Genomic DNA, 57671 nt, shown 5'->3' on the forward strand with positions numbered 1-57671 from the left:
CGTTCAAACACGACCTGGCCGCCGATTGGCGTATTTTCCCAGGTGCCCGGCAGTTCATAAGGCTTGACCTGCAGCGCGCTCAGCAGCGAGGCGATATTGGAGTCGTGTCCCACCATCAGGGTGATTTTCGGCGCGTTGGCTTTGTCCTGATCCACCAGCTGGCTGCGGATGTAATCTACCAGCGGCGCGGCGACTTCGCGCGCGACGTCCGGACTGGTGAACAGGGCATCCTGATAGCCATTTTTAATGGCAGAGAGGGATTTCCACTGCTCTGGCGTCTTGATCTGGCCCCAGGCGATCTGCTCAAGCGGGAAGCCTTCATAATATTGCAGCGTAAAGGCGTCCATTAAGGCGTTGCCCACTTTCAGCGGGCCGCTTACGTTCGGTTCTTTGCCGTTTTCCGCGCTGAACACGTTATCGCCGCTGCTCAGATCGCACTGTTTTTTGTTGTTGCAGGCTGGCGCGGATTTGTAATCGACGATTTTATCCAGCTGCTGCAGCGCGGGCTTCAGCGCCAGCTTCTCATTTTCCGCCGTCATCGCCGCCAGCGCCTTTTTGTTAAAGGCTTCGCTGTCGTCGGTAATCACCGGATTGAACACCGGATCCATCGTGCCCATCGCATCCTGGTGGGTCACGGCAATATCACAGCCCGGAAAAGCGCCGTTGACAAAGAACTGAGCCGTCGCGACGGTGCGCTGCAGGCTGTTGGCATAGACGAAAACGTTGCTGCTGTCGGGGCAGCTGCCGTTTTGCACCAGGCCCTGCTGCGCCAGCCACTGGCGCGTGTAGTTGCCCATATAGACTTCCAGCACGCCGCCCTTGGTGGTGAGTTGTCCGCCAGGAACGCTCCACTGCGGCCAGCTTTTCTTCGTCGACTGTTCCAGCACGCTGCCGTTATCGGCCAGCGGCGCGCGCAGGTTGTGACGGCTAAACATCAGTACCTGTTGCAGCTGCATGTCGCCATCAGCGGCCTGTGCCGCCATGCCGATCGGCAGTGCGGCAAGCACCGACAGTGCGCAAAGACTCAGTTTCTTGATCATTGTGCCTATTCCATTTGTTCAGTAGAGAAACACTCTGGCTATCAACCAATTAGCTCTGTTCAGAGCATAGCGACCCACAGTGTAACCTAACCAGGCCGCGAAAAGCGCCCGATGTTTGCAAAAACCGTGTGTGGACTATAGCAGAGTTGACCAAAAGCGGCCTGAGAAGAGCGGAACGCGTAAAAAGCGAAGGGGCAGAAATGCGAAAGGCCAGCACATTGTGCTGGCCTTTCTGGTGTGGCGGAGGAAGAGAGATTCGAACTCTCGGATGGTTTCCCATCGGCGGTTTTCAAGACCGCTGCCTTAAGCCACTCGGCCATCCCTCCGGATTGATGCTTTACGCATCGGCAAAACGACAATAATCGCATCGCCTGTTCCTGACTGAGCAGGAAAGTGGCGGAGGAGGAGAGATTCGAACTCTCGGATGGTTTCCCATCGGCGGTTTTCAAGACCGCTGCCTTAAGCCGCTCGGCCACCCCTCCGCAATGAGGCGCACTATAAACATCCCCCCGAAGGATGTAAAGCCTGTGCGAATTCATTCGCCTGAAAAACAGCCAAAACGGCGTTATTCGTTGGCGAAATCGCCATTCCGGTCAGAGAAACAGCGATTTATCGCGTAAAGAAGGGTAAAACGCCTTTCCCGTTTTGGGGCCGCTGCGTATTCTCAGCGCAAACGTCGTGTTCTGATAAAGGAGCGCATTATGGACAGACTTATTACTTCGTCCTCACGGACATCTCTGCTTAGTACCCATAAGGTGCTGCGCAATACCTATTTTCTGCTCGGCCTGACGCTGGCGTTTTCCGCCGTGACCGCCACCGCCAGCACCGTACTGGGCCTGCCCGGTCCGGGTCTGATTTTAATGCTGGTCGGTTTCTACGGCCTGATGTTCCTTACCCACAAGCTGGCTGACAGCCCGATGGGCATCCTGGCAGCCTTCGCTTTCACCGGCTTTCTCGGCTACTGCCTTGGCCCGATCCTGAGCACATTTTTAGCCGCAGGCATGGCTGACGTGATTGCGCTGGCGTTAGGCGGCACCGCGCTGGTTTTCTTCTGCTGCTCGGCCTATGTGCTGACCACGCGCCGCGAGATGTCCTTCCTCGGCGGTATGATGATGGCGGGCTTTGTCGTGCTGCTGGTGGCGGTTATCGCTAACCTGTTCCTGCAGCTGCCTGCACTGCACATGGCGCTTAGCGCGCTGTTTATTCTCTTTTCAGCCGGCGCGATCCTGTGGGAAACCAGCAATATCATTCATGGCGGCGAAACCAACTATATTCGCGCCACCGTCAGCCTTTACGTCTCGCTCTACAATATCTTTGTCAGCCTGCTGAGCCTGTTGGGCTTTGCGCGCAACGATTAATGACGCGCTGAGCCGCAAATAGCCTGACTGGTATCCCTACCCCGCTTCGGCGGGGTTTTGCTTTTTCTGGCGGCGCAATTTGCTAGAATGCCGCCGTATCAGGCAGTAAGGAGCAGATGTGGAATTTAACGGTAAAACTATCGACGTTGACGGCGAAGGCTATTTAAAAAATCGCGATGACTGGAGCGAGGCCCTTGCTGAGCAGATCGCCCAACATGAGGGCATCGCGCTGAGCGACGCGCACTGGGAAGTGGTGCGTTTCGTACGCGCCTTCTATCTGGAGTACAACACCTCGCCCGCTATTCGCATGCTGGTAAAAGCGATGGCGCAAAAGTATGGCGAAGAGAAAGGCAACAGCCGCTATCTCTTTCGTCTCTTTCCGGACGGCCCGGCGAAACAGGCGACTAAAATCGCCGGCCTGCCTAAACCGGCGAAGTGCCTCTGATCAACCGGTCGTAAAACGGCGCGGCGGCTCCGCAGGCTGATGCGGCTCCATCAGGACGCGATCGACGCGGGCGCCGCGCGGCCCGCCCGCTTTCAGCCACGCGATAAGCGCGTCGACCTTTTCCGGCTCGCCCCAGGCCAGCACCTCGACGCTGCCGTCATCAAGGTTACGAGCGTAACCCAGCACGCCAAGCTGCGACGCCTGCGCCTGGGTGCTGTAGCGAAATCCCACACCCTGCACCCTGCCATGCACCCAGATTTTATAACAGGCTGTTGTCATCACTCTCTCCTGCCGCTGTGCGTTGCAATTTCCCGTTATCCGCCGGACAATGGCGCCTCATTTTTTCAGGTAAGCATAGCAAACTATGACCGTTCGATTGATTCTCACTAAGGGACGTGAAAAATCCCTGCTCCGCCGCCATCCGTGGGTGTTTTCCGGTGCCGTCGCGCGCCTTGAAGGTAAAGCGCAACTGGGGGAAACCCTTGACGTCTGTGACCATAACGGCAAATTCCTTGCGCGCGCGGCGTATTCGCCGCAGTCGCAAATTCGCGCCCGCGTCTGGAGCTGGCAACAGGATGAATCGATTGATATCGCCTTCTTCGTGCGCCGTTTCGAACAGGCGCGGCAGTGGCGCGACTGGCTGGCGCAGAAAGACGGGCTAGACAGCTACCGTCTGATTGCCGGCGAGTCTGACGGTTTGCCTGGCGTCACTATCGATCGCTTCGGCAACTTCCTGGTGCTGCAGCTGCTCTCAGCAGGCGCGGAATATCAGCGTCCCGCGATTCTCTCCGCGCTGCAGCACTGCTTTCCGCAATGCGCTATCTATGACCGTTCCGATGTGGCGGTGCGTAAAAAAGAGGGGCTGGAGCTGACGCAGGGCCCGGTCACCGGTGAAATCCCGCCGCCCCTGCTGCCGATTACCGAACACGGCATGAAGCTACTGGTCGATATTCAGGGCGGGCATAAAACCGGCTACTACCTCGATCAGCGCGACAGCCGCCTGGCAACGCGTCGCTATGCGCAGGATGCGCGCGTGCTCAACTGCTTCTCCTATACCGGCGGGTTTGCCGTCTCGGCGCTGATGGGCGGCTGTCGCGAAGTGATCAGCGTGGATACATCGCAGGAAGCGCTCGACGTGGCGCGCCAGAATGTGGAACTTAACGAGCTGGATGTCTCGCGCGCGCATTTCCTGCGCGATGATGTGTTCAAGCTGCTGCGCCGCTACCGCGACGCCGGTGAGAAGTTCGATCTGATCGTGATGGATCCGCCAAAATTCGTCGAAAACAAAAATCAGCTGGCGGGCGCCTGCCGCGGTTATAAAGATATCAATATGCTGGCGATGCAGCTGCTTAACCCCGGCGGCATTCTGATGACCTTCTCCTGTTCTGGCCTGATGGCGACCGAACTGTTCCAGAAAATCGTGGCCGACGCCGCGCTGGACGCGGGTCGCGAAGCGCAGTTTATCGAGCAGTTCCGCCAGGCGGCCGATCACCCGGTTATCGCCAGCTATCCTGAGGGTCTCTACCTGAAAGGTTTTGCATGTCGTGTGGTGTGACTTGAAAAAGCGCCTTCTGACGCCATATTGATCAGGAGGCAGTTTTTCTGGAGGTCACTATGATTGCCACTAAATTTGGTATTGGTCAGCAGGTTCGGCATCGTCTTTCAGGCGTGCTGGGCGTAATAGTGGATGTCGATCCTGAATATTCACTGGATACGCCGAAGCTGGATGAGGTTGGAGCGGCTGAAACGCTGCGCCGCGCGCCCTGGTATCATGTGGTGATGGAAGATGAAGAAGGCGATCAGGTGCATACCTATATCGCAGAGATTCAGCTTTCCGGCGAAACCAGTTCAGAGCATCCGGAACAGCCGGAGATGGACGAACTGGCCGCATCGATCCGCCAGCAGCTGCAGGCGCCGCGCCTGCGGCATTAATCACAGGCGGCAATAAGAGGCCGCCTGTGAATTCTATTGCTTCTGTCGCGTTACGCCCAGCCGCGGAATCTCTATTTTAGGACAGCGATCCATAATAACGGTCAGACCAGCATCCTGCGCCAGCACGGCGGCCTGTTCGTTGATCACGCCCTGCTGCAGCCAGAGCGTATCTGCGCCCGCAGCGATCGCTTCCTGCGCCACGCCCCACGCCGCTTCTGAATTGCGAAACACATCCACCATGTCGATTTTGCCCGGCACCTCTTCCAGCTTCGCGTAAGCTTTCTGCCCCAGCAGCGTTTGACCGGCAAGTTTCGGACTGACCGGAATGACCTCGTAGCCCTGATCCAGCAGATATTTCATCACGCCGTAGCTCGGCCGGTCTGGACGATCGCTGGCGCCGACCAGTGCAATGCGTTGAGTGCGCGTCAGCACGTCACGAATAGTTTGATCGTTCATCTTTTTCTCCTCATTTCAGAGCATTAAATGTAGTGGCGACTTTTCCTGCCGCTTCTCTCCAGAGAGCAATATTTTGCACTGGCGCACAAAAACATATGTTCAAATGTAAATTTACTGCCATAATGTAAGAATTTGCTACACACAAAACTTTGCGCCCTATTCTGGAGTCTACATGAAACTCTCTCTGGTCGTGACGGGGTTGACTGTTCTCCTCGTCTCGGCAACCTGCCAGGCCATCACGCTGAAGCTTGATCCGCAGATTGACCTGCTGGTACTGGACGGGCGCAAAATTTCCGGCTCGCTGCTGAAAGGCGCCGATAGCCTTGAGCTGGAGCGCGGCCAGCATCAGTTTCTGTTCCGGGTTGAGCAGCTGCGCGACGCCCATAAAGATGCGTCGCTGCGCTATCAGTCAGCGCCAATGATCGTAACTTTCAACGCGCAGGTGAAAACCATCACTATCCGTCTGCCTGCGCTGGAGACTCGCCGCGAGCGCCACCATTTCGATCGCACGCTCAATTTCCAGCTGGTAGATGAACATGGACAGGCGATTGATATCAGGCGCGATCGCCTGCCGCTTTCCGATGAAAGCGATATGGAAAAGGCGATGAAACTTTACAACCGCAACGGCCAGGTCGCCTCTGTCCCTCAGTTCGCTGCCGTCCGCGACGGCGCGTCAGCCACCCCACCCGTCGAGGCTGAATTCGTCTGGGTTGATGAAGCGCAGTCGCCGACCATTAAAGAGTGGTTTCATCGCTTCGATCAAGCCACCCGTCAGCAATTTATGTCGCTGGTCAAATTGTTAAGGACAAGTTGATAGGCGGGAAAGGCGCAGGGTAAACTCGTGCCTCTCTTCTCGGCACGCGATTTTACCAGGACGCCTTTATGGAACAGACCATTCGTACGCTTGGCCCCAGCAAACATATCGCGCTCGTTGCGCACGATCACTGCAAGGCTTCACTGCTTGACTGGGTGAAACAAAACCAGCCCACGCTTGAATCTCATATCCTTTACGCCACCGGCACCACCGGCAATCTGATTAATCGCCATACCGGATTAAACGTTAACGCGATGCTGAGCGGCCCGATGGGCGGCGATCAGCAGGTCGGCGCGCTGATTGCGGAAGGGAAAATCGATGTGCTGATCTTCTTCTGGGATCCGCTGAATGCGGTGCCGCATGACCCCGATGTCAAAGCGCTGCTGCGTCTCGCGACCGTCTGGAATATCCCTGTCGCTACTAACCTCGCGACGGCCAATTTTATTATTCAGTCGCCGCTGTTTGCGCAGCCGGTAGAGATTGCTATCCCAGATTATGAGCGCTACCTGCAGGCGCGCCTTAACTGATCAGGCTTTACGCAGCAGCGGCACGCCGAGCTGACGAAACTGCTCGACAAAGCGTGACGGCTGCTCGCGATCGTAGAGCAACCATACCTGCTGACGCGCACGCGTTAACGCCACATAAGCCAGACGCCGCTCCTCCGCATCCGGGAAATCTTCCGGCTGCGGCAATAATGCCTGCTCTATTACCGATTCACGCGCCGCGGCGGGAAAGCCCTCTTTTCCCGCCTGTAGACCCAGCAGGATAACAAAATCGGCCTGCTGTCCTTTACTGGCGTGGATAGTCATAAAGTCGAGGTTGAGCTTCGGCCAGCGGGTTTTGGCTTTATCCAGCACCTCCGGGCGCAGATGGTGATAACGTGCCAGCAGCAGCACGCGTTCATCAGGCTTAGCGTAACCGCTCAGCTTGTTCAGCAGCGGCTCCAGCTGCTCCTGCGGCAACAGGCCTGTCGCCTTTTTAGTGCCCTTCGTCAGGCTGTTAAGCGGCTTACGCAACTGATGCGGATTCTGCTGGACGAACCGGTTCGCGATATCGCCGATGCGATCGTTGAAGCGATAGGTGGTATCCAGCACGCAGCGATCTCCCTCGCCGAAATAGTGATGAAAGGCGGTGGTCAGCGTCATCTCCGCGCCGGTGAAGCGATAGATTGCCTGCCAGTCATCACCCACGGCGAACAAGGTGGTGCGCTTGTTCTGCTGGCGCAGCGCCGCAAGCAGAGCGGCACGCTGCGGTGAGATATCCTGAAATTCATCCACCAGGATATGCTTCCACGGGCTGATAAAACGCCCTTTATTCAGGATGGCGATCGCCTGATGGATCAGCCCGGAAAAATCTACCGCGCCCTCCTCTTTCAGCGCGCTCTTCCAGGCTTTCAACAGCGGTGCCATCAGCTTCACTCGCTTGCTGAACAGTTCGCGTACCTCTTCCGGCGCCTCGGCGATCATTGCCGCCTGCGCGCCGCCGTGCATCCGCATCAGCCCCAGCCAGCGTTCAAGACGCGACGCCAGCCGTTTCGCCAGCCTGTCGTCCTGCCAGAAATGGCCTTCGGGCAGCTCCCACTCCAGCTCGTCGCGTAGCCATTGCCGCCAGCCGTTCGCCTGCGCTTTTTTCTCGTCGCACTGCTGACGCCAGATGTCGATAAGCAGCGCATGACGCGCCGCAGTATCGCTTTCCAGCTTGCTGATTGTCGGCTGCTTATTGCTGCCTTCGCGGATAATATGCAGCGCCAGCGCGTGGAAGGTACGCGCCTGAATGTCGGCGACGCCCAGCCGCGACCGGATGCGGTCGTTCATCTCTTCCGCCGCCTGACGGCCAAACGCCAGCAGCAAAATCTGATCGGGCGCGGCCAGTTTGCGCCGCAGCAGCCAGCCCGCCCGCGCCACCAGCACCGACGTTTTGCCGCTGCCTGCGCCCGCCAGCACCAGCACCGCGTCTTCGCCGTTAACCACGGCTTCGCTCTGCGACGCGTTGAGCGGCGACGTTTCCACCGTGGCGAAAAAGTCGTGATGTTCTCGCAACATGCGCGCCGTCCAGTCGCGGTTGCGCTGACGCAGCGCCGTTTCGCCCTGCTCAAGCCAGCGCTGGCAATCAAGGTAGAGCGTGCGGCAGTCGCTAAACTCCTCCAGGCGCGCCAGCGGCAGCGGCAGCGCGGTGAACTGTTTTTCGATGGTGGCGCGCAGCGCTTGTAGCTCGCCGCGTTTGAGCCAGCGATCCTGCTCGCCGAAGCGGTCGATCTCCTGCTTTAGCTCGCTTAACACTGCGGCGCAAATAGCGCTCATCTCGGCGCTCCACGTCTGCCAGGCCTGGAGCAGATAGTGATAAAAGCGCTGCGTCTCCTGCCATTCGGTGCCGTGCAGCCGCACAACTTTGTCGTCAGGCAGTAAAAACTCCAGTTCGCCCCAGACCATGCCGCGCTTGCAGCTGATATTCAGCAGTTCGTTAAAAGGGATCAGGTATTCGTGCCGGTCGCCGCTTACTTCCACCCCAGCCGCCAGCAGGCGAACCCGGTTATAGGGATGCTGGGCAAGCCGTTTGCCCATCGATGTCGCTTTGAGTTCCATGTCCACACCGTCGAACCTGAAAAAAGAATATCGGGAGTTTACCTGTCAGACTCTTGGCGCTCCAGCCTTAAAACAGGCTAAACTTGGCGACACATCTTGCGGAAAGCAAAAGGAAAAGAACGCCATGCGCACAGTGTTGAACATTCTTAATTTTATTCTCGGCGGGTTTATCACCACCCTTTGCTGGCTGTTCGCCACGCTGGTGAGTATCGTCCTGATCTTTACCCTTCCGCTGACGCGCTCCTGCTGGGAAATCACCAAACTCTCCTTGGTGCCTTACGGCAACGAGGCGGTGCATGTGGACGTGCTGCGCCCGGAGAGTAAAAGCGCGCTGCTCAATACCGGCGGCACCTTTCTCAATATTTTCTGGCTGATCTTTTTCGGCTGGTGGCTCTGTCTGACGCATATCTCTACCGGCATCGTCCAGTGCATCAGCATCATCGGCATTCCGGTGGGGCTTGCTAATTTCAAGATCGCCGCCATTGCACTCTGGCCGGTCGGCCGCCGCGTGGTATCGGTGGAAGAAGCCCGCGCCGCGCGCGAAGCCAGCGCCCGTCGTCGCTACTGAGGCCGCAACATGATGTCCAAAGCCTTGCCGGGCTGGCGCAACTACCTGTTTAACAGCAGCTGGCGTTACCTCCTGCGCATTTTTCTGGCGCTGGCCGGCTGTGCGGCAGTGCCCTGGTGGCTGCATCAGATAGACTGGACTATTCCACTGACGCTCGGCGTGGTGGCTGCCGCGCTGGCCGATCTGGACGATCGCCTTAGCGGCCGCCTGCGGAATCTGCTGATCACCCTGCTCTGCTTTTGTATCGCATCGGTCTCGGTAGAGCTGCTGTTTCCGCATCCGCTGGCGTTTATGGCCGGGCTGGCGCTCTCCACCTGGGGCTTTATCCTGCTCGGCGCGCTCGGCCAGCGTTACGCCACTATCGCCTTTGGCGCGCTGCTGATTGCGGTCTACACCATGCTGGGCATCGGGCTTTTTTCGCAGTGGTATATGCAGCCGATACTGCTGCTGGTCGGCGCGCTCTGGTACAACATGCTGACGCTGCTCGGCCACCTGATGTTTCCGGTGCGGCCGGTGCAGGAGCAGCTGGCGGGCAGCTATGCGCAGCTGGCGCAATACCTTGAGGCCAAAGCGAACCTGTTCGATCCCGACGGCGACGCGCAGGATGACGCGACGCTGATCCGCACCGCGATGGTTAACAGCCAGCTGGTGGCGCAGCTTAATTTGACCAAAACCACGCTGCAAAGCCGTCTGCGCGGCGATCGCGGATCGCGCAGCACCCGTCGCAGCCTGCATTACTATTTCGTGGCGCAAGATATTCACGAGCGCGCCAGCTCCTCCCATCTGCAATACCATCTGCTGCGCGATGACTGGCGCTATAACGAAATTCTGTTCCGCTTTCAGCGGCTGTTGAATATGCAGGCGCAGGCGTGTCGCCAGCTGTCGCAGTGTATTTTAATGCGCGAGCGCTGGGAGCACGATCCTCACTTCGAGCGGGCGTTCGATCGGTTGCAGACCGCGCTGGAGCGTCTGCAGCAAAACGAGCCTGACGCGCCGCATCTGCGCCCGCTGTTCTGGCTGTTGCGCAATCTGCGCGCAATTGACGCGCAGCTGGGGTCGATAGAGTCAGAACAGTCTCTGACCAGCGAGACTCTGCCGCGCGATAACCGCCTGTCGCGTGAGGGGCTGAGCGGCTGGAGCGATATTCGCCTGCGGCTGAGCCGCCATATGACGCCCGCCTCCGCGCTGTTCCGTCATGCGGTGCGCATGACCGTCGTGCTCTGTATCGGTTACGGTTTTATCCAGCTCACCGGGCTTCACCGCGGCTACTGGATCCTGCTCACCAGTCTGTTTGTTTGTCAGCCCAACTATAACGCCACGCGGCGCAGGCTGGCATTGCGTATCGGCGGTACCCTGGCGGGTATTGCTATCGGTCTGCCGGTGCTCTGGCTGGTGCCCTCAACCGAAGGTCAGCTGGTGCTGATTGTCGTCAGCGGCGTTCTGTTTTTCGCTTTTCGTCAGGTGCAGTATGCGCAGGCGACGCTGTTTATCACCCTGCTGGTGCTGCTCTGCTTCAATTTGCTGGGAGAAGGCTTTGAGGTCGCGCTGCCGCGCATTGTCGATACGCTGCTGGGGTGCGCGCTCGCCTGGCTGGCGGTGGCCTTTATCTGGCCCGACTGGCGCTTCCGGCAGCTGCCCGCGGTGGCGGAGCGGACCCTGAACGCTAACTGCCGCTATCTGGATGCGATTATGGAGCAGTATCACCAGGGCAAAGACAATCGCCTGGCCTATCGTATTGCGCGACGCGATGCCCATAACGCCGATGCGGAGCTGGCCTCCGTGGTCTCAAATATGAGCGGCGAGTCGCGTACGCACCAGAAACATAAAGAGTCCGCTTTCCAGCTGCTCTGCCTTAACCACTCTTTCCTGAGCTATATCTCCGCGCTGGGCGCGCACCGCGATAAGCTTACCGACGGTGCGCTGCTGACGCTTCTCGACGACACGGTTTGCTATGTGGAAGATGTGCTGCAAACCGATGTAGTGAGCGATGCCGAGGCGGAAAGTATGCAGAGCGCCCTGACGCAGCGTATCAGCGATATGGCGGCCAATCAGGAGACGCGCGCGCCGCTGGTGTTGCAGCAGTTAGGATTGCTGGTGGCCTTGCTGCCGGAGATCGCCCGCCTGCGCCGCACGCTGGCGTCCTCTTAAGAGTGATCTCCCTTTAGCGCCTGCTGATACCATTCATTGAGTTCCGCCCTGACTGCCTGCGGCAGGGCGGCTTCATGCCGTCCTTTTATTGCGCCCTCAAGGGCCAGCAAGGTTTTAAATCCGATATGCCGGTTTATCGCCCGCAGCCTGAGCCAGCACTGTTTCGAACCCAGGTCGATCAGGTGCCGTACGGTTTTGACGCCGGCCTCATGCAGCAGAAGCTCTATGCGCAGGCTCAGGTTCGGCAAATCCTTCAGGCGCAGCGGCACCTGTCTGGCCAGAGATTCTTCCTGAGCGGTACGCAGTGAGGCGGCGGACAGCGTCAGCAACTGATGAGGATCGCTCCACAGCACGTCGTCGACGCGGTAGTAGTTGAGGCTGACAGCGGTTCCTCGCTTGCGAAATATCAGCGGCTGCATAGGTTCCCGCGCTGCATATTCCCGTAATGCTTCGCTGGCGCGCAGATAGAGCGCGTCATCATTTACCAGCGCGAAAACCACTTTTTCTACCGCCAGCGCATAGCCGCCAAACTGAGTACGAGATTCGATGTGGCCTAACGCGGCCAGACGGTTACGTGACCGTTCTACGATAGGGTGCTGTTTTTTCATAGCACGCTCTCCTTGTGCAAAAATACGGCTAAAAAGTCATGCCAATCAGGCCGTTAGAGATATAGAAAAAATCCGTTAAGGGTTCAATTAATTATTGCGTTCCCGCCTCACCTTCTCCTGTTTTTGCGAGCCGTTTTCCAAATTTGAGGTTGATCTTTATCCAGGAAGTCATTACTGTATATCCATACAGTCAAATGCTGAGTGGTTAACTTATGCGCACCCAACACTTTAATAATGCAGGCTTTGCCCATCGACATGTCTCCTCTTCTAAGCCGTCGCAGCACAGCGGCTGGATCACGGAACTGCGCTACAGCGAACAGCCCGGCATGATGCAAATGTTGCTGCTGCCGTTACTGCAACAGCTCAGCCAGGAGTCTCGCTGGCAGCTGTGGCTGACGCCCGCGCATAAGCTTAATCGCGCCTGGCTGCAGCAGTCGGGTCTGCCACTGGAAAAAAGCATGCACGTTGCGGACTCAGAGCGGTGCACTTCCGTAGAAGCGATGATTAAAGCTTTGCGTACAGGGAATTACAGCGTTGTGCTCGCGTGGATCCCTTACGATCTTGATGAGGAAGAGCGACGCGAATTAGAGCAGGCGGCAGCGGAAGGAAAAGCGCTGGGATTGATTATGCGCCCAAACGGGAGCTCAACAGCCCCCCTGCGACCAAATAAAGGACTAAAAATTCAGTCGGATTTGTTTCATTGAGTAAAATTAGGATTTTTCTCGCGCCTTTTGCCATTTTTGTTTCAGCTAAGCCACTGATTCTTTTCCTTCCAGCTTTGACAATGGCTTAGCTGCATTTTGCTCGAAAACCGGCCGACATTAAGGCCGGGTCAAATGTTAGAATATGTGTATAAAGCCCTGTTTTTTTGCAGCATCCCCTCACATCATACTTGTAACTTTCCAATCTCGTTGTAGACTTTACCTCGCCAGGGTGCTCAATAATCTCCGTTTTTTATCGGTAGAGTCATAAGCGAGCGTATTAACCCGGCGAAGGATTACAACCAAGAGCATCCCTTTTTGCTCATTGCCTATTTGGATGATAACGAGGCGCAAAATGAAAAAGACAGCTATCGCAATTGCAGTGGCACTGGCTGGCTTCGCTACCGTAGCGCAGGCCGCTCCGAAAGATGACACCTGGTATACCGGTGCTAAACTGGGCTGGTCTCAGTATCATGATACTGGTTACTACGGTAACGGTTATGGCAACAACAATGGCCCGACTCACGAATCTCAGCTTGGCGCTGGTGCATTCCTGGGTTACCAGGCTAACCCGTACCTGGGCTTCGAGCTGGGTTACGACTGGCTTGGCCGTATGCCGAACAAAGGCACCGTAAACAACGGCGCATTCAAAGCACAGGGCATTCAGCTGGCTGCTAAACTGAGCTATCCGATCACTGACGATCTGGATGTCTACACCCGTCTGGGTGGTATGGTATGGCGCGCTGACGCAACTCAGAACAACGCTGTTAACGGCCGCATCAGCGACCACGACACCGGTGTTTCTCCGCTGGCAGCAGTGGGTGTTGAATACGCTCTGACTCAGAACTGGGCAACTCGTCTGGACTACCAGTGGGTTAACAACATCGGTGATGCGCAGACTGTTGGCGCACGTCCTGACAACGGCATGCTGAGCGTAGGCGTTTCATACCGCTTCGGTCAGGATGAAGTTGCACCGGTTGCAGCTCCGGCACCGGCTCCGGCTCCAGTTGTTGAAACCAAGCGTTTCACCCTGAAGTCTGACGTGCTGTTCACCTTTAACAAAGCTACCCTGAAGCCGGAAGGCCAGCAGGCTCTGGATCAGCTGTACAGCCAGCTGAGCTCAATGGATCCGAAAGACGGTTCTGTTGTCGTTCTGGGCTTCACTGACCGCATCGGCTCTGACCAGTACAACCAGAAACTGTCTGAGAAACGCGCTCAGTCTGTGGTTGACTACCTGGTATCTAAAGGTATCCCGTCTAACAAGATCTCTGCACGTGGCATGGGCGAATCTAACCCAGTTACCGGCAACACCTGTGACAGCGTGAAAGGCCGTAAGGCTCTGATCGACTGCCTGGGTCCGGACCGTCGCGTAGAAATCGACGTGAAAGGTATCAAAGACGTTGTAACTCAGCCGCAGGCTTAAGTTACTCCGTAAGAAAAACCCCGCAAAGCGGGGTTTTTTTATGTCTGCTGATTAACGTTTTACGCGCCGCGTTATTCGCTGCCCGTTTCTGATTTACCGAGAATGGCCTGCAGGTCCTGTTTCAGGCTCGACATCTGCGTGGCGTATTTCTCTTTACGTTCCGCATCCTCAATCAGCTGAACGATGGTTTCCGACAGCGTACAGCCGCGACGCTGTGCCAGCCCCGCCAGACGTTGCCACACCAGGTACTCCAGATCGATCGACTTTTTACGCGTATGCTGATGTTCCGCATTAAAGTGTCGTTTGCGACGCGCACGAATCGTCTGTTTAAGACGATTATCCAGGTCCGGGTGAATATGTTGCGCGATCCATTCAGCCACATCGACCGGACGATTTTCCATTGAGAGCAGCTCCTCAACGGCCGCCTGCGCAGCGCTGAGTTCAAGGTGACGCGTGATCAGTTCACCTTCCCGGTGTTTTTTCACCAGGTATTTCCATTTCCATCCACTTTCAAGATTTTCGAGTTGTTGGTATTTCATCGGAATCTCATCGTGACCGCGTAACAAACTAAGAATAACAGTTTTTTTCCTGGATGCAGTAAGGAAAAAGGCGTTGTTTGTCTCAGGGTTAATCCGAACCATGCAGTGCTTAACAAAGGGGTTTCCTGTATAATCCCGCTTTTCTTTAATTAACCAAATGCGATTATTTTGACCAGCTCTCAACTTTCCTGGCAAGACCTGCAGCCGAATATTACCGGATACGCGTCCGTTTTCTCCCGTATTACCGAAGAAGAGACCGATAGCCTGGCGGCGGTACAGCCGCGTTTGCTGAATGCGCTGGCGTATCTCGATCAACAGACCGAAGGCTTTCCCCTTCTGCTGGTGTGCAGTCAGGAGAATGCGGATTACCTGGAACTGATTGCGCGCCAGATAGAGCGTATCGCCGACGAACCCGCTGAGCTGTTCGGCGGACATTATCATATCATCGCGGATAACGTGACCCTGCAGCCGCCCGGCGATGCCTCGCATCCTTTTACCGGTACCGGTCAGGTGCACTTTGCAGAGTGGATTGAGAACGAGCAGCTTTTTGGCTGCGTGCGTCTGCGCCGCGATCGTCTTCAGCTTGAACCGGGCCTGATCCATCGCGCTAACGGCGGTACGCTGGTGCTGTCGCTGCGTACTCTGCAGGCGCAGCCGTTGCTCTGGCTGCGGCTGAAGCGCGCCATTCAGCTGGGGCGTCTGGAGTGGCAGTCGGCGGATGAGCGTCATCCCCTGCCGGTTTCTATTCCCCCGCTTCCGCTAAGCCTGAAGCTGGTGCTGTGCGGCGATCGCGATGCGCTGGCCGCCTTTCAGGAAAGCGATCCGGAACTGCACGAGCTGGCGACCTATACTGAATTCGAAGAGAATCTGCAGGTCGTCGATGAAGACGACATGCTTGCCTGGTGCCGCTGGGCGCAGGATGTTGCGCTGCAGGCGGGGCTTCCTGCGCCGCAAACTGATTTCTGGCCGCCGCTGATCCGCGAGGCGGTGCGTTACACTGGCGATCAGGAAGTGCTGCCGCTCTGTCCGCGCTGGATGCTGCGTCAGATGCGCGAAGCCTTTATGCAGGAGAACGAGCTGAGCGAAGCGGCGCTAGTCAGCGCTCTTGAGACGCGCAGCTGGCGCGAAGCTTTCCTCGCCGAACGCATGCGTGATGAAATCCTGCTAAAACAGATCCTGATTGAAACCGAAGGCGAAATGGTCGGTCAAATCAACGGTCTTTCCGTCGTAGAGTTTCCGGGTCATCCGCGTCCCTGGGGTGAACCTTCACGCATTACCTGCGTGGTTCATCCAGGCGACGGCGAATTTACCGATGTCGAGCGCAAAGCTGAGCTGGGCGGCAACATCCACGCCAAAGGCATGATGATCATGCAGGCGTATCTGATCGCCGAGCTGGAGCTGGATCAACAGCTGCCCTTCTCCGCTTCGCTGGTGTTTGAGCAGTCCTACTCGGAAGTTGACGGAGACAGCGCCTCTCTGGCCGAACTGTGCGCCCTGATCAGCGCGCTGGCGAATCAACCGATTAATCAGCAGATTGCGGTAACAGGCTCTGTCGATCAGTTCGGTAACGTCCAGCCGGTAGGCGGCCTGAATGAAAAGATTGAAGGCTTCTTTACGATTTGCAACGAACGTGAGCTCACCGGTCAGCAGGGCGTAATTATTCCGGCGTGCAACGTGCGCCATCTGTGCCTGAGCCAGGAGGTGGTCGACGCCGTTGAACAGGGTCGTTTCCATATCTGGGCGATTGATCGTGCTGATGAAGCGTTGCCGCTGCTGACCGGCGTTATCTGGCGCAGCGAAGATGAGAACGGCGACACGCTGCTGCGCAGGATCCAGGATCGTATTACTCAACTTAATCAGCAGGAAGCGAGCCATCGACCCTGGCCTCTTCGCTGGCTAAACTGGTTTAACCAGAACTGATTAAATTGCCCGGCGTACAGCTGTTCGCTAAACTTCGTGCTTCACTAAAACAAGGCTTATTGAAAACATGGTTGATAAACGCGAATCCTATAGCAAAGAGGACCTGATTGCGTCAGGTCGCGGTGAACTGTTTGGCGAGAACGGTCCGCCGCTTCCGTCAGGCAACATGTTGATGATGGACCGCGTGGTCAAGATGACCGAAGATGGCGGTAAATACGATAAAGGTTTCGTTGAAGCCGAGCTGGATATCAATCCGGACCTGTGGTTTTTCGCCTGTCACTTTATTGGCGACCCGGTGATGCCAGGCTGTCTCGGTCTGGACGCGATGTGGCAGCTGGTCGGTTTCTATCTGGGCTGGCTTGGCGGCGAAGGCAAAGGCCGCGCGCTGGGCGTTGGCGAAGTGAAATTCACGGGCCAGGTACTGCCGACGGCAAAAAAAGTTACCTACCGCATTCACTTCAAGCGTGTCATTAACCGCAAACTGGTGATGGGCGTCGCCGATGGCGAAGTCTTCGTTGATGGTAATCTGATTTATTCTGCCAGCGATCTGAAAGTCGGTCTGTTTAAAGACACCAACGCTTTCTGATAGCGCAAATGAAAACCTCCGCCAGCGCGGAGGTTTCTTCCCTTTCGTGACGAACGATTACACCGTAACCGCCCTGTCCTCCATGGCTTGTCGCCAACCTCCCAACCAGTGAGACTTAGCCTCAATCATCTGATACGGACACATCTCTTTCGAGCGTCCTGTAATACCGGCCTGGTAGCCACGTGAGTGAGCGCGTTCAAGGCGGTCTCGTTTCTGTCTCTTCATACTCCGTATCCCTCATATCAGGTCTGTGGAATCTGGTGGAAAGAAAAAGAGTGGCGAAATAATGCTCAGCCACAGTTAAGTTCTACCCGTCCCGCCCGGAAAGGTCAATGCGCAAATTTCACGCCAGTGTCATCAGTTTGACGTTAAATTGCCATTGTTGCCGCTGACGGTTTCGCTTATCGCCTTGAAGAGCCAATAAAAAAAGCCCCTTCTTGCCGCAGCATTTCGCTGACAACAATCGGGGGCGTGGCAAAATCTTTACTTAATTTTATTCAGCGGTTATCGCTGCATTGGCGATCTGCTGCGCGGTTTGCTGCCAGCCAACAGCAAGCGTACGTACCAGCGCTTCATAGCCATCTTCGTTTTGCGGCAGCGCCACATCGAAGCCCTGCTTCACCACATGACCATTATGCTGCAGCACCCATTCGCCGCTTACCACGGCGCGCCCGTCATAACGTCCCTGAAAACCGGTCACCGTGACGGTCAGCGTGTCATGCTTCTCGCCCAGCGGCGCGGCGGAAACCAGTCGACCCGGCAGGGCCTTGCTCAGATTGGCGACCAGCGTTTGCTGGAGCTGCTGATCGAGCGGGCTGGCCCACAGATTATTGGCGGCGATAACGTATTTTACGTCGCTGGTCTGATAAACCAGCCCGTTGCCCGCCAGATAATCGGGCACCGCGACCTGCTGCACCCACAACGCCGGCGGCTGCGCTTCGCCGCCGCTGCGCACCTGCATAGCCGCCGGTTGCGACGGCAGCTGGTAGTAGGTGTTATCGATAGTGCTGCTGCACGCGCTTAACAGCAGCGCGGCGCACAAAACGGCTCCTTTTCTCACTGTTTCGCCCTCTTTGGCTGTGGATCCTGACCCGGTTTGGCCTCGAAGACCAGCGCGTTGCTCTTGGTATTGAGCGTTTTCAATACCGGTTGCAGCTCGCGCAGTACCTGATCGAGTCGCTGCATATCACCCACCAGCTTGTTGTAAGCCGGGGAACCTGGCTGCAGCCCTTTCATACTGCGGTTCAGTTCACGCAGCGTTTGCTGCATATCTTCCGGCAGCGTTTTCATCGCCGGGCTGGCGGTGATCTGATTAAGGTTTTTCAGCGTGCCCTGCATTTCACGCAGCGTGCGCTGGCTTTCTTTCAGCGTACCGGTCGCCTCGGTCACTACGTTGTTGAGCGGCAAGGCGTTAATCTTGTCGAGCGCCGCTACCAGTTTCTGCTGGATCTGACTCAGGCCGCCGCTGGTAGTAGGAATGATCTCGTAGCCTGCGATTTTATTCGGGCCTTTATAAGGCGGCACGTTATCGTAGAAGTCGAGATCGATATAGAGCGAGCCGGAGAGCAGGTTGCCGGTTTTCAACGAGGCGCGCAGGCCGCGTTTTTTACCATCCTGCAGATGTTGCTCCAGATTAAAGTCCTGACCCAGTCTGGCGGTAAAGCGGTCAGGCTCAATGCGGATCAGCACCGGCACGCGGTAATCGTTATTCAGCGCCTGATTAACGCCTTCGGTCATAAAGGGCACCTGCGCGACCGTCCCCAGACGGATACCGCGGAACTCAACCGGCGCGCCGACCTGCAGTCCGCGAATCGAATCGGTAAAGAACATCAGGAAATCCACATGGTTAGTGTAGAGCGAATCCTGGATGCTGCGCTGATCGTCAAACAGGTGATAGTCCGCGTGGTTGGTTGCAACCTGGCCTAAATCCCAGCCGTCCGGCACGTCAAAGCTGACGCCGCCGCTAAATAAGGTAGTCAGCGATCCCATTTCGACCCGCATGCCCGATGCCGACATATCCACCGCGATACCGCTGTCCTTCCAGAAGCGGACATTGGTGGTCACCAGCCGATCGTAAGGCGCTGCGATAAAGAGCTGATAGGTCATCATGCGCTTATCGGTATCGAAAGTGCTGGTTTCCACCGTCCCGACGCGATAGCCGCGGAACAATACCGGGTCCCCGGCGGTTAGTTGCCCCGCTTTTTTACTGTCGAGCGTAATGCGGATGCCCTTCGCGTCAGGCGGCGCCAGCGGCGGCGCATCAAGCAGCTGATAGCGATCTTTTGCCTCTTCTTTGGTGCCTGGCTGCATCTCGATATAGGCGCCAGAGAGCAGCGTGTTAAGTCCGGTCACGCCTTCGCGGCCGATCTGCGGTTTCACCACCCAAAAATAGCTGTCGCCATGCAGCAGCTTTTCCATACCGGAGTTGAGGCGCGCGGTGATCTCAACGTGATGCAGATCGTCGGTCAGCTCCGCTTTTTCCACGACGCCGACATCAACGCTGCGGCTTTTGATCGTGGTTTTACCGGCTTCGATACCTTCCGCATTTTCCGTAATCAGGGTCACTTCAGGGCCGAGATGGCTGAAGTGATAAAACAAAATCCATCCGCCGATCAACAGCGTCACGATGGGGACAATCCAGACCGGCGACCAGCGTTTAATCTGGTCAACTTTGGCATGGCCGTGGTTACTTTCCGTCAAGGCGCGGCTCCTTTGTAGTGTGTTCCTGTACGCGATCCCAGGTCAGGCGCGGGTCAAACGTCATAGCGGCGATCATGGTCAGGATCACTACCAGCGCAAACAGCAGCGCGCCCGTCGCGGGATAAACATTCATCAGTTGCCCCATGCGCACCAGCGCAGAGAGCACAGCAATAACAAACACGTCTATCATTGACCAGCGGCCGACAAATTCGACCACCTCATAAATCAGGTGCATCTTTTCGCTGTCGCGCTGCCCGCGCCCGCTGGCGTTCCAGCAGAGCCAGCCAATCGCCAGCATTTTCAACGACGGCACCATAATGCTGGCGATAAAAATAACCAGCGCCACCGGATAAGAGCCATCGCTCCAGAGCAGGATCACGCCCGCCATAATGTTAGACGGATATGGCGTGCCCAGGGTTTCGGTCACCATAATCGGTAACAGGTTCGCGGGGATATAGATCATCAGCGAGGTAAAGAGCAGCGCCAGCGTCCACTGCAGGCTGTGCTTGCGGCGCGGCGCGGCAATGACGCCGCAGCGCGGACAGTCGGGCCGATCCGCCGCCAGGATCGCGGTGCAGCAGGGACAGGAGCGCATCCCCTGCTGTATCCCGCTAACACCCTTTTCAGGCAGGTGCGGCAGCGGCGGCATCGGCGCGATCTGGTTCCACAGCCAGCGGCGATCCACACACTGAAACGCGCGCAGCTGCAGCAGGCAGAACAGGCACCAGGGCCAGAAGCTGGTTTCCAGACCGATATCGCCGTAAGCCATCAGCTTCACGAAGCTGACCAGTACGCCGGCCATAAAGATCTCCGCCATGCCCCAGCTGCGCAGCTGAAACAGGATGCGCGCCAGCCCCAGCCGCAGGCTCACCGGCATTTTTATGCGGTTAACCAGCAGAATAATGGTCACCATGCAGAGCCCAGGGATCGCCTGGACAAACGCCAGAAAGAGCGTGGCGAGGCTGCTGTAATCCTCTGACACCATGACCTTCGGGATCTGCAGCAGCGATATCTGGCTGCTGAGTCCCGCGACCTTCATGGTGATAAAGGGAAACAGGTTCGCCAGCAGCAGCATAAACAGCGCCGCCAGCGCATAGCCGGTTGGGCGTTTGCGCGGCTCAGGCCAGTTAGTGGTCAGCACCGTATGGCAGCGCGGGCAGGAGGCGCGGCTACCCTGCGGCACGTCCGGCAGTTTCACCATTAAATCGCACTGTGGACAAAGCATCCACGCCTGACTTTCAGCGGCAGAACACATCCCGATTCCCTTATGGTTACGCGCCGTTTTTCAGCGCTTCCAGCTCTTCCCAGCGTGCGAAGGCGGCTTCCAGCTCCTGCTCCGTCTGCGCCAGCGCATCCAGCACCGGCTGGGTCTGGTCATGCGGCTGGCTGAAGAAATCTGGATGGCTCATTTTTGCCTGCAGTTCGCCGATGCGCGCTTCAAGCGATTCCAGCTTCTGCGGCAGCTGTTCCAGCTCGCGCGTCAGGTTATAGCTGAGTTTGCCGCCGCCGCGTTTCGCGGCGTCAGTTTTCTCCGCCGGTTTCGCCGCAGCGGCAGGCTTGCTTGCCTGAGCGCTTTTCTGCTGCTTATAGGCCGCGCGCTGCTGCTGTGCGTCGTGATAGCCGCCCACGAAGCTGCCGATTTCGCCGTTGCCTTCAAAAATCCAGCATTCGGTGACGGTGTTATCAACGAACTGACGATCGTGGCTCACCAGCAGTACGGTACCCTGATAGCCGTCAATCAGCTCTTCCAGCAGCTCAAGCGTTTCAACGTCAAGATCGTTGGTCGGTTCATCGAGGATCATCAGGTTGCTGGGGCGCAGGAAGAGACGTGCCAGCAGCAGACGGTTGCGCTCGCCGCCGGAGAGCGCGCGTACCGGCGTCATGGCGCGTTTCGGATGAAACAAGAAGTCCTGCAGATAGCCGAGCACATGGCGTGGCTTGCCGTTGACCATGACCTCCTGCTTGCCTTCGGCCAGGTTATCCATCACTGTCCGGTCCGGATCAAGCTCGGCGCGATGCTGATCGAAGTAGGCCACTTCCAGCTTGGTGCCGCTGTGTACCCGGCCGCTGTCGGCTTTCAGCTGCTGCAGCATCAGGCGCAGCAGCGTGGTTTTGCCGCAGCCATTCGGGCCAATCAGGGCGATTTTGTCGCCGCGCTGCACCTGCGCGGAGAAGTCGTGCACCAGCGTCTTGCCGCCCACGCCATAGTTGACGTGCTCCAGCTCGAAGACAATCTTGCCTGAGCGTGAGGCTTCGCCCACCTGCATATTGGCTTTGCCCATCACTTCGCGGCGCTCAGAGCGTTCGCGGCGCAGCGCTTTCAGCGCCCGAACGCGTCCCTCGTTACGGGTGCGGCGCGCCTTGATGCCCTGCCGGATCCACACCTCTTCCTGCGCCAGCTTGCGGTCGAATTCGGCGTTCTGCATCTCTTCGACGCGCAGCGCCTCCTCTTTCCCTTCCAGGTAGAGATCGTAATTGCCCGGCCAGGAGACCAGCTTGCCGCGATCGAGGTCGACGATACGCGTCGCCATATTGCGGATAAACGAACGATCGTGCGAAATAAAGACGATACTGCCGCTGAAGGTCTTCAGGAAGGTCTCCAGCCAGTCAATGGTTTCGATATCGAGGTGGTTAGTCGGTTCGTCCAGCAGCAGCACGCGCGGGTTGCTCACCAGCGCGCGGCCCAGCGCCGCTTTACGCAGCCAGCCGCCCGACAGCGACGACAGCTCGGTATCGGGCTGCAGGCCGATCTGCTGCAGTACGTCGTTGATGCGGCTCTCCAGCTGCCACAGATTGTGGTGATCCAGAATGGTCTGCAGGCGCCCCATCTCATTGAGGTTTTTCTCGCTGGGGTCAAGCATCACCGCATGCGAAATCGCATGGTAGGCCTTGAGGTGCTCAGCCTGTTCTTCTACCCCTTCCGCCACAAAGTCATATACCGAGCCGGTAATATTGCGCGGCGGGTCCTGTTGCAGACGCGCCACCACCAGGTCCTGTTCGAAGATGATGCGACCGTCATCCAGCGGCTGCTCCCCGTTAATGATCTTCATCAGGGTAGATTTGCCTGCGCCGTTACGGCCGACCAGACAGACGCGTTCGTTCTCTTCGATATGCAGCTCGGTATTGTCGAGCAGCGGCGCATCGCTGAAAGAGAGGTAAGCGCCGTGAATACTGATTAATGACATCTGAACTTATTCCTTACCGGCGTGAGTAATCAGCCAGCAGTTATGAATTTGACGGTTACGGGCAAAATCCTGCGACAGGGTTTTCTGGGTAATGTCCTGCGCCTTCAGGCCCAGCGACGCCAGCCCTTCAAGATCCATCTTAAAACCGCGTTTATTGTTAGAGAACATCACGGTGCCGCCCGCGCGCAGCAGGCGTTTCAGGTTGCGCATCAGCATAATGTGATCGCGCTGCACGTCGAAATCCTCTTCCATACGTTTGGAGTTAGAGAAGGTCGGCGGATCGATAAAGATCAGATCGAACGTCTCGTCGCTTTCGCGCAGCCAGCTCAGGCAGTCAGCCTGCATCAGGCGGTGCTGACGACCGGTCAGCCCGTTGAGGCGCAGGTTGCGCTCGGCCCACTCCAGATAGGTACGCGACATATCTACCGTCGTCGTGCTGCGCGCGCCACCCAGTCCGGCATGCACGCTGGCGGTGCCGGTATAGGAGAAGAGATTAAGGAAATCTTTATCCTTGCTCATTTTGCCCAGCATATGGCGCGCAATGCGGTGATCGAGGAACAGCCCGGTATCCAGGTAATCCGTCAGGTTGACCAGCAGACGCGCGTTATACTCCTGCACCTCGAAGAAATCGCCCTTCTCGCCCAGCTTCTGATACTGATTTTTGCCTTTCTGCCGCTCGCGCGTTTTCAGCACCAGACGGTTCGCCGGCAGCTCCAGCACGCTAAGCGTCGCGCCGATCACGTCAAACAGACGCTGGCGCGCTTTAGCGGCGTCGATGGTTTTCGGCGGCGCGTACTCCTGCACTACTACCCACTCACCGTAGCGATCGACCGCCACATTATATTCCGGCAGGTCGGCATCATAGAGGCGATAACATGCGATCCCCTCCTGGCGCGCCCACTTTTCCAGCTTCTTCAGGTTCTTACGCAGGCGGTTAGCGTAATCCTCGGCGATTTGCGCGCCGTTTTCACCGCTGGTTTCCACCAGCTGATAGTTTTTCTGCACGCACTCGATCGGGCCGTTTTTCGCTTTGAACTGACGCTCTGCGCGCAGCTGCAGGCAGCTCAGCAGCTCTGGCGACCCGCTGAACAGCGACAGTTTCCAGCCGCCGAAGTGCTGTTTCATAATACGGCCGAGCTGGCTGTGCAAAGCGATCAGCGCGGGTTCGCTTTCCAGACGTTCGCCATAAGGCGGGTTGCTCAATACGGTGCCGTGCTGCTCGCCAGGCAGCGGGTTTTTCAGCTGCAGAACATCCTGACGCGCAAAGGTAAAGAGATCGGCAACGCCGGCGCGGCGTGCGTTAGCCTGCGCCCATTCCAGCACGCGGCCGTCGCTGTCATAGCCGAAAAAACGCGCCTGGGCGGCGGCGGTGCCAGCGCGCGCGCGCTGCTGCGCCTCGCCTTTCACCTCACGCCACAGCGCATCGTTATGCTGCCGCCAGTGGGTAAAGCCCCAGCGGCTGCGCAGCAGGCCCGGCGCGCGATCGCAGGCGATCAGCGCCGCCTCGATCAGCAGCGTGCCTGAGCCGCACATAGGATCGAGCAGTGGCGTGGTCGGCTGCCAGCCGGAGCGCAGTACAATCGCCGCCGCCAGGTTCTCTTTCAGCGGCGCCTGCCCGGTCTGCTGGCGATAGCCGCGCTGATGCAGCGCGTCACCGCTCAAATCGAGCGCGATGCTGGCGCGATCTTTATTCAGCCAGACGTTGATGCGGATATCCGGCTGTTCGCGATCCACATTGGGGCGTGGCAGTTTCTGACGGGTGAAGGAGTCAACAATCGCGTCCTTCACCTTTAACGCGCCAAACTGGCTGTTGCGGATCGATTCGTTGGTGCCGCTGAAGTGCACCACAAAGGTATGCTGACTGCCGAACAGTTCGGTCCAGTCGATGCTCTGTACGCCGACGTAGAGATCGAGATCGCTGTAGACGCCAAATTCGCCGAGCGGCAGCAAAATACGCGACGCAAGGCGGCTCCACAGCAGGCTCTGATACATCGTACGGTCATCGGCTTCAAAATGAACGCCTCCCTGTACCACCTGCAGATCCTGCGCGCCCAGCGCGTCCAGCTCACTTTTCAACAGCTCTTCGAGCCCACGCGCCGTACTGGCAAAGAGAGAATTCATATCGTCACTATTACTCTTGAGAAAATTGCTGCGCATTATACCCTAAATAAGCGGCATTGTTGGAAAGCAGCGCGCTCGCGGCTGCAACCAGTCCGATAACGAGGCTATAGCGTCCCGACGCCATGTATCATAAAGTTAGCTTCTTTTGCCGCGCGCGCCCGTTTCCCTGGAGATCACCATGCTTACGCTGTCCCGTCTGTTTATTCACCCGGTAAAATCGATGCGCGGTATCCACCTCTCGCATGCGCAGGTGCTGGAGAGCGGACTGGCGTTCGACCGCATTTTTATGGTGACGGAGCTGGACGGCACTTTTATTACCGCGCGCCAGTACCCGGAGATGGTGCGGTTTACCCCGGCGCTGCTGGCTGACGGCCTCTCGCTGCAGGCGCCCGACGGCAGCCAGGCGATGATCCGCTTCAGCGATTTCACCGGGCAGGAACAGCCGACCGAAGTGTGGGGGAACCATTTCACCGCACGCATTGCGCCCGATGCCATCAACGCCTGGCTGAGCGCCTTTTTTCCGCGCCCGGTGCAGCTGCGCTGGGTCGGCCCGCAGCCGTCGCGCCGGGTGAAAAGCTTTACTGATGTGCCGCTGGGCTTTGCCGACGGCTACCCCTTTCTGCTGGTCAATAACGCCTCGCTGCAGGATTTGCAGCAGCGCTGCCCGGCCAGCGTGCGCGCCGAGCAGTTTCGCGCCAATCTGATCGTTAACGGCGCGCCAGCCTGGGATGAAGACAGCTGGGAGACGGTGCAGATTGGCAGCGTGATATTTGACGTGCCCAAGCCCTGCAGCCGCTGCGTCTTTACCACTGTCGGCACCGAAAGCGGCCGCAAACATCCAGACGGTGAGCCGTTAAAAACGCTGCAGGGTTTCCGCAGCGCGCAGGATAACAGCGGCGATATCGACTTTGGTCTGAATTTAATTGCGCGCAACAGCGGCATCGTACGCGTCGGCGATGAGGTAAACGTGCTGGCGCGCCATACGCCGCGCGCCTATGGGCCAGGCGCGGTGGTAGAAACCCTTAAGCCGCAGCAGCAAACCAAAGCAGACGTCGCTGTCACCTGGCAAGGTCAGACGTTTCAGGGAGATAACCAGCAGGTGCTGCTGGAGCAGCTGGAGATGCAGGGATTTAAAATACCCTACTCCTGCCGGGCGGGCTTATGCGGCAGCTGTAAAGTGACGCTGGTTTCAGGCAAGGTGAAGGCGTTAAAGAAAAGCGCCATTCGCAACGACGGCACTATTCTGAGCTGCAGCTGTATTCCGGCTGGCGATATTGAGCTGGCGTAAGGGTTATACCGCGTAGGCGAAGCGCGGCGCGCTCTCGGCGTGGTGCGGCACCAGGCGATCGTTCATGACTTTAATGGCGTCGCCCAATACCATCTGTTTGCCCGCCAGCGTGAGCGTAGGCTGCGCCAGCAGACAGAGCGTGGCGTTGCCGCCGCTTTCTACCGCCAGCAGACGCGCCTGCTCGCCATTTTCCGCCAGCGTTACTTCCACCATATCGCCTGCTTCAGGCTGCAGCACGCAGGTCCAGGCGGTAAAGTGCCAGCTTTTCGGCATCAGCGGCTTCAGAAAACGTTTCGCCACCAGCGCGTTGAGCGTCAGCTCGGCGCGCTGATTCGCGCTTAGCGCGCTCTGGCGGCAGCGTTCTTCAAAGGTGTAATAAAGCGCGGCGTCGTCAACGCTGAAGCCGGTCTGGCTGAACGCGTCCGGCGTCAACATCTTGCGGGTAAAGCGAGAGCGGAAAAGCATACCGTCAGCCAGATCCAGCATCATCCGGTCATGGTCGGCGTCAAAATACCAGCGCCAGTTATCATCAGGTTTGATTTTCATAATTTGCCTTGTCATTAACCGCCGCGTTTCTCTGCACAGACTCAGCGAAGCCCCGCTTATGGGAAAAAAGCTGAAAATACGCACAACAGTGAAAAAATATAAACGAGCCGGAGTGAGAAATAAACCCCCCGGCGCTGTTTTATTAGAAATGTCTTAGAGATGGGTCACGATATCTTTTATTAATCCCGGCCCTTTATAAATAAAGCCGGAGTAAATTTGCACCAGCGCGGCACCCGCAGCGATTTTTTCCCGCGCCGCGGTTAATGAATCAATGCCGCCGACGCCGATAATCGGCAGCGCGCCGTTAAGCTCCTGCGCCAGACGCTTGATGACCGCTGTGCTGCGTGACTGCACCGGACGACCGCTCAGGCCGCCTGTTTCCGTACTGTATTTGAGGCCGTTGACCAGAGTGCGATCCAGCGTGGTATTGGTTGCGATCACGCCGTCAATATTATGACGCACCAGGCTGTCGGCAATTTGTATTAATTCTTCTTCAGAAAGATCGGGCGCAATTTTTACCGCTACCGGCACATATTTCAGATGGCGCTGCTCCAGCTCTTTCTGTTTCGCTTTAATCGAGGCCAGAAGATCGTCCAGCGCCTCGCCATATTGCAGCGTACGCAATCCTGGCGTATTAGGCGAGGAGATATTTACCGCGATATAGCCAGCATGGGCATAAACTTTTTCCATGCAGATTAAGTAATCTTCTTTACCCTTTTCTACCGCCGTGTCTTTATTCTTACCGATATTAATGCCAAGGATGCCCTTAAAACGCGCTTTTTTGACATTTTCTACCAGATGATCGACGCCGAGATTATTAAAGCCCATGCGGTTGATAATGCCCTCAGCTTCCACCAGCCGAAACATGCGCGGTTTATCGTTGCCCGCCTGAGCGCGCGGCGTCACGGTGCCGACTTCGACAAAGCCGAACCCCATCGCCCCGAAGGCGTCGATGCACTCCGCATTTTTATCCAGTCCGGCCGCCAGCCCCAGCGCATTATCAAACCGTAAGCCCATGCAGGTCACCGGACGGGAAGGAAGCCGCTGACGGATCAACGCTTCCAGCGGTGTGCCGCTGATAAAACGCAGCTGCTGAAAAGTGAGTTCATGGGCGCGCTCAGGATCGAGCTTAAACAGCGCAGGTCGGACGATAGGATAAAGCATGCACTCTCCTGGAGATCGGAAGCGATGAATTGTCAGGGTGCACAGGAAAATGTGCGCCAGAATGGTAAAGGCCTCTGGCGCAAAAGTAAATTACTGACGGGACGAGATATTGATCGCGATCAGCGCTTGCTGGCATAACGCGCCAGACGACGGCACGCCTGTAACCCGCTATAGAGCGTCGGGTAGTACCAGAGCAGTTTAATACGTTTGCTTTCGCGCGTTACCTTGCGCACCAGCTGATCGATAGTCGGATGCCATGAGGCGGGCACCGGAATATTGTTTTTGCGGATCTCTATCAGGCAGCCGTACATCACCGGCTGATAGTAGGTGTCCAGCAGCTTCTCTTCTGGCGGCAAACCCTGCTCGCGCAAAAAGCTTTCGCTGCTGCGCCGGGCGATATAGTAGTTCTCCACCCAGGAGAAGGTGGGCTTGCTCTGCGACAGCGAGGTCGGCATAAAGCGCTTGTTGTAATAGCTTTTCTGCGTAAAACCAATCTGCCGCGCCGACATATAGAGCGCGAACATATAGGGCGCGTCTTCATGATTCTGAATCGGCAGAAACTGTACGCCGGTGCGCGTGATAAGGTCGCGGGAGAGGATGCTGCTCCATAATACGCGATGCGCCGAGCGGTGCGGGATCATGCTGCGCAGCGTGTCGGCGCCGCCGGGCCAGACGCCGTCAACGTGACGCTGATGGAATTGCTCATACTGGCGCTCTGCCACCGGCTTATCGGTAAACATACGCGCGCCAAAGCAGAACATCTCCATCTCTGGATGCTGCGCCAGCATGCGGCGGAAATCGGCGAAAAGATCGCTGGAGACGAAATCGTCGGCGTCCATAAAGTAGATAAAGTCGCCGGTGGCTACTTCCAGTCCTTTCGTGCGCGCCGCGCTGACCCCGCCGCGTTCGCCACGCAGCAGCGTCAGCTGCGGATGGCGGGCGGCCAGCGCCTCAAGCAAGGCGATACTCTCATCGGTTGAACCGTCGTCGATGACGATGACCTGCTCCGGCGGAGAGGACTGCCCCAGCAGCGAATCGATCGCTTCCGGCAGCCATGGCGCGCAGTTCCAGTTCGGTACGATAACGGAAATGGTCGCAGCGCGGCTGTCAGCGTTCCGTGTGCTCATTCTCTTTCCTCAATGTTAAAACTCCTGGCTCGGGCAGGCAGCAGACGTTTAATCACCATGCTGTGCAGCAGACAGCAAACTGAAAGGTTAACCAGACCGATCAGGCCAAGCCACAGCAGATTGAGCCAGCGGTTCTGGTTCCACTCGATGGGCAGGAAACTGCAGAGCCAGGCGATCAGCGCCGCGACTGCCCAGATCAGCAGTACGTCGCGCGTCAGCCACGTAAAGTGAATGCCCGGCGCGAAGCGGCGATGCACCAGCCATGCCCAGCCAGCCAGATAGAAGATGTTCTGCCCCAGCCACAGCCAGCCGGTGCCCTGCGCGCCATAGTGAATCGCCGCCCAGATATTCAGCGGAACCAGAATTACCGCGAAGCAGGTGAAGCCCTTAAGATGCAGCTTGAGATTGCCGTTGACGTATTGCAGATGGTAAAGCAAACCGCAAATCGCCTGGACGCCGCTTCCCAGCGCATAAAGGCTGAGTACAAACGACATATCCGTCACGACCTGCTCGTTCTGCGTCCAGGCCCAGAGCAGCGGCGTGGCGAACATCGCGATAGTAATGCTGAGCGGCGCCATAAAGATCGCTACCGCCTGCGTCGTGTAGCGATAAAGCGTCAGGGATTCGGCATCGCCCTCTTTACGCGTTTTGATGCCGGTCATGCGCGGCACGATCGCCTGCATAATCGGGCTGCTGAGCAGAATAATGCCGGTCGCGGCGGTGGCGACGACGGTAAAGGAGCCGTAGGCGCTCAGCGGCAGCGTTTTCGACAGCACCAGGCGGTCAATTTGCGAAATAAAGGTCCAGATAGCGCTAGCGAACGCCGCGCTCAGCGCAAAGCGGATAAACGGCTTTAACACCGTCTTTAAATTCTCATGCTTCTGCTTGCGCGCGGCGGCAGGCACCAGCTGATAGGATTTGGAAATCAGACAGACCGCTTCCACTATCGACACCGCCAGCTGCCAGATAAAGAAGCTCAGCACCGGGTTAGAAAAGAGCTGGATCACCAGCACCGCGCCAAAGGTACGCAGCGTCACGATGATCAGGTTGACGCCGTTGAGCCACACCTGATGCTCAAAGCCGACAATAACGCTGCGATAGGGGCTGGTACGCCAGCGGATAGCCGCGGTGATCACCATAATGGCGACGGCGATGGTGACATCCGCAGAGGGCAGATGGCGCGCGTCCAGCCAGTTATGGGCGATCCAGGGCGTTGCCAGCCAGCCAATCACTACCAGGATCAGCGTGGAGATAAGGAAGAATTTCGACAGGGCGGAAAAGAGCGCCGGAAACCAGATAAACTCAGCCTGGTTGGCGCGATAGCGCGCCGCTTCGCGCATCAGGGTCGTCGACACGCCGGCGTCGAGCAGCTGGAGCCAGGTTAACAGAATCGAGAAAAAACCCACTAACCCGTAAGCTTCCATCCCTAGATGTTGAATATAAAGCGGCACGACCAGAATGCCTGACAGCGTCAGGTAAATCTGACCGACATAATTGGCGATCGCGTTACGTTTAATTGACATATGTATGATTGTATCTGGGCAATTTTCTCGGAGGCCACAAGCGTGGCACACATCATCGGACCTGCCTACCAGACATAGTCTTAAATTTATCTCTGGCGCTGAGCGCCAGATTTAATCTGACCTGATGCGGGATAAATCTGTATATAAAATAACATTTATCCGCGATGAATAAAGCCAGGTAAGCAGGCGACCCAACGTGAGCGAAAAATCAGGCGGCTTTTTTCAGCTCTTTTGTAACTTTATATTTTTGCAGCAGGATGAACATACGCGGACGATTAATAAGCAGCCACTCTTTAGCGTTAACCGGCTTAAACTTGCCGCCCATAAAGCGAATGGCGTTGATGACATATTCCGGTACCGGCGTGCCGTTGTAGAGCGACAGATAAATCATCAGGCGGAACGAGTGCATTAAATAGGCTTTTTCCAGCTGCGCCTTCAGCGGCGAATTATCCAGATTATTCTTAAGAATGCCGTAGGTCTGAATAAAGGCGTTGTAGCGCTGCAGGAAATAGTCATCATCTTTGCGGCTGTTGGTCAGGGAGCCGCTGCGCACGCGCTGGCGATAGTAAACTTGCTGGCTAACCCAGGCACGAGTCGTATGAATAAACACTGACAGCGTGAATTTATGATCTTCATGCACGCGATCGATAAACCGCAGTTTGTGTTGCTCGACAACGCTCTTTTTCACCGCGTAGTTCCAGGCTGCGGAAGTATAAGAGCCATTATTCAGCAGACGCGACAATACCTGCTGCGGCGACTGCAGGCCGAATTGATCGTGACGCACTTTAGGTCGGGTGACGTTTTCCCGGCCATCTTCAAACATCTGCGAACTAAAGCAAAAGAGATCGACGTCGGGATGCGCGGTGGTCACCTGCTGCAGCTCTGCAACGAAGCCTTCCGGCACGATATCGTCTGGATCGCAGAAGAAAAGAAACTCCCCTTGCGCGGCCTCGATGCCGATATCGCGCGCCTTGCCCGCGCCGCCGTTAGGCGTAGTGATAATGCGAACCTGCGGCTGGTGGCCATATTTTTGCTGCACCAGCGCCAGCGTACCGTCAGTGGAGCTGTCGTTAACAATAATAATTTCAGTCGGCGCATTAACCTGACGCAACAAGGAGTCGACACATTCGACAATATATTTTTCCACGTTATAAGTGGGAATAATGACTGATAACAGCGTCTTTGCCATACATCTTTCTCAGGGTCGATTAAAAGAAAAGGCACGAGCGTTACACAACTTGTAAAAATTGCGTTAAAGCATGGCGCAAAAATATTAATAAAAAGCGCAAACAGCTAAACTCTGCATGGTTGGGTAGTATAGGCAGAAGATTTTTTCTATTAACAGGGCCAGCCTTTTATTCAGATTTCTTACCCCTGCCTGACCTATCACGCGCGGTAAAGTATCTGGTGAAAAGCGCGGCGGTTACTTTATGTCGCTTAACTTTTCTGGCGCTGCGCATTTTATTTATAAAAGTAAAAAAGGTCACAAAGCGTTTCATTATGAATATTTTATTACTACTAAATGAAAATTGCTCATCATAATCAGCGCAGAGCGACATGGCGATATTCTGATAAATGCACCCACTGCGCCAGGCAGAGTGCGACTTCCTTGAAGATGAACAGCGTTCAACCAAAATGGAGCGCTCCGGCAAAGCCCTTTTTTATATTACCCAGCACGAGGCGCGTAAATAAACCGCCCGCGGCAAGCAAAAAGGAGATACTTTTACTGCTATTTGTTTAGTCGCTATAAACTATCCATCTGGATCTGTTGCAGCCTTTTAGGACTATTCGTAACTCTCCTGCCTGCCCCCGCCGCGGCTTTTATGAGCAAAGCGACGCGTTTTGCATATTTCACCTTTAGATTGCCGGATAAATCATTTAAGCCCTCCTCCCCGCTCTGTCAGGATGTGACCATCAGTTCTCAACAATAGCTAATCAATAACTTTCAGTTATAAGGAGTAACGATGCGAGTTATTACGCTAGCTGGCAGCCCGCGTTTCCCGTCACGTTCGACTTCGCTGCTTACTCTGTGCCAGCGCGCACTGGAAGCGCGTGGTGTTGAGGTGATCCCCTGGAATATTCAGAACTTTGAGCCGGACGATTTGATTAACGCGCGTTTTGATGCCCCGGCGCTGCTGGCGTTACGTGAAGATTTGCTCGCCGCTGATGGCGTGATAGTCGCTACGCCGGTTTATAAAGCCTCTTTCTCCGGCGCGCTGAAAACGCTGCTCGATCTCCTGCCTGAACGCGCACTGGAGCACAAAGTGGTGCTGCCGCTCGCCAGCGGTGGCAGCGTAGCCCATATGCTCGCGGTCGATTACGCCCTGAAGCCGGTGCTGAATGCCCTGAAGGCGCAGGAGATCCTGCACGGCGTCTTTGCCGAAGACCATCAAATCACCCATTACGATCGGCAGCCGGAGCTGCAGGCGGCGCTGGCGCATCGGCTGGATGAGGCGGTCGAGGCGTTCTGGCTGGCGCTCAGTCGCCATCACAACCCTCTGGCTCAGGCTGTTTAAGAAAAGGAACCGGGATGAAAAGGATAACCGGCTGGCTACTTGCCGCCCTCGCGGTGCTGAGCCTGCAAACGCAGGCGGCGGACGCGCCCGCGCAAATCCGCATCGGCTACCAGAAAGGCTCCGTCAGCATGGTGCTGGCAAAATCGCACCGGCTGCTGGAGCAGCGTTTCCCGCATACCCGTATTCAGTGGATCGAATTCCCTGCCGGTCCGCAGATGCTGGAAGCATTGAATGTCGACAGTATCGATCTGGGCAGTACTGGCGATATTCCGCCGCTGTTTGCCCAGGCGGCAGGCGCCGATCTGCTCTATGTCGGCTCGGAGCCACCTAAACCCCAGTCTGAAGTGATTCTGGTGGCGAAAAACAGCCCGCTGAAAAGCGTCGCCGATCTTAAAGGTAAAAAAGTCGCCTTTCAGAAGGGGTCCAGCTCGCACAATCTGCTGCTGCGCGCCCTGCAGCGCGAAGGGCTGAGCTTTAGTGATATCCAGCCGGTTTATCTGACGCCCGCCGATGCGCGCGCCGCCTTTCAGCAGGGCGACGTGGATGCCTGGGCTATCTGGGACCCCTACTACTCCGCCGCGCTGCAGCAGGGCCACGTGCGCGTGCTGGCCGACGGCAGCGGGCTTAATCTGACCGGCTCTTTCTATCTGGCGACGCGTAAATTCACCGAACAGAACGGCGCGTTTATTCAGCAGGTGCTGGATACCTTTAGCCAGGCCGATGCGCTGACGCTCAGCCAGCGCCAGCAGAGCATCGACTTGCTGGCGGCTGCAATGGGCCTGCCAAAACCGGTTATCGCCAGCTACCTCGATCATCGTCCGCCGACCCGCATTTCGCCGGTCAGCGAGCAAACCGCAGCGGCGCAGCAGCATACCGCCGATCTCTTTTATAGCCGCCATCTGATGCCGGTAAAACTGACGATTGCCGATCGCATCTGGCATCCCGGCGCCCCATAAATAAGGAGTGAATAATGAGCTTATCCGTATTCTGGTTTCTCCCGACGCACGGCGACGGACACTATCTTGGCACCTCTGAAGGGGCGCGTCCGGTCGACTATGGCTACTTGCAGCAGATTGCGCAGGCCGCCGATCGCCTGGGCTTCGGCGGCGTACTGATCCCGACCGGTCGTTCCTGCGAAGACGCCTGGCTGGTGGCCGCCTCGCTGATCCCGGTCACGCAGCGCCTGCGCTTTCTGGTGGCGCTGCGCCCCGGCGTGATCTCACCCACGCAGGCGGCGCGCCAGGCAGCGACGCTGGATCGCCTCTCCAATGGCCGCGCGCTGTTCAACCTGGTCACCGGCGGCGATCCGGAAGAGCTGGCGGGTGACGGTCTGTTTCTGGATCACCATGAGCGCTATGTGGAGTCGGCGGAATTTACCCGCGTCTGGCGGCGCGTACTGCAAGGCGAAACGGTCGATTACGCCGGGAAGTACGTTAAAGTGCGCGGCGCGCGTCTGCTGTTCGACCCGGTACAGCAGCCTCGTCCTCCGCTCTGGTTCGGCGGATCGTCCGAACCGGCGCAGGATCTGGCCGCCGAGCAGGTCGACGTCTATCTGACCTGGGGCGAACCGCCGGCGCTGGTTAAAGAGAAAATCGACCAGGTACGCGCCAAAGCGGAAGCACAGGGGCGCAAGGTGCGCTTCGGCATTCGTCTGCATGTGATTGTCCGCGAGAGCAATGAAGAGGCCTGGCGCGCCGCCGACCGTCTGATTGCCCATCTGGACGACGCCACCATCGAGAAAGCGCAGGCCGCGTTCGCCCGTACCGATTCGGTCGGCCAGCAGCGTATGGCTGCGCTACACGGCGGACGGCGCGATCGGCTGGAGATTAGCCCGAACCTGTGGGCGGGCGTGGGTCTGGTGCGCGGCGGCGCAGGCACAGCATTAGTCGGCGACGGCCCAACCGTTGCCGCGCGTATGCAGGAGTATGCCGATCTCGGCATTGAGACCTTTATTCTGTCAGGCTATCCGCATCTGGAAGAGGCGTATCGCGTTGGCGAGCTGCTCTTCCCGCATCTGGATCTGAACGTGCCGTCGATCCCACAACCGCGCAACGTTCAGGCATTTGGCGAAACCGTCGCCAACGATTTCCGTCCGCAGAAAGTATCGCAGAGCTGAGGAAGAGATGATGGCGAAAACCACCAAACGCATTACTAATCAGCTGGTGCCCTGGATTTTCCCCGCGCTGCTGGTGGTGATTTGGCAAATTGCCTCCCAGACCGGGCTGCTTTCAACGCGTATTCTGCCATCGCCGGAAAATATCGTTATCACGTTCTGGAATCTGGCCGCCAGCGGCGAGCTGTGGCAGCACCTTGCCATTAGCGGCTGGCGCGCGCTGATCGGCTTCAGCATCGGCGGCTCTATCGGGCTGATTCTGGGATTGATCACCGGCACGTCACGTCTTGGCGAACGGCTGCTGGATACCTCGGTACAGATGCTGCGCAACGTGCCGCATCTGGCACTGATCCCGCTGGTGATCCTCTGGTTCGGCATTGACGAAGCGGCGAAGATTTTCCTGGTGGCGCTCGGCACGCTGTTCCCGATCTACCTGAATACCTACCACGGCATCCGCAATATCGATCGCGGCCTGGTGGAGATGGCGCGCAGCTACGGCCTGTCGGGCTGGAGCCTGTTTATTCAGGTGATCCTGCCTGGCGCCCTGCCCTCGATTATGGTTGGCGTGCGTTTCGCGCTCGGCCTGATGTGGCTGACGCTGATCGTCGCCGAGACCATCTCCGCTAACTCAGGCATCGGTTATCTGGCGATGAACGCGCGTGAATTTCTGCAAACCGACGTGGTGGTTGTCGCCATTATTCTTTATGCGCTGCTCGGCAAGCTGGCGGATGTCGCCGCCCTGCTGCTGGAGCGCGTCTGGCTGCGCTGGCATCCAGCCTGGCAACTGAAGGAGGAGAACGCATGAGCAATACACTCTCTCCGGCGCGGCTCAATGCCGGCACGCCGGTCGGCGTCAACGGCGTCAGCAAGCAGTACGGCAACCGCACCATCCTGAACAATATCGATCTGCATATTCCTTCCGGCCAGTTTGTCGCGGTAGTCGGCCGCAGCGGCTGCGGTAAAAGTACGCTGTTGCGCCTGCTGGCGGGACTGGAGCAAACCACTCAGGGCGAGCTGCTGGCGGGCAACGCGCCGCTGCAGACGGCGCGCGAAGATACCCGCCTGATGTTTCAGGATGCGCGTCTGCTGCCGTGGAAGCGCGTGATTGATAATGTCGGCCTCGGTCTGAAAGGACGCGGATGGCGCGGCGCGGCGCTTGAAGCGCTGGAGGCAGTCGGGCTGGCGGAGCGTGCCAACGAATGGCCCGCCGCGCTTTCCGGCGGACAGAAACAGCGCGTGGCGCTGGCGCGCGCGTTGATCCACCGTCCCGGCCTGCTGCTGCTCGACGAGCCGCTCGGCGCGCTGGATGCGCTGACGCGTATCGAAATGCAGGGGCTGATTGAATCGTTATGGCAGCAGCACCACTTTACCGTACTGCTGGTGACGCATGACGTCAGCGAAGCCGTGGCGATGGCGGATCGTGTGCTGCTGATTGAAGAGGGACAAATAGGGCTCGATTTACTGGTTGATTTGCCGCGGCCGCGCCGTCGCGGATCGGTCAGGCTGGCGGAGCTGGAGGCGGAAGTGCTGGACCGCGTGATGCGACGCAGCGAAAGCGAACAGCCGGTGCACTACGCCCACCAGCGTTAAGGCAAACAACGCCATAACACAGACGCGGGTGACAGGGATCGAAAAGCAAAGCGTCCAGCGCAGGCCGGGCGCGCAGGAATGACTTACGACTTTACCATCGGGCCATTTCACCTGAGTCAGCTTAGCTGGCTAACAAAAAGGCGGGGTTTACCCGCCTTTACTGTTTACGCGTTCAGCGCTCGGGTGATCTTTTCATAGAGATCGCCTGAGAGCTTATCCAGCCCTTTCAGGGTTTCCAGCGCCTGACGCATCAGCGCTTGGCGATCGGCGTCGTAACGCTTCAGACGGATCAGCGGCTCAATCATACGCGCCGCCACCTGCGGGTTGCGGGTATTGAGATCGGTCAGCATCTCAACCAGGAACTGATAGCCGCTGCCGTCTTTGGCGTGGAACGCCGACGGATTGCCGGAGGCGAACGCGCCGATCAGCGCGCGGATGCGGTTAGGGTTGCTCATGGTGAACGAACGGTGATGCAGCAGCTCGCGCACTTTTGACAGCGCATCCAGCGACGGGCTGGTGGCCTGCAGCATAAACCACTTGTCCATTACCAGACCATCCTGATGCCAGCGCTCGTCATAGTGCGCCAGCAGGGCGTCGCGACACGGCAGCTGAGCCGCGACCGAAGCCGACAGCGCCGCCAGCGCGTCCGTCATATTGTTCGCCTGATAGTACTGCGTCTGCACCAGCTTATCTGCCAGCTCAACGTCGCCGAACGCCAGATAGCTCAGACAGATATTCTTCAGGGCGCGCTGCCCCATCGCGTCGTGCTCAATGCGGTATTCGCTTTGCTGATTCGCGTTGTAAACGGCAAAGAATTCATCCGCCAGTTCGGTAGCCAGCGTGCGCAGCAGCGCTTCGCGCACCGTGGCGATCGCCTGCGGATCGATCACCTCAAACAGCTCGGCGATCTCATTCTCGCTCGGCAGCGTCAGGATCAGCGCGGTCAGTGCCGGATCGCGGCCTTCGTCCAGCAGCACCGCCCGGAAGGCGTCGGCGACGTGCAGCGGCAGCGACAGCGGCTGACCCTGCTGGTGGCGCGCCACGTTAAGGCGGATATAGGTCGCCAGCAGGCTCTGCGCCGCATCCCAGCGCGCAAAGTCGTTGCGCGCATGGCGCATCAGGAAGGTCAGCTGGGCGTCGCTCCACTTATAGTCCAGCTTCACCGGCGCGGAGAATTCACGCAGCAGCGACGGCACCGGCTGGAAGTAGACGTTATCGAAGATAAAGGTCTGAAACTCTTCGGTCACGTTGAGAACGTTGTGCACCGGGTGGCCGTTATGCTGCAGCGGGATCACCTTGCCTTCGTTGTCGTAGAGTTCGATATCAAGCGGAATATGCAGCGGCAGCTTCTCTTTCTGATCGGCAGTCGGCGGCGTGTGCTGCGTGACATGCAGCGTGTACTGCTCCAGCTCTGGATTGTAGTCGTCGCGCACCGTCAGCACCGGGGTGCCGCTCTGGCTGTACCAGCGGCGGAACTGCGACAGATCGACGTTGGAGGCATCCTCCATCGCCTGCACAAAGTCGTCACAGGTCGCCGCGCTGCCGTCGTGGCGCTTAAAATAGAGCTGCATCCCTTTCTGGAAATTCTCCTCGCCGAGCAGCGTATGCATCATGCGGATCACTTCCGATCCCTTTTCGTACACGGTGAGGGTATAGAAGTTATTCATCTCCATGACCTGATCCGGGCGGATCGGGTGCGCCATCGGGCTTGCATCTTCGGCGAACTGCGCGCCGCGCATCACGCGGACGTTATCGATGCGGTTGACCGCGCGCGAGCCGAGATCGGAGCTGAACTCCTGGTCGCGGAACACGGTCAGGCCCTCTTTCAGGCTGAGCTGGAACCAGTCGCGGCAGGTGACGCGGTTGCCGGTCCAGTTATGGAAATATTCGTGGCCGATGACCGCTTCAATGCCGAGGTAGTCTTTGTCGGTCGCGGTTTCCGCCTTCGCCAGCACATATTTGGAGTTAAAGACGTTCAGGCCTTTGTTCTCCATCGCGCCCATATTGAAGAAATCGACGGCGACGATCATAAAGATGTCGAGGTCATACTCCAGGCCGAAACGCTCCTCGTCCCACTTCATGCTGTTCTTCAGCGAGGTCATCGCCCAGTCGGCGCGATCCAGATTGCCGCGGTCGACAAAGATCTCCAGCGCGACGTCGCGGCCGGAACGGGTTTTAAAGCTGTCGCGCAGCACGTCGAAATCACCCGCCACCAGCGCAAAGAGATAACAGGGTTTCGGGAAGGGATCCTGCCATTTTACCCAGTGCTTGCCCTGCTCTGTTTTGCCGCCGTCGATGCGGTTGCCGTTAGAGAGCAGGTAAGGATAGCGCGCCTCGTCGGCGATAATGGTCGTGGTGAAGCGCGCCAGCACGTCGGGGCGATCCAGATACCAGGTAATATGACGGAAGCCTTCGGCTTCGCACTGGGTGCAGAGCGCTTCGCCAGACTGATAAAGCCCTTCCAGCGCGGTGTTTTTATCGGGGTGAATATCATTGACGATCTTAAGCTGGAACTGGGCCGGCAGCTGGCTCAGCACCAGCGCCCCCTCTTCCTGGCGCCAGGCGCTCCAGGGCGAGCCGTCCACTTCAATGGAAATCAGGGTCAACGCTTCGCCATCGAGACGCAGCTCAGCCTGTGCATCGCCGAGCCGTTTAACCTGGCTGATTGCGGTGACGCGCGTCGTGGCGGCGTCAAGCGCAAAAGTCAGATCGATATCGGTGATGGTGTAATCCGGCGCACGATAGTCGTGGCGATATTTAATTTGGGGCTGTTGCGTCATATTCCGTCTCGCATTGTTATAGGTTTACCGCCAAAGTCTAAGCGCGTTGCCTTTAGCTTGCCATGCACAATGCATGTCTGGGCATAAATAGCTACAATTCATTAACAACGGCACGTTTTCACCTCGACCTGTGGGCTTGAAATATGCTGTGATCAGTCGCAGTTACTGATTTATACTCCTGCGTCTTTATGACTTTTACACACCGGGCTCTGCGCCGCCGAACAGGATGCTGAAACGCACCATGACAGGACATGCTTCCCCGATACTGACTTCACTGCTGGATACTGACGCTTACAAGCTTCATATGCAGCAAGCCGTCTTTCACCGTTACCACGATGTCACGGTGGCGGCTGAGTTTCGTTGCCGCGGCGACGATCTGCTCGGTCTCTATGCGAATGAGATTCGCGAGGCCATTAACGCCATGCAGACGCTTGCGCTGACCGATGACGAATATACGTATCTGTCCAGCCTGCCCTTCTTCCAGTCTGACTACCTTAACTGGCTGCGCGATTTTCGTTACAACCCCGAACAGGTGCAGGTGCGTAACCGTGACGGCCATCTTGCTATTCGCATTACCGGCCCCTGGCGCGAAGTCATCTTATGGGAGGTGCCGCTGCTGGCGCTGATCAGCGAGGTGGTGCACCGCCACCGCTCGCCGCATACCGGCGCGCAACAGGCGGTCGATCATCTGCAGCAGAAGCTGAGCGCTTTTCGCCACGAAGTCGCCGATATCGATATGTCGCGCTTTCGCCTGATGGATTTCGGCACGCGCCGCCGTTTTTCCCGCGATGTGCAGCACGCCATTGTCGCCACGCTGAAGCAGGATTTCCCCTGGCTTATCGGTACCAGCAACTACGATCTGGCGCGCCGCCTTGAGCTGACGCCGGTCGGCACCCAGGCGCACGAATGGTTTCAGGCCTTTCAGCAGATCAGCCCGGTACTGGCCAACAGCCAGCGCGCGGCGCTGCAGGCGTGGCTCGACGAATATGACGGCCAGCTTGGCATCGCGCTTACTGACTGTATCGCCATGGACGCTTTCCTGCGCGACTTCGGCGTTAATTTCGCCAGCCGCTATCAGGGGCTGCGCCATGACTCGGGCGATCCCGTCGAGTGGGGCGAAAAAGCGCTGGCCCATTATGAAAAGCTGGGCATCGATCCGCACAGCAAAACGCTGGTTTTCTCTGACAACCTCACTCTGGATAAGGCGCTGGCGCTCTATCGCCACTTTGGCCAGCGCGCCAGCGTGGTATTTGGCATCGGTACGCGCCTGACCTGCGATATTCCCGGCGTTACGCCGCTTAATATCGTTATCAAACTGGTGGAATGTAACGGCAAGCCGGTGGCGAAACTCTCCGACAGTCCGGGCAAAACGATTTGTCAGGATCAAGCCTTCGTCAGAGCCCTGCGCAAAGCCTTCGATCTGCCGCTGGTGAAAAAAGCCAGCTAATCCCCGCTTTATCGGGGCGTTGACGCGCCCCGCTTCTGCTGTAATAAATCTGCCGTCCCGCCGGATTTTGCTTGTTTCCTTGCGACTCGCAAGTAACATAGCAAAACCCCGGTCTGGGGAACTGTTTAAACTCACTTCTTCTATATAGAGAGATATTTATGAGCGTAGTGCCTGTAGCGGACGTACTGCACGGTCGCGTCGCGGTTGACAGTGAAGTCACCGTACGTGGTTGGGTGCGTACCCGAAGAGATTCAAAAGCCGGTCTTTCCTTCGTCGCCGTTTATGACGGTTCCTGCTTTAATCCCGTTCAGGCCGTTGTGAATAATTCTCTGAATAATTATCAGGATGACGTTCTGCGCCTCACCACCGGCTGTTCCGTGATTATTACCGGCACCGTGGTAGCCTCGCCGGGCCAGGGTCAGGCGTTTGAGATCCAGGCGACCCGCGTAGAAGTCACCGGCTGGGTGGACGATCCCGATACCTATCCAATGGCGGCGAAACGCCACAGCATTGAGTACCTGCGCGAAGTGGCGCATCTTCGTCCGCGCACCAATCTGATCGGCGCCGTCGCGCGCGTACGCCATACCCTGGCGCAGGCGCTGCATCGCTTCTTCCACGAAAACGGCTATTTCTGGGTCTCTACCCCGCTGATCACCGCTTCAGATACCGAAGGCGCCGGCGAGATGTTCCGCGTCTCGACGCTGGATCTGGAAAATCTGCCGCGCACGCCGCAGGGCGCCGTTGACTTCAACGAAGATTTCTTCGGCAAAGAGGCCTTCCTGACCGTTTCCGGCCAGCTGAACGGCGAAACCTACGCCTGCGCGCTGTCGAAAATCTATACCTTCGGCCCAACCTTCCGCGCCGAAAACTCTAACACCAGCCGTCACCTGGCGGAGTTCTGGATGCTGGAGCCGGAGATCGCCTTCGCCACGCTGGATGACGCCGCCGCGCTCGCCGAAGCGATGCTGAAATATGTGTTTAAAGCGGTGCTGGACGAGCGCGCCGACGATATGGCGTTCTTTGCCGAACGCGTGGACAAAGAGGCGGTCGATCGTCTTGAGCGCTTTATCTCAACTGACTTCGCGCAGGTCGACTATACCGATGCCATCACTATTCTGGAAAACTGCGGTCAGACTTTTGAAAACCCGGTTTCCTGGGGCATTGACCTCTCTTCAGAGCACGAGCGCTATCTGGCCGAGCAGCACTTTAAAGCGCCGGTGGTGGTGAAAAACTACCCGAAAGACATTAAGGCGTTCTATATGCGCCTTAACGAAGACAATAAAACCGTGGCGGCGATGGATGTACTGGCGCCTGGCATCGGCGAAATTATCGGCGGCTCGCAGCGTGAAGAGCGTCTCGACGTGCTCGACGCGCGTCTGGAAGAGATGGGCCTGAATAAAGAAGATTACTGGTGGTATCGCGATCTGCGTCGTTACGGCACCGTACCGCATTCTGGCTTTGGCTTAGGCTTTGAACGTTTAATCGCCTATGTCACCGGCGTACAAAATGTAAGGGACGTTATCCCTTTCCCACGCACGCCGCGTAATGCAAACTTCTAAAATTAACGATTAATTATAAGAAATTCATATATATAAAGAGGCCGACACTGTCGGCCTTTTTTTATTTTTGTAAATTTTGAGTTGTCTCACAAAGTTCCCCAAAATTTACATCCTGCAATACAAATTTGCTTTTAGAAACCAGATTACGAGTTTAGTAGCATTTTCACAGTGGCATATCCCGCTACAGGATGGAAAGATGCGTGCAGACACAGGAAGACACCAAACTTCTCTCAGGGTTCCGTAACGGTTTCTTGACGGCAGTGGCAGGTGTCCGAATAAACTCCAATGAGGGTAATAAATAATGATGAAGCGCAACATTCTTGCAGTGGTTATCCCTGCTCTGTTAGCTGCCGGCGCAGCAAACGCAGCAGAAGTTTATAATAAAGACGGCAATAAGCTGGATCTGTACGGCAAAGTAGATGCGCGTCACCAATTTTCTGACAGCACTGGTGATGATGGCGATCAGTCTTATGTTCGCTTCGGCTTCAAAGGTGAAACCCAGATTAATGACCAGCTGACCGGTTACGGCCAGTGGGAATACAACATTCAGGCAAACAACTCAGAAGGTGCAGACGCACAAGACGGCAACAAAACCCGTCTGGGCTTCGCCGGTCTGAAATTCGGCGACGCTGGCTCAATCGACTACGGCCGTAACTACGGTCTGGTTTACGATGCAATCGGCTGGACCGATATGCTGCCAGTTTTCGGTGGCGACTGGGGCAGCTCAGACAACTTCATGAACGGTCGTAGCACCGGTCTGTTGACCTACCGCAACAAGAACTTCTTCGGTCTGGTAGATGGCTGGGACTTCGCAGTTCAGTATCAGGGTAAAAACGACCGTAGCGACGTTCGTCGTGCTAACGGCGACGGCTGGGGTGTGTCAACCTCTTATACCTCACCAATCGGTGTAGGCATCGTTGGTGCATATAGCAGCAGCGACCGTACTAATGCTCAGGCAGCGGGTACTACTGACGTCAACGGTAACGTATACGGCCAGGGCAAACGCGCTGAAAACTGGGCAACTGCGCTGAAGTATGATGCGAACAACGTTTACCTGGCAGCAATGTATGGTGAAGGCCGTAACTCTTCATTCTTCGGCGTCAGCGTACCTGGCGCTAATAATACCGTTGTCGATGGCACTGCTTTCGTCAACAAAAGCCAGACTATTGAGTTAGTTGCTCAGTACCAGTTTGACTTCGGTCTGCGTCCATCCGTGGCCTACGTGCAGCAGAAAGGCAAAGATATCGAAGGTATCGGTGATGCTGACCTGTACAAATATTTCGACATCGGCGCGACTTACTACTTCAACAAAAACATGTCTACCTATGTTGATTACAAAATCAACCAGCTGGATGACAACAACCCGCTGGGTCTGAATACAGACGACGTGGTCGGTGTTGGCCTGGTTTACCAGTTCTAAGTTGCCTGCCGTAAAAAACGGAGCCTCGGCTCCGTTTTTTTATGCCTGAAATTCACGATCCTGAAATCCCCTGTAAAACGACGCTTCCCTCTTCTCAGCCATAAGCATCCCGAATGACCGCTGCTGAATGACGATTTTTTGCGTAAACGGTTGGCAATGCGCAGCGCTGACGTTAACCTGAAGGCTCATTTCGTTAAAGTTCACGCTACTGGACACGACTCATGTTTGAATCTATCTCTGCGGCACCTGCCGATCCTATTCTTGGGCTGGCCGATCTGTTTCGCGCTGACGACCGCCCGCACAAAATCAACCTCGGCATCGGCGTTTATAAAGACGAAACCGGCAATACGCCGGTGCTCACCAGCGTAAAAAAAGCCGAGCAGTATCTGCTGGAAAACGAAACCACTAAAAATTATCTCAGCATTGATGGCCTGGCCGATTTTGCACGCTGCACTCAGGAGCTGCTGTTTGGCGCAGAGAATCCGCTGATTGCCGCTGGCCGCGCGCGTACCGCGCAGACCCCAGGCGGCACCGGCGCGCTGCGCGTCGCGGCTGATTTTCTCGCTACCCAGACCAGCGTCAAACGCGTCTGGGTGAGCAACCCCAGCTGGCCGAACCATAAAAACGTCTTCAACGCCGCCGGCCTTGAAGTGTGCGAATACGCTTACTACGACGCGGAAAAGCACCAGCTCGATTTCGACGGCATGCTGGCCGCCCTGCAGGAGGCGAAAGCTGGCGACGTGGTGCTGTTCCACGGCTGCTGTCACAACCCGACCGGCATCGATCCCACAGCAGAGCAGTGGAGCCAGCTGGCGCAGCTTTCTCAGGCTAAAGGCTGGCTACCGCTCTTTGACTTTGCCTATCAGGGCTTTGCTCGCGGTCTGAATGAAGATGCGGAAGGCCTGCGTATTTTCGCCGCCTCGCATCAGGAGCTGATCGTCGCCAGTTCTTACTCCAAAAACTTCGGCTTATATAATGAGCGCGTAGGTGCCATTACACTGGTCGCCGCCGATGCTGCCACGGCCGAGACCGCCTTCAGCCAGGTGAAATACACTATCCGCGCTAACTACTCCAACCCACCGGCGCATGGCGCAGCGGTAGTGGCGACCATACTCAGCAACCAGGCGCTGCGTACCATCTGGGAGCAGGAGCTGACCGATATGCGCCAGCGCATCCAGCGCATGCGTCAGCTGTTTGTGAACACCCTGGCGGAGAAAGGCGCAACGCGCGATTTCAGCTTTATTATCCAGCAGAACGGTATGTTCTCTTTTAGCGGTCTGACCAAAGATCAGGTTATCCGCCTGCGCGACGAATTTGCTGTTTATGCGGTCAATTCGGGCCGCGTTAACGTTGCAGGCATGACGCCGGATAATATGTCAGCGCTGTGCGAAGCGATTGTGGCTGTGCTGTAAGCTCGCCGGGCCACTCATGCGCGAACGCGCGCAGTGAGTGTGTCAGCTACGTGAATGGGCCGCTTCGGCCCATTTTTTATGGCAGAAAGGTTTTATTGCAGAAAAGGATTACTAATACGCTCGCGGCCCAGCGTTGAAACAGCACCGTGGCCAGGAACAAAAGTCACATCGTCGCCCAGCGGCAGCAGCTTATCGTTAATTGATGCGATCAGCGCCTGATGACTACCCTGAGGAAAGTCCGTACGTCCTACACCGCCGTGGAAGATCACATCGCCTGAGATAAGCAGACGGCCTGCTCGATCGAAAAAGACGATATGACCCGGCGTGTGGCCAGGCGTATGCAGAATCTCCAGCTCAACCTCACCAACCTGAACCTTGTCGCCCTCTTCCAGCCAGCGATCCGGCGTAAAAGGCGCGCACTCCGCCAGACCAAACATCCTGCTCTGCGTCGGCAACGCTTCCAGCCAGAAGGCATCCAGCCTGTGCGGCCCGACGATGGGCACCTGATAGTGCGCAGCCAGCTCCGCCGCCGCGCCCACATGATCCAGATGGCCGTGTGTCAGTAAAATCTGCGCAGGCGTAAGATTGAGCTGCTGGAGCGTCTCAATGATGTTAGCCGCATCGCCGCCCGGATCGACCAGAGCGGCGTCGCGAGTCGCCTCGCACCAGATAACGGAACAGTTCTGCGCGAAGGCGGTAACAGGAATAATGTGGTAGTTCATAACGCTCCATGACCGGCGCACGCAGCGTTGCCGGCGTCATTACCAGTGCCGTACCGGCCCGGTATCAATATGAACGAAGTTGCTGCGAGGATAATATCCTACACCACCGGCGCGCATTGTTAAGGCTGCTTTGCGGATGTTATTCAGCGCGATGCCTTCAATATGGAAATCCATCGCCTGCCCTTTGGTGTGGTAGCTGTGCTTCGCCACGCCTGGGCCGCTTTCGCGCAGCATATTGTTGGTTGCCAGCGAGCGATAGCCAGAGACCAGCTGGATCGGCTTGCGGGTTTCCAGCAGCGCCTGCAGGCGGTAGATCTGATCGAACAGATGGGGATCGATGCTTTTAGTCAGATTGGCGCGATAATCACGAAAAAAGTGGTTCAGGCGAGCCAGCTCGCTCTTATCGTAACTTTTCCCGTTAAAAAACTCAGTTTTAAGGGTTTCACCGGTGTGAAGATTGCTCAACGTCAGTACGCGAGGACGTGACGTTGAAAGCGAGGCCATAGCTGCGTTGGGCAGTAGCGCCATCCCGGCCGCAGCCGTTCCGCCAAGAAGCAATTTGCGACGTGTTAAATTAAAACTGGACATGAAAAACGGTTACCTGAGTTGAAGCCATCGAAATGTGCAAAAACCGCACAAGGCCGAACCATAACCGTCCGCCCAAGTCCCGTCAACCCGCCGTAGAGAAGTTTGGAAGGCGATCCCGGATGAGATCGCCTTTGTGGAATCCTTATCGCAGCGGTAGCAAAAAGGAACAGAGTTTGAAAATCAAGGATTAGAGCAGCAGCTGTCCGGCGCGAGCCAGCGCCTGGCTGCCTGAACGGGCTGGGTTATCATAATTGTAAATATCTGTTCGGAACTGCGGCTTGCCGTCGTCGGCCACCCAGGCGGTCAGATAGTAGAGGTTTACCGGAATACGATGCCGGATCGGCACGTAGCGCGTGTCGCCCTGTTTTAACTGATCGGAAATGCGTGAATCATTCCAGCCTGCATCCTGCAGCAGCAGACCCGCCAGCTCTGACGCTTTGTTGACGCGCACGCAGCCTGAGCTTAGCGCGCGTATATCACGCTGGAACAGTCCGTGGTTTGGCGTGTCGTGCAGATAGATAGCATCTGAGCTAGGCATGTTGAACTTATAGCGGCCCAGCGAGTTGGTGTTGCCCGGCGCCTGACGCACGCGATAGGGGAAAGATGAGGCTGAAACCATGCTCCAGTCAATCATGCTGGGGTCGATCACTTCCGCATCCGCGCTCCAGCCGGAGAGCAGCGTATAACCGTGTTTGTAGAGATAGCTCGGATCCTGCTTCACCTTAGGAATAATGTCCTGACGAACCAGCGTCGTCGGCACGTTCCACGGCGGGTTGAGCACCACATTATTAAGCGCGCTGCGCATCAGCGGCGTTTTGCGATCGGGACGTCCGACAATCACGCGCGACGAAAGGATCTTATTGCCGTTGTTGTAGTAGGTCAGAGAATAGTTAGGGATATTAACCATGATGCCGTTGTGCATATCATCCGGCAGCAGGCGCAGACGCTGGATATTCAACGCCAGCAGCGCGGCGCGCATCTGCGGCGTGACGTTGAGCCACTCGCGGGTGCGCGGGCCGATATTGCCGTCGTTGCCCAGTCCCTGCCACTGCTGAAAGCGCTTAACGGCCTCTACCAGGGTGGCGTCATAGACGTTATTGCTGCCTGCCTCAGCGGCGCCGTTTTGCACGCTGCCAACGGCCTGCGGCGTCTGCGTCGCGAGATCGCCGACGCTGGCCGCTGAGGGGCTGACCGCAGCGGGCTGCGCGCTCTGGCTTACCGGAACAGGCGCTGTCGGCACCGCGTCGTCCGCAGGGCTTGGCGCAGCGGTCTGGGCGGTAAACATGCCGGTACGCTGTAAGATTTCGCGCAGCGCAGGAACATCATCGCTGACCTGGCCGGGGCGCAGGGTTTCACGGTTTTTCAGCTGCGGCCAGGGGCGGGCGTCGGTCAACAGCTGTTTTAGCGCAGCGTGCATCGGCGCATATTGCGGATGCTGCGGTGCCAGCGAAGAGACAAAAGAGGCGGACGCGCCCGCCAGCACCGCCTTTTGCCACTGGTTCACTACCGCCACCGACGGCTGCGCCAGTTTGTAAGGCACGTTGCTGTAGAGCCAGCTTTCGCCCTGGGTCGGCACGCTGGAGACGAACTGCAGATAACCCAGCATGGCATCGCTGAGCACCACATCGCGCGCAAAGCCGCTAATGCCAGGATCGGTCAGGCGATCGATCCAGCGCGTAAACTGCGGCTGAACGCCCGACATCGCCACTTCAGCCAGCTGCTGCTGAAACTGCTGCACCGCTGCGCGATCCTGCCACATTGGCTGCATATTGTGCGCCGCATAAAGCGACGCGAGAGAGGCCAGATAGAATGGCGGCTCTTTACCGGCAAACGCCTGGCGCAGGCGCTGCTGGCTGCCGCTTACCGAAATAGCCGCGTGCGTAGTACCGGGTAACGCTGCAATAACGGCCGCCTGTGTGAAATGCAGCGGCGTAAAGGCCAGCGCTATCGCCAGCAGTGAAAAAACATAATTGTTGGTTTTATTGGTCAGCAACATCCCTGCCCCCTCATTTGTTTACCACGCAGCGTTTCCTGGATCCGCTGCAACTGGGCTGCTACTCATGACCTGAGTATACAAATAAAAAACGGCATTTGCCTCACAGGCCAAACGCCGTTTACAGATTACCCAAAGCGGTAATTATTGAACAGATTAAACCTGCGAGTTTTCCGCTTCCAGACCCGCCTCTTCGGCGCTGTCGCGGCGTGCTGGCGTCGCATCGGCAGAGAAACCGCGCAGGCCGACGACGTGAACATGTTCCGTGTTGTTAAACACTTTACGGACCAGCTTATAGGTAGTGCCTTTTTCCGGGCTGATGTTTTCCGGCGCCGCAATCACCAGCTGCATTTCCAGACGCTCGCAGAGTTCAAACAGCGTGGCGATAGAGCGCGCATCCAGACGCGCCGCTTCGTCAAGGAACAGCAGACGGCAAGGGGAAATATCTTTGCCGCGCAGGCGGCGCGACTCCTCTTCCCAGCTCTGCACCACCATCACCAGAATCGACATCCCGGTACCGATCGCTTCACCGGTCGACAGCGCCCCGCTCTCGGCGCGCAGCCAGCCGTCGGAGCCGCGGTTAACCTCCACTTCCATTTCCAGATAGTTGCGGTAGTCCAGCAGCTCTTCGCCGATGGTCTGCGGCGTACGCTGGCCCATATCGATCTGCGGATTCAGACGCTGATAGAGTTTCGCCAGCGCTTCGGAGAAAGTAAGGCGGCTGCTGTTAAACAGATCCTGATGCTGTTCATGCTCTTCCGACAGGGTATCCAGCAGCGTGGCATGCGCTTCGCGCACGTTAACGTTAAGCCGCACGCTGCGCACCTGGCCGAAGCTCACCATCTGCAAACCCTGGTTCAGCTGACGGATGCGGTTTTGCTCGCGCTGAATGGTTTTACGAATAATGTTCGACACGCTGCGCGAGCTGATCGCCAGCGTCTGCTCGCGCGCCGTCAGCTCTTCGGTCAGACGGTTCAGCTCAATCTCCATCTGCTCGATCGCCTCGACTGGATCATCGGTACGGATGATATCCTGACGGATACGTTCGCGCAGATGCTGATAAACGGCGATAAAGAACTGGATTTTGCGCTCCGGACGTTTGGGATCTTCCGACAGGCGCAGAACATCGCGTAAATGCTCGTTATCCGCCACGGCCAGACGCAGCGCGCCCAGCGCCTTATCCGACATCGAACGCAGCTCGTCGCCGCTCAGATAAGCGAGTTCACGACGGTGCAGGCGTCGCTCGACGCCATTCTCTTTCACCAGACGCAGCACGCTGCACCAGCCCGCTTTGGCGCTGACTACCTGCTCGCGAATGCGATGGTAGTCGCGCTCCAGCACGCGCAGCCGCTTCTGCAGGTTCTCCATCTCCGCTTCACAGAAGGTGAGCTGTTTCTCCAGCTGGTTGCGGCGGGCGCGGTTGTGGCTCAGCGCGGCGTAGAGTTCGTCACGGCGAATGCGCGCGCGCTCTTCCGCGCTGGCGTCCGCATGCACGCCGATATCCTGCATCTCCTGCAGCAGCTCTTTCAGCATGTCGCGCTTGGTATCGTGCGAACTTTTCAGGGACGCCAGCACCTGGCTGTACTGCGTCAGCTGCGCCCGATGTTCGCGCAGGCGTTCGCGCGCGCGACTGCGCTCGCCTTCAGCCTGTTCCAGCTGGCGACGCAGCTTATCGCTGAGATCGTTGTTGCCGTTCAGCATGCCGGCAGAGTCGCCGTAGCTGAAGTGGGCGCGACGCTGTACGACTTCCGTCAGGGCGAACGCCTGCTGACGCGCAACGCGCTGCTGCTGCTGCGCCTGCTGATAGTCCGCCTGAAGCTGTTCATGCTGTTCCGGATCGCTCTGCAATACGCTAATCAGCGATTCAAGCTTCGTAAGTTTCGCGCCATGCTGATGCAGGAAACGCGCCGCTTCCTGCGCGACCTCTACCTGTTCGCGGATCTCGTCGCAGCGATCGGCCAGCGTATCGTCCAGCAGCAGGTTCACGCGCGGCAGCAGACGGTTAAGCTGCGCCACGCCCTCTTTCGCCTGCTCATACTGCTGGCGCTGCTGCTGGTTGTCGCTTTCATGCTGGTTCAGCGCGCGCTCCAGCTCGGTGCGGCGCGCGTTATACTGGCGAATCTGCGCTTCTGGATCTTCCTCAAAGGCGACCGCCAGATGGGTGCCGATAAAACGGCTGAAGGACTGATGCAGGCGCTGCGTTTTCTGCACGTCGAACGAGAGCGTGGCATAACGCTCCGCCAGACGATCGCGCTCGTTGTGCAGCAGCTCCAGCTGGTTCTCGCGCGCGGCGCGGCCGAACAGCGGGATTTTCGGGAAGCGCGAATAGCGCCACTGCCGCTCCGCCACTTTCACCACCACCGCGTTTTGCAGCTCTTCCACGGCGAAGACGCTGTCGTCGAACGACTGTGGATCGCCTTCGATCAGATAGAGATCTTCCGGGCACTCTTCCAGACCGTCGAGCTGCTCGCGCACCAGCGACAGATCCGGCACGACGATAGCGTGGCGCGACGGGCCGTAGAGGGCCGAGAAGTAAGGCGCGTCATCAAGCGTAACGTCGTCGTAAATTTCAGAGAGCAGCACGCCGCCGAAGCGTTCCGCCAGCTGCGTCAGGCGCGCGTCTTCCGCGCCGCCAGGCTGGCTGAGGCGTTCAATCTGACGCTCAACGTCGCGTTTGCGCGCGGCGATTTCGTCACGCTCAACCGTGGTTTCGCGCTCGCGCTCCAGCAGCTGCTGCATAAATTCGGTAATCTGCTGGCTGTTTTCCAGCGCTTCGCCGGTCTGCTCGCTGAGCTGCGTCAGGATCTCCTGCGCCGCCAGCCAGTGCGGCGCGCGCGCGGTCAGGGCTGCGATGCGTTCGCGCAGCGACTCCAGCTCCTGACGCATCACCATGCGGCGCTCGCCGGCGTCGGAGACGCTGGCGCTGAGCTGTTCAATCTGCGCTTCCAGCTCGCTATGCAGCCCTTCCAGCGCGTCGGCGTCATAGTGCGCGCCCTGGCGTTTACAGAACTCCGCCAGCAGCCGCTCCGCCTCATGTTGTTCACGCAGGCGCTGCTCCAGTTCGTTAAGACGCAGACGCAGCGATGAGAGCTGCTCGGCGTAATGACGCTGGTTGGCGGCGTCGCGCAGCAGCTCGCGGCCGGTCTGCCAGGCTTCCTGACGCGGCACGTTGCCAGCGATGCTGGTCACCAGCGCCAGCGCCTGTTCGAACTGGCTGTGCGCCGCTTCCGCCACGCTCAGCTTCTGCTCCAGACGCAGCAGCGTCTCCGTCGCTTCCTCTTCGGTCGCCTGGAAACGCGCCTGCCATTCGTCGGCGTTGTCGATAGTCAAATCCGGCAGCTGGCACAGGGTTCTGGCGCGCTCCAGCGCCTGCAGCGCCTGCTGATACTGAATCGCGCGCGTCTGCTGAACGTCGAGCGCCTGCTGAAAATCGGCCAGCTGGTTTTTCAGCTCGTCCACTTCCAGCTCCGCCGCTTCGGCGCGCGCTTCGTTCTCTTCCTGCACTTCGCGCGCTTCCGCTACCACCTCGTTCTGCTCTTCCAGACGGTGGGTCAGCTCGTCGAGATCCGCCTCATAGCGCTCGATTTTTTCCTGCTGGCGCATGGCGGTCTGCACCAGATTGAGGTGATCGCTGGCGGCCTGATAGTCCGCTTCCAGATCGTTCTCCGCGCCGCCGTGTTCAGCAAGCTCTCGCGCCATCTCAATATGGCGATACTGCTCCGACGCCAGCTGTTTGCGGCTGGAGAAGAGATCGCGGCGCAGCTGCAGCGCGCCGTCGAGATGGATGCGTCGCTCGTTGGCGTGACGCATATAGTCCGCCGACACATAGCTGGTGGCTTCGGAGATAAGGTGTTTAAAGAGGTCGCGATCGGACTGCGTAACGCGGATCGCCTCCAGCGTCATGCGGTTTTCGCGCAGTGCCGCTTCCATATCCTGAAACGCTTTGCGCACGCCGCTGTTTTCCGGCAGCAGATAGTCGCGCAGCGAGCGGGTAATGGCGCTGGAGATACCGCCATAGAGCGATGCCTCAATCAAACGGTAGAACTTGCTGCGATCGCCAGCGGAGCGCAGACGACGCGGCACGATACCGTGTTCGAACATCATCGCATGGTAGTCGGTGACCGAGCTGAACTGGCGGAACTGCACCCCTTCCTGCGCTTCGACGCGCTCTTTGACTTCGCTCAGCGGCAGCACACGCGCCTGACGGCTGTTCATAATCTCGGTCAGCATATCGGTCGGCTGGCTATCCATCGGCAGCCCGTGAATGCTGAACGGTTTGATATCGACCTTTTTATCGCGGCCCGCTACCTGCTGCAGACGCACGCCCGCAATCACGCGCTGGTGACGCGAGTTGATAACGTCCAGCACCGCGTAGCACACGCCGGCGCGCAGCTTGCCGTGCAGGCCTTTATCGCGCGAGCCGCTGGTTGCGCCCGCTTCGGTGGTATTACGGAAGTGCAGCAGCGTCAAATCCGGGATTAACGCCGTAACGAAGGCGGCCATGGTGGTGGATTTACCGGCGCCGTTGCCGCCCGATAAGGTGGTGACCAGTTCGTCAAGATCAAAGGTTCGGGCAAAAAAGCCGTTCCAGTTGATCAAAGTAAGCGAACGAAATTTTCCGCGTTCAATCATGCCTGTTCTTCCTCCGCGCTATCATTCGCTTCGCTGTCAATATCATCCGGCTCGCTGCTAATGCTGTCGAGCGGCATCGCTTCGCCGTCGCGGATCAGCCGCAGCTGCGCGTCACGCGGATCGTCGCCGCTGCGCACGTCGGCGCCAAAGCGGAACACCGATTCGGTAATGCGGAATTTGCTGCTGTCGTTGCCCATAAACCACACCATGCCGAGTCGACGCAGACGGCTCAGCGACGCGCGCATTTTTTCCTGCAGCCTGGCCCGATCGAGATCGGAGCCGGTCGAACGCTGGTTCACCAGCTTGAGCAGTTTGTTCTCATCGGCGAGCGTCAGCAGTTCGTCATACAGCTCTTGCTGGGTGAAGATGCCTTCGTTCGCCAGACGCTCCGGGCTAAGGTAGAGATAACAGAGCAGCTTGCCGACCATCATATCCAGCTCAGAAAGCACCGAGCGTGGAATAAGCGTGGTGGAGCGCGGACGCAGATAGAAAAAGCCCTCTGGCGCGCGAATTAATTCAACGTTGTAACGTGCGTAGAACTCTTCCAGATACGGCTGGTAATCCATCAGAAAAGCGTGTTGATCCAGCTCTTCGATGCCGATATGGCGCCCGGCGCGCAACTGGCTGTCAAGCGCGGGAAAAACTGGATTCGCCAGTGCCTGTGCCAGCTTAAGCGGCATCACTTGTTCAATATTTGTCGATGACATGTGCCTGCACCTTGGCTCCGTAATCATTAATGGCCTGCCACTGTGCGGGCAGGCCGGCTAAATCGGCTTCCGCCACGCCGAGACGCACCGCCTGATCGACCACGATACGCGCCAGGTCAAAGTGGCGCGCGCGCGGATACTGGGCAAGATAGTCGCGCATCACCGTGGCGAGGTTGAGCGGTTTCTGCTCGGATTTGTAGCTCAGCAGCGCCTCTTCGATCATCGCCGCCAGCTGTTCGCGGATTTCGTTAAACTCTTCATATTCCAGCTCGGCAGGGAGTTCACCCATCACCTCGTCGTTGCGCAGCGTCAGATCTTCGTCGCGCATATCGAACAGACGATCGGCGCTGGCGTAGGTCAGCACCCAGGGCTGGTCGAAGTAGTTCTGCACCGACTGACGCAAGCGCTGCGCAAATACGCGGTTCTTGTCCATGTCGATGGCGGTTCGAATAAATTTGTGGACGTGGCGGTCATAGCCGATCCAGAGATCGATCGCCTGCTGGCCCCAGCTGATAATGCGGTCCAGCTTGTTTTGCAGATCGAACACCAGCTTATCGACAAAGCCGAGATCGGGACTGCTGAGCGTCGCGTCCTGAATACGCAGCAGATTGGCCTGCAGCTTGTCGCCCGCCGCTTCCAGCGTATCCTGTAGCTCGCGCAGCGTGCCGGAAGTTTCCGACAGCAGCATTTCGCAGCTGGAGATCGCCGCGCGCCAGTCTTTGTTCAGCAGATCGGCGATATCGTTCTTGACCGCCTGCTGCTGTTCATCCATCAGACGCTGCGTCATGTCGATGCTGTCGAAAATTTCCGCCACAGAATATTTCAGCGGCGCGAAGACGTTGCGGTGCCAGTGAAACTCGTCGCCATCCTCTTCCGCCGCGTCGGCGGCGCGTTTCAGCTCGCCCGCCACGATCGACAGCTGCATCGACAGGCGCAGCGTAGAGAACTCGCGCTGACGGATGTAGTAGTCGGTGATGCCGATCGCCAGCGGCGTCAGACGATAAATGGCATGGCCTTCCGTCATCTCGCTGGTAAAGCGGTTAATCAGGCGCTGGCGCACCATATCGTTGATGGCGTTGTTGGCGCGCACCATGACGGTCTCATGGGTCTGTTCAAATGCCTTACTGACGTGCTGAAAAGCATCGATCAGCTCGCCTTCACTCATTTCGCCATCCATGCGCTCGCCGTTCAGGGTGGCGATGGCCAGCAAAAAGGCCAGACGATCGACCGGCAGCGCAAGCGAAAAGTCGTTCTTGCGCGCCCAGCTGACCAGCTCGGGTACCGTCTGGGAAAATTCACTCATAATTCTTCCTGCTTTCCTGGTTTACGCGCGGTTACGTGAATGTAACGTCCCAGGCTTAAAAAGGGTTCCTGGCGACAGTAGCGTCGCTCCATCTCAAGAATGCTTGCATCGCCTCCGCCGTCTGCCGGCGGCGCTTTCATATAATCGCTGAAGACGCGCACGCCCGTACGCTGTTCAATGTCGAAACCGCAGGCGCTAAGCCAGCGGTAGACATCGTCAGGATCGCGCGGGTAATCCGGCGACAGAGAGCGCTTCTTCTGTTTCGCCATATTGACGCGCAGGTAACCGAAGTTTCCCAGCGTCAGGTTGCGAAACACCAGGCTGTGGCGGTTAAAAAACATCAGCGACATAACGCCGCCTGGCCGCAATGCGTCAAACAGCGCCTGTAGCGCTTTTTCAGGCTCTGCGACCCACTCAAGCACAGCGTGAAACAATACCAGATCCACCGGCGTATCCAAATGCTCGCCCACCTGCTGTACGGCGATTTGTCTGAATTGCATGTTATTGCTCACACCCTGCGCCTCGGCATGCTGCTGCGCCCGGCGCAGCATCTCCGCCGAGAGATCGCATAACAGGATCTGATGACCGCGCTGCGCCAGCCCGCTGGAAATTTGCCCCAGCCCGCCGCCGGCGTCCAGCACGCGCAGAGGAGCTGTGCCGAGCGTAGGCAGAATCGTCTCCAGCTCGTCCCAGAGGATCGCCTGACGCACAATCCCTTTGGTCGTGCCGTAAATATTTTGCGAAAATTTTTCCGCGAGATCGTCAAAGTTACGATCCTGCATGGCGTGGGCTCCGGTATGCTGCGCTCAAACGTATGCTATTTTGTCACAGGCTCAAGAAGAATGAACCTTTCATCCCCTTCTTCCTTTCCGGCTGCTGTTTTTTCGGACAACAAGGAGTTTTTTTGATGTTTTTTGGGCTGAAAAAAGTGGTGGGCGGCCTGCTAATGCCTTTACCGCTGCTGCTGCTGTTAATGGCAGCGGGTATTTTATTGCTTTGGTTTAGCCGCTGGCATAAAAGCGGCAAAATTTTAGTCTCGCTGAGCTGGGCGCTACTGCTGCTGCTGAGCCTGCAGCCGATCGCCGATCGCCTGCTGCTGCCGCTGGAATCGCGCTACCCCACCTGGAACGGCGCAGAGAAGGTCGATTTTATCGTCGTGCTGGGCGGCGGCTACACCTTTAATCCCGCCTGGGCGCCGAGTTCGAATCTGATCGGCAACAGCCTGCCGCGCGTCGCCGAAGGCGTGCGGCAGTGGCGACGCAACCCGCAGGCGACGATGATCTTTACCGGCGCCGCCGCCGGACAGAATCCCGTCAGCAACGGCCAGGTTGCCGCATCGGTCGCGCTGAGCCTGGGCGTGCCGCAGGATCATATCCTGGTGCTGGATCAGCCGAAAGACACCGAAGAGGAAGCGCACGCGGTGCGCGGCGTCGTCAGCCAGCGACCTTTCCTGCTGGTGACCTCCGCCAATCATATGGCGCGGGCGCTTACTTTCTTTCATGCCGCAGGCTTAACGCCTGTTGCCGCGCCCGCTAATCAGCTGGCGGTCACCTCGCCGCTCAACTGGTGGGAGCGCGCTATCCCTTCTCCGCTGTGGCTAAGCCACAGCGACCGCGTTGTTTATGAGTCGCTGGGCCAGGCGTGGCAGTGGCTGAAAGGCGGCGATGCCCCTTCAGCCGAGCCAGGGCAGTAGCTGCGCCCGCGCGTAATCGAAGCGCGGACGATCGAACGCGCCATACTGCACCAGCCCGTCGATACAGTCCCACAGCTGGTAAAGCCAGCGCCGCCACAGGAAGCCTTCGGAGACCGGCGCGCACTGCAGATAGCGCGCCATTAGCGCCTGCTCCGCCGGGCTGTCGCCCAGATGAATCAGCTCATATTCGCGCGGCGCCCATAAGATGACGCCAGGCTGCGTCATTGCCACCAGCTGATCGCTGCGCGCGTTTTTGATGATGCTGGTCAGCCGCAGATTGCCATGCAGCATCACGCAGGGATCGTCAAAGTCGCGAAAGAGATGGGGCAGCTGCGCGCGGCTGCGAAACAGCACCTGCCGATCGGCAAGGGTGAAAGAAGGCGGCTGGAGATAGCTGAGCGTCGACCATAAGACTTCCACGC

49 protein-coding genes and 2 tRNA genes (2 of these 51 running past the window's edge) are annotated in these 57671 nt (G+C 57.6%); 23 read left to right on the forward strand and 28 right to left on the reverse strand.

Annotated features, from left to right (window positions below; translation table 11 throughout):
• From agp to MHZ89_RS03100, 3 genes are all read right to left on the reverse strand, one after another.
• Positions 1-1040, reverse strand: partial view of a bifunctional glucose-1-phosphatase/inositol phosphatase gene (agp, locus tag MHZ89_RS03090; protein WP_311781808.1) — the 5' portion only. The gene continues 595 nt to the left of window position 1, outside the view; 1040 of the gene's 1635 nt are visible here — the first part of the coding sequence; the start codon lies at positions 1038-1040; the stop codon falls past the left edge of the window.
• A 238-nt stretch (positions 1041-1278) separates the two neighbouring features.
• Positions 1279-1366: transfer RNA gene (locus tag MHZ89_RS03095), tRNA-Ser, on the reverse strand.
• A 68-nt stretch (positions 1367-1434) separates the two neighbouring features.
• Positions 1435-1522, reverse strand: a tRNA-Ser gene (locus tag MHZ89_RS03100).
• Between the two features lie 219 nt (positions 1523-1741).
• Between MHZ89_RS03100 and yccA the strand changes: the two genes are divergently transcribed.
• Positions 1742-2398, forward strand: coding sequence for an FtsH protease modulator YccA (gene yccA / locus MHZ89_RS03105; protein ID WP_311781809.1), 657 nt, complete (start codon positions 1742-1744; stop codon positions 2396-2398).
• Between the two features lie 118 nt (positions 2399-2516).
• On the forward strand, positions 2517-2843 hold the full coding sequence (gene tusE / locus MHZ89_RS03110; RefSeq protein ID WP_311781810.1) for a sulfurtransferase TusE: 327 nt from the start codon (positions 2517-2519) through the stop codon (positions 2841-2843).
• On the opposite strand, the gene yccX is transcribed toward tusE, so the two are convergent.
• Positions 2844-3122 carry an acylphosphatase gene (yccX, locus tag MHZ89_RS03115; protein WP_311781811.1) on the reverse strand — a complete coding sequence of 93 codons (279 nt, stop codon included), beginning with the start codon at positions 3120-3122 and terminating at the stop codon, positions 2844-2846.
• Positions 3123-3207: 85 nt separating this feature from the next.
• Between yccX and rlmI the strand changes: the two genes are divergently transcribed.
• On the forward strand, positions 3208-4398 hold the full coding sequence (gene rlmI, locus MHZ89_RS03120) for a 23S rRNA (cytosine(1962)-C(5))-methyltransferase RlmI (protein ID WP_311781812.1): 1191 nt from the start codon (positions 3208-3210) through the stop codon (positions 4396-4398).
• A 59-nt stretch (positions 4399-4457) separates the two neighbouring features.
• Positions 4458-4775: a heat shock protein HspQ gene (gene hspQ / locus MHZ89_RS03125; protein WP_311781813.1), complete on the forward strand. Its 318-nt coding sequence runs from the start codon at positions 4458-4460 to the stop codon at positions 4773-4775.
• A gap of 33 nt (positions 4776-4808) precedes the next feature.
• Here hspQ and MHZ89_RS03130 read toward each other — a convergent pair whose 3' ends face one another.
• Complete coding sequence (locus MHZ89_RS03130) at positions 4809-5231, reverse strand: CoA-binding protein (RefSeq protein ID WP_311781814.1); 423 nt, start codon at positions 5229-5231, stop codon at positions 4809-4811.
• A 172-nt stretch (positions 5232-5403) separates the two neighbouring features.
• Between MHZ89_RS03130 and MHZ89_RS03135 the strand changes: the two genes are divergently transcribed.
• Both MHZ89_RS03135 and mgsA read left to right on the forward strand, forming a co-directional pair.
• A complete protein-coding gene (locus MHZ89_RS03135) occupies positions 5404-6045 on the forward strand; it encodes a DUF2057 family protein (RefSeq protein WP_311781815.1) in 642 nt (213 codons plus the stop codon).
• A 68-nt stretch (positions 6046-6113) separates the two neighbouring features.
• Positions 6114-6572, forward strand: coding sequence for a methylglyoxal synthase (gene mgsA, locus MHZ89_RS03140; RefSeq protein WP_311781816.1), 459 nt, complete (start codon positions 6114-6116; stop codon positions 6570-6572).
• Here mgsA and helD read toward each other — a convergent pair whose 3' ends face one another.
• Positions 6573-8627, reverse strand: coding sequence for a DNA helicase IV (helD, locus tag MHZ89_RS03145; RefSeq protein ID WP_311781817.1), 2055 nt, complete (start codon positions 8625-8627; stop codon positions 6573-6575). It abuts the gene before it with no gap.
• A gap of 124 nt (positions 8628-8751) precedes the next feature.
• Between helD and MHZ89_RS03150 the strand changes: the two genes are divergently transcribed.
• Complete coding sequence (locus MHZ89_RS03150; RefSeq protein WP_126688659.1) at positions 8752-9195, forward strand: YccF domain-containing protein; 444 nt, start codon at positions 8752-8754, stop codon at positions 9193-9195.
• Between the two features lie 9 nt (positions 9196-9204).
• Positions 9205-11343 (forward strand): YccS family putative transporter, encoded by a 2139-nt coding sequence (gene yccS, locus MHZ89_RS03155; protein WP_311781818.1) that lies wholly within the window; start codon positions 9205-9207, stop codon positions 11341-11343.
• On the opposite strand, the gene MHZ89_RS03160 is transcribed toward yccS, so the two are convergent.
• Positions 11340-11951, reverse strand: a complete 612-nt coding sequence (locus MHZ89_RS03160; protein ID WP_311781819.1) for a TfoX/Sxy family DNA transformation protein — start codon at positions 11949-11951, stop codon at positions 11340-11342. The two genes, yccS and MHZ89_RS03160, sit on opposite strands and share 4 nt — an antisense overlap.
• Positions 11952-12163: 212 nt before the next feature.
• On the opposite strand from MHZ89_RS03160, the gene sulA reads away from it, so the two are divergent.
• The gene (gene sulA / locus MHZ89_RS03165) at positions 12164-12655 is read left to right on the forward strand and encodes an SOS-induced cell division inhibitor SulA (protein ID WP_311781820.1); all 492 of its coding nucleotides are present in this window, start codon (positions 12164-12166) and stop codon (positions 12653-12655) included.
• A gap of 352 nt (positions 12656-13007) precedes the next feature.
• Positions 13008-14075, forward strand: coding sequence for a porin OmpA (gene ompA, locus MHZ89_RS03170; RefSeq protein ID WP_311781821.1), 1068 nt, complete (start codon positions 13008-13010; stop codon positions 14073-14075).
• 71 nt (positions 14076-14146) lie between these two features.
• Here ompA and matP read toward each other — a convergent pair whose 3' ends face one another.
• A complete protein-coding gene (matP, locus tag MHZ89_RS03175; protein WP_148104572.1) occupies positions 14147-14614 on the reverse strand; it encodes a macrodomain Ter protein MatP in 468 nt (155 codons plus the stop codon).
• Positions 14615-14776: 162 nt separating this feature from the next.
• Here matP and MHZ89_RS03180 point away from each other — a divergent pair, with 162 nt between their 5' ends.
• Together MHZ89_RS03180 and fabA are read left to right on the forward strand one after the other, a co-directional pair.
• A complete protein-coding gene (locus MHZ89_RS03180) occupies positions 14777-16534 on the forward strand; it encodes a Lon protease family protein (protein ID WP_311782249.1) in 1758 nt (585 codons plus the stop codon).
• Between the two features lie 67 nt (positions 16535-16601).
• A complete protein-coding gene (gene fabA / locus MHZ89_RS03185) occupies positions 16602-17120 on the forward strand; it encodes a bifunctional 3-hydroxydecanoyl-ACP dehydratase/trans-2-decenoyl-ACP isomerase (RefSeq protein ID WP_126688655.1) in 519 nt (172 codons plus the stop codon).
• Positions 17121-17177: 57 nt separating this feature from the next.
• On the opposite strand, the gene rmf is transcribed toward fabA, so the two are convergent.
• The 6 genes from rmf to rlmKL all read right to left on the reverse strand — a co-directional run bounded on the left by rmf (position 17178) and on the right by rlmKL (position 25126).
• The gene (rmf, locus tag MHZ89_RS03190; RefSeq protein WP_120451870.1) at positions 17178-17345 is read right to left on the reverse strand and encodes a ribosome modulation factor; all 168 of its coding nucleotides are present in this window, start codon (positions 17343-17345) and stop codon (positions 17178-17180) included.
• Positions 17346-17613: 268 nt separating this feature from the next.
• On the reverse strand, positions 17614-18180 hold the full coding sequence (gene pqiC / locus MHZ89_RS03195) for a membrane integrity-associated transporter subunit PqiC (protein WP_311781822.1): 567 nt from the start codon (positions 18178-18180) through the stop codon (positions 17614-17616).
• Entirely contained in the window at positions 18177-19820 is a 1644-nt protein-coding gene (gene pqiB, locus MHZ89_RS03200; RefSeq protein WP_311781823.1) for an intermembrane transport protein PqiB, read from the reverse strand. The genes pqiC and pqiB overlap by 4 nt, the downstream gene beginning before the upstream one ends.
• Entirely contained in the window at positions 19807-21075 is a 1269-nt protein-coding gene (gene pqiA, locus MHZ89_RS03205; protein WP_311781824.1) for a membrane integrity-associated transporter subunit PqiA, read from the reverse strand. The genes pqiB and pqiA overlap by 14 nt, the downstream gene beginning before the upstream one ends.
• 16 nt (positions 21076-21091) lie before the next feature.
• Positions 21092-23005 carry an ABC transporter ATP-binding protein gene (locus MHZ89_RS03210; protein WP_311781825.1) on the reverse strand — a complete coding sequence of 638 codons (1914 nt, stop codon included), beginning with the start codon at positions 23003-23005 and terminating at the stop codon, positions 21092-21094.
• 6 nt (positions 23006-23011) lie between these two features.
• Positions 23012-25126, reverse strand: a complete 2115-nt coding sequence (gene rlmKL, locus MHZ89_RS03215; RefSeq protein WP_311781826.1) for a bifunctional 23S rRNA (guanine(2069)-N(7))-methyltransferase RlmK/23S rRNA (guanine(2445)-N(2))-methyltransferase RlmL — start codon at positions 25124-25126, stop codon at positions 23012-23014.
• 178 nt (positions 25127-25304) lie between these two features.
• Here rlmKL and MHZ89_RS03220 point away from each other — a divergent pair, with 178 nt between their 5' ends.
• Positions 25305-26414: a YcbX family protein gene (locus MHZ89_RS03220; protein WP_311781827.1), complete on the forward strand. Its 1110-nt coding sequence runs from the start codon at positions 25305-25307 to the stop codon at positions 26412-26414.
• 3 nt (positions 26415-26417) lie between these two features.
• Here the strand turns inward: MHZ89_RS03220 and MHZ89_RS03225 are convergent, their stop codons facing one another.
• The 5 genes from MHZ89_RS03225 to MHZ89_RS03245 all read right to left on the reverse strand — a co-directional run bounded on the left by MHZ89_RS03225 (position 26418) and on the right by MHZ89_RS03245 (position 31963).
• Positions 26418-26960, reverse strand: a complete 543-nt coding sequence (locus MHZ89_RS03225; protein WP_311781828.1) for a cell division protein ZapC — start codon at positions 26958-26960, stop codon at positions 26418-26420.
• Between the two features lie 153 nt (positions 26961-27113).
• Positions 27114-28124, reverse strand: coding sequence for a quinone-dependent dihydroorotate dehydrogenase (gene pyrD / locus MHZ89_RS03230; RefSeq protein ID WP_311781829.1), 1011 nt, complete (start codon positions 28122-28124; stop codon positions 27114-27116).
• Between the two features lie 119 nt (positions 28125-28243).
• Positions 28244-29251, reverse strand: coding sequence for a glycosyltransferase family A protein (locus MHZ89_RS03235; RefSeq protein WP_311781830.1), 1008 nt, complete (start codon positions 29249-29251; stop codon positions 28244-28246).
• Positions 29248-30774: a teichoic acid transporter gene (locus MHZ89_RS03240; RefSeq protein ID WP_311781831.1), complete on the reverse strand. Its 1527-nt coding sequence runs from the start codon at positions 30772-30774 to the stop codon at positions 29248-29250. Before MHZ89_RS03240 ends, MHZ89_RS03235 begins: the two co-directional genes overlap by 4 nt.
• 208 nt (positions 30775-30982) lie before the next feature.
• Entirely contained in the window at positions 30983-31963 is a 981-nt protein-coding gene (locus MHZ89_RS03245; RefSeq protein ID WP_311781832.1) for a glycosyltransferase, read from the reverse strand.
• Between the two features lie 775 nt (positions 31964-32738).
• Between MHZ89_RS03245 and ssuE the strand changes: the two genes are divergently transcribed.
• Genes ssuE through ssuB form a run of 5 tightly spaced genes read left to right on the forward strand, consistent with a single transcriptional unit; the run spans position 32739 to position 36993 of the window.
• On the forward strand, positions 32739-33290 hold the full coding sequence (gene ssuE / locus MHZ89_RS03250) for an NADPH-dependent FMN reductase (protein WP_271152130.1): 552 nt from the start codon (positions 32739-32741) through the stop codon (positions 33288-33290).
• A 14-nt stretch (positions 33291-33304) separates the two neighbouring features.
• A complete protein-coding gene (locus MHZ89_RS03255) occupies positions 33305-34246 on the forward strand; it encodes a sulfonate ABC transporter substrate-binding protein (protein WP_311781833.1) in 942 nt (313 codons plus the stop codon).
• Positions 34247-34260: 14 nt separating this feature from the next.
• Positions 34261-35406: an FMNH2-dependent alkanesulfonate monooxygenase gene (gene ssuD / locus MHZ89_RS03260; protein ID WP_311781834.1), complete on the forward strand. Its 1146-nt coding sequence runs from the start codon at positions 34261-34263 to the stop codon at positions 35404-35406.
• A 10-nt stretch (positions 35407-35416) separates the two neighbouring features.
• Complete coding sequence (gene ssuC / locus MHZ89_RS03265; RefSeq protein ID WP_120451841.1) at positions 35417-36208, forward strand: aliphatic sulfonate ABC transporter permease SsuC; 792 nt, start codon at positions 35417-35419, stop codon at positions 36206-36208.
• Positions 36205-36993: an aliphatic sulfonates ABC transporter ATP-binding protein gene (ssuB, locus tag MHZ89_RS03270; protein ID WP_311781835.1), complete on the forward strand. Its 789-nt coding sequence runs from the start codon at positions 36205-36207 to the stop codon at positions 36991-36993. Before ssuC ends, ssuB begins: the two co-directional genes overlap by 4 nt.
• Positions 36994-37157: 164 nt before the next feature.
• On the opposite strand, the gene pepN is transcribed toward ssuB, so the two are convergent.
• Positions 37158-39773, reverse strand: a complete 2616-nt coding sequence (gene pepN / locus MHZ89_RS03275) for an aminopeptidase N (RefSeq protein ID WP_311781836.1) — start codon at positions 39771-39773, stop codon at positions 37158-37160.
• A gap of 241 nt (positions 39774-40014) precedes the next feature.
• Between pepN and pncB the strand changes: the two genes are divergently transcribed.
• The 4 genes from pncB to MHZ89_RS03295 all read left to right on the forward strand — a co-directional run bounded on the left by pncB (position 40015) and on the right by MHZ89_RS03295 (position 45611).
• On the forward strand, positions 40015-41220 hold the full coding sequence (gene pncB / locus MHZ89_RS03280) for a nicotinate phosphoribosyltransferase (RefSeq protein WP_311781837.1): 1206 nt from the start codon (positions 40015-40017) through the stop codon (positions 41218-41220).
• Between the two features lie 158 nt (positions 41221-41378).
• On the forward strand, positions 41379-42779 hold the full coding sequence (gene asnS, locus MHZ89_RS03285; protein ID WP_311781838.1) for an asparagine--tRNA ligase: 1401 nt from the start codon (positions 41379-41381) through the stop codon (positions 42777-42779).
• Between the two features lie 301 nt (positions 42780-43080).
• Positions 43081-44199 carry a porin OmpF gene (ompF, locus tag MHZ89_RS03290; protein WP_311781839.1) on the forward strand — a complete coding sequence of 373 codons (1119 nt, stop codon included), beginning with the start codon at positions 43081-43083 and terminating at the stop codon, positions 44197-44199.
• A 221-nt stretch (positions 44200-44420) separates the two neighbouring features.
• A complete protein-coding gene (locus MHZ89_RS03295; protein WP_311781840.1) occupies positions 44421-45611 on the forward strand; it encodes an amino acid aminotransferase in 1191 nt (396 codons plus the stop codon).
• Between the two features lie 92 nt (positions 45612-45703).
• On the opposite strand, the gene MHZ89_RS03300 is transcribed toward MHZ89_RS03295, so the two are convergent.
• The 7 genes from MHZ89_RS03300 to cmoM form a co-directional block, all read right to left on the reverse strand.
• Positions 45704-46333: an MBL fold metallo-hydrolase gene (locus MHZ89_RS03300; RefSeq protein ID WP_311781841.1), complete on the reverse strand. Its 630-nt coding sequence runs from the start codon at positions 46331-46333 to the stop codon at positions 45704-45706.
• A 39-nt stretch (positions 46334-46372) separates the two neighbouring features.
• Positions 46373-46921 (reverse strand): YcbK family protein, encoded by a 549-nt coding sequence (locus tag MHZ89_RS03305; RefSeq protein ID WP_081135811.1) that lies wholly within the window; start codon positions 46919-46921, stop codon positions 46373-46375.
• Positions 46922-47108: 187 nt separating this feature from the next.
• Entirely contained in the window at positions 47109-48917 is a 1809-nt protein-coding gene (gene ldtD / locus MHZ89_RS03310; protein ID WP_311781842.1) for a L,D-transpeptidase, read from the reverse strand.
• Positions 48918-49070: 153 nt separating this feature from the next.
• Positions 49071-53546: a chromosome partition protein MukB gene (mukB, locus tag MHZ89_RS03315; protein WP_311781843.1), complete on the reverse strand. Its 4476-nt coding sequence runs from the start codon at positions 53544-53546 to the stop codon at positions 49071-49073.
• On the reverse strand, positions 53543-54253 hold the full coding sequence (gene mukE / locus MHZ89_RS03320; RefSeq protein WP_311781844.1) for a chromosome partition protein MukE: 711 nt from the start codon (positions 54251-54253) through the stop codon (positions 53543-53545). The genes mukB and mukE overlap by 4 nt, the downstream gene beginning before the upstream one ends.
• Positions 54234-55556: a chromosome partition protein MukF gene (mukF, locus tag MHZ89_RS03325; RefSeq protein WP_103795362.1), complete on the reverse strand. Its 1323-nt coding sequence runs from the start codon at positions 55554-55556 to the stop codon at positions 54234-54236. Before mukF ends, mukE begins: the two co-directional genes overlap by 20 nt.
• On the reverse strand, positions 55553-56338 hold the full coding sequence (cmoM, locus tag MHZ89_RS03330) for a tRNA uridine 5-oxyacetic acid(34) methyltransferase CmoM (protein ID WP_311781845.1): 786 nt from the start codon (positions 56336-56338) through the stop codon (positions 55553-55555). The genes mukF and cmoM overlap by 4 nt, the downstream gene beginning before the upstream one ends.
• Positions 56339-56463: 125 nt before the next feature.
• On the opposite strand from cmoM, the gene elyC reads away from it, so the two are divergent.
• Positions 56464-57249: an envelope biogenesis factor ElyC gene (elyC, locus tag MHZ89_RS03335; protein WP_311782250.1), complete on the forward strand. Its 786-nt coding sequence runs from the start codon at positions 56464-56466 to the stop codon at positions 57247-57249.
• On the opposite strand, the gene MHZ89_RS03340 is transcribed toward elyC, so the two are convergent.
• Positions 57229-57671: the 3' portion of a phosphotransferase gene (locus MHZ89_RS03340; protein WP_311781846.1), read on the reverse strand. Its footprint extends 451 nt past the window's final position; 443 of the gene's 894 nt are visible here — the last part of the coding sequence; the start codon falls outside the window, past its right edge; the stop codon is at positions 57229-57231. The two genes, elyC and MHZ89_RS03340, sit on opposite strands and share 21 nt — an antisense overlap.

The organism is Pantoea sp. ACRSB, from assembly GCF_022346905.1.
In the GTDB taxonomy this organism is placed as follows: domain Bacteria; phylum Pseudomonadota; class Gammaproteobacteria; order Enterobacterales; family Enterobacteriaceae; genus Pantoea; species Pantoea piersonii.

What these genes read in the sequence shown, in the direction of transcription:
- yccA (WP_311781809.1), top strand. Translation starts at nt 1,742, where the DNA reads ATGGACAGACTTATTACTTCGTCCTCACGGACATCTCTGCTTAGTACC.
- yccX (WP_311781811.1), bottom strand. Translation starts at nt 3,122, where the DNA reads ATGACAACAGCCTGTTATAAAATCTGGGTGCATGGCAGGGTGCAGGGT.
- rlmI (WP_311781812.1), top strand. Translation starts at nt 3,208, where the DNA reads ATGACCGTTCGATTGATTCTCACTAAGGGACGTGAAAAATCCCTGCTC.
- hspQ (WP_311781813.1), top strand. Translation starts at nt 4,458, where the DNA reads ATGATTGCCACTAAATTTGGTATTGGTCAGCAGGTTCGGCATCGTCTT.
- MHZ89_RS03130 (WP_311781814.1), bottom strand. Translation starts at nt 5,231, where the DNA reads ATGAACGATCAAACTATTCGTGACGTGCTGACGCGCACTCAACGCATT.
- MHZ89_RS03135 (WP_311781815.1), top strand. Translation starts at nt 5,404, where the DNA reads ATGAAACTCTCTCTGGTCGTGACGGGGTTGACTGTTCTCCTCGTCTCG.
- mgsA (WP_311781816.1), top strand. Translation starts at nt 6,114, where the DNA reads ATGGAACAGACCATTCGTACGCTTGGCCCCAGCAAACATATCGCGCTC.
- helD (WP_311781817.1), bottom strand. Translation starts at nt 8,627, where the DNA reads ATGGAACTCAAAGCGACATCGATGGGCAAACGGCTTGCCCAGCATCCC.
- MHZ89_RS03150 (WP_126688659.1), top strand. Translation starts at nt 8,752, where the DNA reads ATGCGCACAGTGTTGAACATTCTTAATTTTATTCTCGGCGGGTTTATC.
- yccS (WP_311781818.1), top strand. Translation starts at nt 9,205, where the DNA reads ATGATGTCCAAAGCCTTGCCGGGCTGGCGCAACTACCTGTTTAACAGC.
- MHZ89_RS03160 (WP_311781819.1), bottom strand. Translation starts at nt 11,951, where the DNA reads ATGAAAAAACAGCACCCTATCGTAGAACGGTCACGTAACCGTCTGGCC.
- sulA (WP_311781820.1), top strand. Translation starts at nt 12,164, where the DNA reads ATGCGCACCCAACACTTTAATAATGCAGGCTTTGCCCATCGACATGTC.
- ompA (WP_311781821.1), top strand. Translation starts at nt 13,008, where the DNA reads ATGAAAAAGACAGCTATCGCAATTGCAGTGGCACTGGCTGGCTTCGCT.
- matP (WP_148104572.1), bottom strand. Translation starts at nt 14,614, where the DNA reads ATGAAATACCAACAACTCGAAAATCTTGAAAGTGGATGGAAATGGAAA.
- fabA (WP_126688655.1), top strand. Translation starts at nt 16,602, where the DNA reads ATGGTTGATAAACGCGAATCCTATAGCAAAGAGGACCTGATTGCGTCA.
- rmf (WP_120451870.1), bottom strand. Translation starts at nt 17,345, where the DNA reads ATGAAGAGACAGAAACGAGACCGCCTTGAACGCGCTCACTCACGTGGC.
- pqiA (WP_311781824.1), bottom strand. Translation starts at nt 21,075, where the DNA reads ATGTGTTCTGCCGCTGAAAGTCAGGCGTGGATGCTTTGTCCACAGTGC.
- MHZ89_RS03210 (WP_311781825.1), bottom strand. Translation starts at nt 23,005, where the DNA reads ATGTCATTAATCAGTATTCACGGCGCTTACCTCTCTTTCAGCGATGCG.
- rlmKL (WP_311781826.1), bottom strand. Translation starts at nt 25,126, where the DNA reads ATGAATTCTCTCTTTGCCAGTACGGCGCGTGGGCTCGAAGAGCTGTTG.
- MHZ89_RS03220 (WP_311781827.1), top strand. Translation starts at nt 25,305, where the DNA reads ATGCTTACGCTGTCCCGTCTGTTTATTCACCCGGTAAAATCGATGCGC.
- MHZ89_RS03225 (WP_311781828.1), bottom strand. Translation starts at nt 26,960, where the DNA reads ATGAAAATCAAACCTGATGATAACTGGCGCTGGTATTTTGACGCCGAC.
- pyrD (WP_311781829.1), bottom strand. Translation starts at nt 28,124, where the DNA reads ATGCTTTATCCTATCGTCCGACCTGCGCTGTTTAAGCTCGATCCTGAG.
- MHZ89_RS03235 (WP_311781830.1), bottom strand. Translation starts at nt 29,251, where the DNA reads ATGAGCACACGGAACGCTGACAGCCGCGCTGCGACCATTTCCGTTATC.
- MHZ89_RS03240 (WP_311781831.1), bottom strand. Translation starts at nt 30,774, where the DNA reads ATGTCAATTAAACGTAACGCGATCGCCAATTATGTCGGTCAGATTTAC.
- MHZ89_RS03245 (WP_311781832.1), bottom strand. Translation starts at nt 31,963, where the DNA reads ATGGCAAAGACGCTGTTATCAGTCATTATTCCCACTTATAACGTGGAA.
- ssuE (WP_271152130.1), top strand. Translation starts at nt 32,739, where the DNA reads ATGCGAGTTATTACGCTAGCTGGCAGCCCGCGTTTCCCGTCACGTTCG.
- MHZ89_RS03255 (WP_311781833.1), top strand. Translation starts at nt 33,305, where the DNA reads ATGAAAAGGATAACCGGCTGGCTACTTGCCGCCCTCGCGGTGCTGAGC.
- ssuD (WP_311781834.1), top strand. Translation starts at nt 34,261, where the DNA reads ATGAGCTTATCCGTATTCTGGTTTCTCCCGACGCACGGCGACGGACAC.
- ssuC (WP_120451841.1), top strand. Translation starts at nt 35,417, where the DNA reads ATGGCGAAAACCACCAAACGCATTACTAATCAGCTGGTGCCCTGGATT.
- ssuB (WP_311781835.1), top strand. Translation starts at nt 36,205, where the DNA reads ATGAGCAATACACTCTCTCCGGCGCGGCTCAATGCCGGCACGCCGGTC.
- pepN (WP_311781836.1), bottom strand. Translation starts at nt 39,773, where the DNA reads ATGACGCAACAGCCCCAAATTAAATATCGCCACGACTATCGTGCGCCG.
- pncB (WP_311781837.1), top strand. Translation starts at nt 40,015, where the DNA reads ATGACAGGACATGCTTCCCCGATACTGACTTCACTGCTGGATACTGAC.
- asnS (WP_311781838.1), top strand. Translation starts at nt 41,379, where the DNA reads ATGAGCGTAGTGCCTGTAGCGGACGTACTGCACGGTCGCGTCGCGGTT.
- ompF (WP_311781839.1), top strand. Translation starts at nt 43,081, where the DNA reads ATGATGAAGCGCAACATTCTTGCAGTGGTTATCCCTGCTCTGTTAGCT.
- MHZ89_RS03295 (WP_311781840.1), top strand. Translation starts at nt 44,421, where the DNA reads ATGTTTGAATCTATCTCTGCGGCACCTGCCGATCCTATTCTTGGGCTG.
- MHZ89_RS03300 (WP_311781841.1), bottom strand. Translation starts at nt 46,333, where the DNA reads ATGAACTACCACATTATTCCTGTTACCGCCTTCGCGCAGAACTGTTCC.
- MHZ89_RS03305 (WP_081135811.1), bottom strand. Translation starts at nt 46,921, where the DNA reads ATGTCCAGTTTTAATTTAACACGTCGCAAATTGCTTCTTGGCGGAACG.
- ldtD (WP_311781842.1), bottom strand. Translation starts at nt 48,917, where the DNA reads ATGTTGCTGACCAATAAAACCAACAATTATGTTTTTTCACTGCTGGCG.
- mukB (WP_311781843.1), bottom strand. Translation starts at nt 53,546, where the DNA reads ATGATTGAACGCGGAAAATTTCGTTCGCTTACTTTGATCAACTGGAAC.
- mukE (WP_311781844.1), bottom strand. Translation starts at nt 54,253, where the DNA reads ATGTCATCGACAAATATTGAACAAGTGATGCCGCTTAAGCTGGCACAG.
- mukF (WP_103795362.1), bottom strand. Translation starts at nt 55,556, where the DNA reads ATGAGTGAATTTTCCCAGACGGTACCCGAGCTGGTCAGCTGGGCGCGC.
- cmoM (WP_311781845.1), bottom strand. Translation starts at nt 56,338, where the DNA reads ATGCAGGATCGTAACTTTGACGATCTCGCGGAAAAATTTTCGCAAAAT.
- elyC (WP_311782250.1), top strand. Translation starts at nt 56,464, where the DNA reads ATGTTTTTTGGGCTGAAAAAAGTGGTGGGCGGCCTGCTAATGCCTTTA.